This window comes from Neobacillus sp. BP17, assembly GCF_059579525.1.
The window spans coordinates 5,110,172-5,167,842 of the sequence record NZ_CM184198.1 but is presented as its reverse complement, the minus strand read 5'-3'; the positions used below and the strand labels follow the sequence as shown (position 1 = coordinate 5,167,842).

The following is a 57,671-nucleotide window of genomic DNA, read 5'->3' as shown; positions in this document are numbered from 1 at the left end:
GCTATAATACCGACTGATAATTTTAATGAGGATAAGATTATATAAGCGACGATGCTGATGATCGCTCCGCGTTCACCTCTTCTCAAATCCAAGTATCCCTGTTTGTTCATGATTCTATCCCCCGCCATTTCTCTTATTTTATTATGGAATAAAAAGATCTAGTGGGTCTAGAGAAACCTTTTGTCCTCCTTCTAACTAAGTAATGGCAGTGAAAAAAAGTTTCACTGGGGAAACTAGCAATGCCTCTTACCCTTTCACCACAACTTTCATAAAAATTACAATATGGCCCTGTCCAAAAAAGTTATTCTGCATAATTTTATCTTGAGAGATATTTTTAGGGGATGATAATTTGAATGAAATGAGCCATATGCAGCCTACTAATCTATGCAGGCAATTTGCTGATATCCTGGATGCTGCACCGTCTGTTATTAATGGAGTCTGTACAGCGACCAAATCTCGGACAAACCTCCACCCATTTGTGTTAGGACGTAGAGCAGAATCTTTCATGTTTGTGCCACAAGCATTTTCCTTTGAAGATGTTAATAGTGAGGGGCGAGCATTATGCCTTGGGGAAACGGTTATTCTTCAAAACGAAATTAATCCATTTATTTCACGTTTACGAGCCAATGGAATCATTGTAACCGCCCTCCACAATCATTGGCTGTTCGATGATCCTCGCTTGATGTACATCCATTTTGAATCCATTGATGAGCCACTATCTTTTGCTAGAAAAGTAAGAGACGCCCTAGAAGTTTTGACTACTCGTAATCTGGGAGGGGTTCAAAATGTGAGAGTACGCGTTCCTAGACAAGCAGAAGGGTTATGTGAGGAGTTTCACAGAATCCTTGGCGGAATGCATACCTTTGAAAATGGAGTTTGTATGGTCATGAGATCTCGGACCAATATTAAAGCGCGAATTTTGGGGAGACGAACGAGGTCTTTTCTAGCTATTCCTCAGATGTTCACTTTTGAATCGTTAACTCGGGATGGACGGGCCCTTTGTAGTGGTGAAACAGTTATTTTGGAGGACGAGATTAATCCATTCATTGACAGACTCCGTGAACATAATATTATTGTCACCGCTTTTCATAATCACTGGCTATTTGATAATCCAAGATTGATGTATATTCATTTTGAAAAGATAGATAATCCCGTAAGTTTTGCACTAGATGTACAAGATGCATTAAAGGTTCTTACAAATAATGAAGTAAGACCTTCTTAATTATTATTTTAGAATAATAATTACACGTAGTTAAAAAAAGTCCGTTAAGGGCTTTTTTGTTTGTACAGCCCTCATAAATGTGATTGGTCCATCCATCGACTTCCTATAATTGCATAAGATTTTTTGAAGGATAATATGGAACCATCTTGTGGAAAGGTGATCGTGTTAGTATTTTTGAAGATAAAGAATATTTTATAATAGATAATAATTTTCATTGACAGTGATAATCATTCTCTATTATAATTAAAAATGTAAATGATAATCATTATCAAATAGAAAATCAAAACAAAACCGGGGGAAAACAACATGTCGATTAAATTTAAAATGCTAGCAGCCTTGGCAGCCCTTTCATTAATGCTAGGGGCTTGCGGAAAAGCAGAAGAAACAGAAAGCAAACCAAAAGTGGAGAACAAGGAAAAAGCTTCTGAGAAGAAAGAAGCTGTGGAAAAAGAAGATGCAGCGTATGCTGATGTTTTTACAGAAGCATTAACAGAGCTTGAAAAAGCTAAAGAAGGTAAAGATGTTGATTTTGATAAAGTTACAACGTTATATAATGAAAATCTAAAAGAGTTGGTTAAAAAGAGAGACGCAGAATTTGAAGATACAATTGATGATAAAATCACAACAGCACTTACTGCTGGTAAAGACGGAACTATGGATAAAGTAGTAGTTAAACAAATTTTTGATAAATTAATGCAAAAAGTATTTTATACATCCATTAAACACGATTTTACAGAAGTAACAGAACTATGGGGTAAAACGGACGAAGTTAATGGTGAACTTGAAGAAGCAAAAGAGCACTATGCAATCCTAAAGACAACTGTTGAAAAGCGTGATGCAGCCTATGGAACAAATCTTGTCAGTGTTATTGATGGCGGGTTTAACGAAATGGATGAAGCCGTAAAAAATAATGATCTACTTAGCTTTAACTTAGGAAAACAAGTCGTTGATAAAACCTTAATGAAGACTTTCTATCTTGCTACTGGCGCCCTTCCAAACGGATATGCGACTAAAGCGGCAGCAGAAGCGAAAAACGACGCAGCCCTAGCTAAAGTGGAGCAGGCAGAAGGCTGGGCGTTCTTCCAATCATTATCCAGCTATCTAAACAGTCATGCCGCGGAGGAACATGCTTTTATTGAAAAATCTTTTACACTTGAATCTGATGTAAAGGCAATTGATCCAGATGCTGTAAATAAAGCCTTTGTTCGTGGGTTTGCTAAGATTGCCATTGATGAATATGGGGAAAGTAAAGAACTAATTGGCAAAGATGATAAAGCCGTTGTTACTGGTTTAGAAGGTGCATTATTTATTGACATTATCGGTGAGGATATCAAAACCCTTCTAGGTGAAGAGGATTACAAAACCTTAACTGAAAAAGCCCAAAAATATGTTGAAACTGCAAAAGCGAAAGATAAAGCAGCTGGGGAAGCGCAATTGAAAGAACTTATTTCCACTCTGAATACAATCGTAGAAAAAGCGAAATAATGCAGAGGAAAAACCTTGTTCTAGTTGTGCAAGGTTTTTCCTTTTTTCTTGTATATGAGAGAATAGGACTTATTGAACGATTTAGAGGTGTTTTTGATTGAAAATAATCGTAACTGGAGGGGCTGGATTTATTGGTTCCCATCTTACAAGAAGATTGATAAAAGAAGGTCATGAAATACTAATCCTTGACGTACTTCACCCATATTATTCGATTGAGAGAAAAAAGCGCCACCTTGAATTTGTTAGTGAAGCAGGGAAGTTTGATTTTTATCAAGAAAGTCTTATACATAATGAAAATAAAGTCAGAGAAATATTTATTTCCTTTAAACCGGAAATAGTCATTCACTTAGCTGCTATTCCTGGAGTACCACACTCTATTGCCGCCCCGAATGAGTATGTAGATTACGATATCAAAGCAACGATCAATGCTCTTCGCTTTGCTGGGGAATCCAATGTAAAACAGTTTATTTTCGCATCTTCGTCATCGGTTTATGGTGAACAAAAAAATGTTCCTCTTAAAGAGGAAATGGCATTGGGACGAGTTGTTTCTCCTTATGCAGCGGCCAAGTTTGGTGCGGAATCGTTTTGCCATGCTTATTCTTCTTTATTTGATTATAAAGTCTCAATCCTTCGCTTTTTTACAGTATATGGACCATGGGGCCGACCGGATATGGCCATTACAGGGTTTATCAAAAAGCTGATGAATAAAAAGGAAATTACCCTTTTTGGAAATAGGACGGCTAGGGATTATACCTATATTGATGATTGTATAGCGGGAATCCTTAGTGCTTTTAACCAACAGGAAAAAGTGGGCACCTTTAATATTGGCTCTGGCAGCCCTATTTTCCTCGAAGAACTAGTAGATCACCTCAGGCTGTATTTTCCAGATTTAGCAGTAAAGCAGGCTGAATTTCGCCAAGGTGATGTTCATTCCACTTGGGCAGATACTTCGAAGGCAAGGGAGCAGCTTGGGTTTCAACCATTGGTTTCTTTTTCAGAAGGCCTTTCCAAGACAATAGAATGGGCGAAAAAACATGAGTCGGAAATCAGTTAAGCGTCTACTGATAAGACTAATGGGGTTCATTCTTGCAGGGGTATTTATTGTTCTATCACTGCGATATTTGCATGTTGAAAAGTTATTTAATGCAATGCAGGAGTTTTTTGCAGGCAACCCTTTTATTATTGCAGCTGTGACGATTTCTTACCTGTTATCTTTTATTCTAAGAGCTGACGCATGGAGATTATACTTAGGAAAGAAAGTAAGATTCTATAGCTGTCTTCAGGGGGTGCTCCTAAGCCTTTTCGTGAATCATATTACTCCAATTAAGGTGGGAGATGCAGTTAGAATTGGCGTTCTATCCTGGAGGGAAAAAAACATAAGTCCGGAAATTTCAGCCCATTCTGTTATTGTCCTTCGAGCAATAGATATGTTTTTCCTCCTCATGTTTTCATTTATTGGACTCATTGCCTTTTCAAGGCCATTTTTCTTTCGTTATTCACTAGGGTTGTTGTTTATTTTAGTCATCATGATTTTAATGGGATTCTTTTTCGTCAAAAAACATCGTCCGCGGTTTGTGGAAAAGCATATACAAATCATAAAAACAAGCTTAGCTGGGAAAAATTTTATTTTAATTATGCTTTTCATTGCGTTTAGTTGGGCACTTGAAGGAGCTGTTGTCTGGAGTGTAACCGCATCGATAGGTAATGGTCTGCCGCTTTACAAGGCCATTTGGGTTAACTCGATCACGGTAGGGGGACAGGTTTTTCAGATTACGCCTGGTGGGATTTCAACCTATGAATCCGTCATGACTGCTGCTCTAGCAAGTTTTCATTATCCATTAAAAGATGGGTATATGGTGGCACTTATCAGCCATAGTTATAAATTTATTTTTTCCTATCTAGTTGGATGCCTATTATTAATCCGTTCACCGGTAACGAAAATAAGGCAAATAAGAGAGATTTTATCAAGGAGGGGAAGAACTGAATGAAAAAAGCATCATCATTTGAAAAATTTGCCGCCAGGTGCTGGAACCTTTTAAACGAGGGAAAGCCATTTACACCGATTTTTACCATTGGAATCATGCTGATCTATTCCATTTCAAAGCTTGGCAATCCTTCATTTTTAGGAGATCTAACCCTTGGGTTCCTCGCAATCCTGCCCATGCTGATTATTTACTATTTGTTCGATTACCCATTATTCTTAAGAAATTATTTATGGATTCCCTTTACGGTATACCTAATTATCTGGGATCAAGTGAATCTCAGTTTGCTGCTGACAGCGGTGGGATTATATTTCTTCTTTACCGTATTTTTTTGGGGAACGTTTTATTATCATTTGCGAATTGGCACGTCATGGCTTAATTTTACGCGCTTCTGGAAACTTGTGCTAAAAAATAGCGATTCAACAAGCGGAAATGCTCAAGAGCAATTGCCTAAGTTTCTTTTATTATTGTCACTTTGGAATTTAGTCACTTCGGAGCAGTCATGGACGGGCAGTGAAGTTGGAGTACTAATCCTTTTTTATGCCGGCGTCCTCTTATTCTCATGGATTCTCCATAAAAACCTATTTGATTGGAAGCCGAAAATTATTCCAACCTATACGTCCAATATAGAGGAGCGGACATCTGCCATTAATGAGAAAGTGATTGTGATGGTCATCGATGGTATGCGGAAAGAACGCTTTGAAGAAGCCGATACGCCTTTTCTCGACTTTTTGAGGAAAAATGGTACAGAGTATACGAATATGGAAACTGTTTATCCTGCAAGAACCGTTGTATGCTTTTCCTCTATGTTTACAGGAACGTATCCCTTCGAGCACGGCATAAAGTCGAATATGGTTTGGAAGCTTGGGATTAAAGTCGAGAGTGTTTTTGATAGTCTTCGAAAAGTAGGGAAAAAGGGTTCATTATTAGCTGTAGCCCATCTCGTCGATTCCTTTGGTAAGGATGTTGAGACATTCACTGCTGTTATGAAAAATAATATAGTGGATCGCGGGATTATTGAACGAGCTAAAAATATCATGGAAGAGCAGGATCCAGACCTGCAAATTGTTCAATTAATAAGTACAGACCAAACTGGACACAGCCGTGGTGTTTTATATGATGAATATATTCAAAAGATTGAAGAAGCCGATTCTCTGGTAGAAGAATATTTTCATTGGTTAAAGGATAGAGGAAAGCTAGAAAATTACACGTTTATTGTTTGTGCCGATCATGGTCAGGCAGACGGAATCGGCGGGCATGGGCATTTAGATGAAGGTGAAAGATTTGTTCCCTTTTTCATGTATGGCCCTTCGATCGAGAAAGGAAAGAGTGTGGAGGAGAAGCATAGTTTAGTATCCCTCGCATCTACCATCTCTTACTTACTGGGTGCACCATTCCCTGATAAAGCCCGAGGCCCAGTATTAATTGATGCAGTAAGGAAGGAAGTTATTGATTATGAAGCAGCAAAAAGTAATAGTTTTTCTGCCAGCCTATAATGAAGAAGACTCCATTACAGAGGTCATTCGAAAAATACCCAGAAATTTTAATTCCCGAGTGTGTGTAGAGGTTCTAGTGGTAAATGATGGTTCTAGTGATCGGACAGAAGAACTATCATGGGCAGCGGGAGCAAATTATGTTCACACGTTTGTTAGAAATCAAGGTTTAGGGGCAGCCGTGAGAAAAGGGCTGGAACTGTGTGTTTTATATGGAGCAGATATTGGTGTGATGATTGATGCCGATAATGAATACCCAGCTGAACAAATTCCGGAATTAATTGAACCGATTCTTTTGGGAACTTCTGATTATGTGATGGGGTCCCGTTTTCTTGGATCGATTGATGGGATGAAATGGAACAGAAGAATCGGAAATTACTGTTTTACCATGCTACAAGCGCTTCTCCTCCGTAAATGGATCTATGATGGTCAATCTGGTATGAGAGCATTTTCTAGACAGGCCATGGAGGAAGCGGAAATTATCCATGATTACAATTATGCCCAAGTGGTCACATTAAATCTAATTCGAAAAGGGTTTCGTATGAAGGAAATTCCCATTCGGTATCAGGTTCGTAAAACAGGTGAATCATTTATTAAGTTTCGTTCTTATATGACCTCGGTCTTACCGGCTATTTTAAAAGAAATGAGAAGGCCAGTGAAAAAAGTACACACCAAAAAGCAGACTTATCGGACGCAAGGCGGCAGGGTGTTTCCAATCATAGATAGAAAACAGGATTAATTTATCAGATAAGTATGATAAATATGTGACAATCTTCATTGCTATATTGACAGCGAGGATGATAATCATTATCATTAACCACAGGAGGGAATTTGGATGAAAAAACTCTCAGTTTTATTTTTTATTGTAATAATAATTGTTAACAGCCTTTCCATTCGTGATGCCCATGCTTACTCATATGGTGACCCGAATGAAGAAAAGGTTGCTGAGGTATATAAGGAAATGGTCACTAAGCTTGATGAGACCCCTCCGAATTTCACATCTGCGAAAAAGCACTTTGATACCGTTAAAGAAGAAATTGATATGCATATGGGTCCTGAGCCTGCCAAGTTGATTTTGAAAAATATCGAAGCAGAAGATAAAAAAGCTACTTTAGAAAATATGGAAAAACTTCTTGTTTTAAATATTGCCAGACGTTTGGAGAATATTGAGAATAATTTCAAGGAATATGACACAACGAAGCGACTACTTGCGAAAGGGTTTGCTACATACGAAGCTTTATCCCCAAAGGTTGAAGCTGAAAACCCTGATAATGATAAAAAAATCCGCACCGATTTTGATCAGGCGCTGGAAGCATTGGGGAACCCTGGTTTGTTTGGGGTAGGAAAAAAAGAGGCAAATTTAGAGGCTTTTAAGGAAAATAAAGAAGAAATTCTGGATAGCTTACAATCAGAATTTAAACTAAAAAGCCTTGAAGTAGGGCATTTTTCTGAAAGTGCCACAGAACAACAAAGCACTGGGAAAAAAGATTGGACGGATATATCAAATATCCGTAACTGGATCCCACTCATTTTAATTGTAGTAGTTATTATCGCTGTTATTATCTTTGTCATCCGCAAAAGAAGAAAGTAGACGAAGGCACCATGGGGGAGGAGAAGGTCTGTGGAAATTCAGGCACTGTTAATCACATTCCGGGAAGTGTTAGAGGCCTTATTAATTGTAGGAATCATTACAACCTATCTGAATAGAGTAGATCATAAGCAGTACACAAAATATGTTTGGATGGGGGCAGGTCTTGCGGTATTGGCAAGTATCGGTGTAGCCCTATTATTCCAAATTGTATTTACAGGGTTTGCAGCCATGGGAAGCGAAATGTATCTAAAAATAGGAATTATGCTTGTATCGGCCGTTTTACTGACCCAAATGGTTTTCTGGATGGCTAGTCACAGTCGTGATATAAAAGGGAATATGGAAGGGAAAATGAATAAGTTTATTTCCACTGGAAATGTTGTAGGTATGGTCGTCCATTCCTTTCTTGTTGTTCTACGCGAAGGTGTGGAAACGGTATTCTTCTTTGCCGCCATTACTGGAGGAAACATCGGTGCCGCGATGGAAGGCTGGGGTGCGATTACAGGTGTAGTCATAGCTATTATCGTTTCTTATTTGTTCTTTAAAGGAACAATGAGGATTCCATTAAGCAGCTTCTTTAAATTAACAGGAGCTTTCATTATTCTTATTTCAGCGGGACTGTTGGTTCAAGCTATCTCCATGATGCAGGATATTAACATCATTGGAAGTGTCCTACCGCATGTGTACGATCTTACTTGGTTTTTACCAGAGCATCCGATTGATTATACTCATTATCTTCGTGATACTGGGACAGCACCCATCCTTTCAGGGGATATTGGAGTATTCTTGAAAGCATTATTTGGTTATTCATCCATGCCTTCGCTTGAAGAAGTCCTGGCATATATCGGATATTTTGTAGCCATTTTTCTGCTAACCTCCTCCAAACCAGCAGCAAGTCAGCGGAAAAAAGAAGATGCCTCACAGAATGGTCACATTCTTAAGACACAAGTGAAATAACCATAAACAAAAAGTACAAGGCTTTTGCCTTGTACTTTTTCTCTGAAAAGGCGTGTGAAGGAATGAAAATATCTAATCCGTTAAAAAAAAGTCTATTAATGGGCTTAAGTATTACAGCAATAATGATTGTTTTTCTATCACAGCTTCTTTATGTAAATCCTTATACTTCCTCGTGGGACCAGGTTGATTTTTCTCTTGCTGTGACACGGTTTGATTTAATGGCTATGCAGCCGCATTTCCCTGGGTATCCTTTATTTATTTTAGGAGGCAAATTCATTCATCTATTTGTGAATGATCCATCAAAGGCACTGACTTTGTTTAACATTCTTTTTTATGCCAGTACTGTGTTTCCGATATATAAATTATGCAGGAGCTTTTTAAGTAACGGCTATTCTTGGCTATCGGCTGCGATCATTTATTCTAGCAGTTTTTGCATCATCATGGTTAATCAACCCATGTCTGAAGGAGCGGCACTTGCTGCCTTTTGGTGGTATTTGTGGAGTTTGCTTTTTGCTATTAAGAGGACAAATTCAACATTTATTTTGATCCCCTTAGCCATGTTAAGCCTTATGCTGGGAATTCGCCTTTCTTATCTGCCATTTTCCATCGGCATTCTTTTTCTTTTTTACCTTAAATTTAAAAATAAAACGATTACCAGCGTAGATTTAATTTATTACTGTCTGTTTGGCATCGCCTTTCAAGCCTGCTGGATCGTTGCTCTTATTGTTTCAGAAGGTAGTTTGATTGGTTTTATCAAGCTATCCTTAGCCTTTACATCGGGGCATTTTAATGATTGGGGCGGTGCAATAGAAACATCCAAAATAAGCTTTTTGGAGAGGCTGACGAAATTCTCATGGGGGAATATTGTCTGGACAGGCATTTCTGGCAAATCAATGATCACCGCAGTTATTTTCATCTTTTTTCTGGCGGCTTCCCTATTTCACCGCTATAAAAAGCAGGAAACAAAGCCTAATCACCCCTTTATACAGCTACTTTACCTCATGTTTTCCTGCTATTTTGTTTGGGGATTGCTCGGGCAAAACATTGAAAAGGCTCGGCACGTACTTCCATTAATCATTCTGTTGGTCTTCATTATTTGTATCCATCTTTTTTCAAAAAGGGTATCCTATCTAATACTAGGACTAGCGTTCATCCTCTTAGGACATCAAGTTTGGAAAGATGTTATATTATTAAAGGCAGAAGGAACAGAAAGTCCAGCTATCTATAAGATGAATGAATATATATCGAAAATGGATCAACCTGTGATTCTATATACATGGGAAGAAACAAGGGTACTCCAGTATATAAATGCACCTTATCCACATAAAAGACTCGAAACGTTTGATTTTTTCACGTCCGATTCAAAATATTTCAGAGGAAGAACGATCCTTCTAACGGATAAAGTAGTAGAAGGATTCCTCACACAAGGCCATTCATTGGATGGCAAAATAATAAAAGTAGCAAGCTTTCAATCAAATGAACTTTTTGATCCAGTTTATCATGATATTACTTTATATAAATGGATTGGAAATGAAGCAGTTTATTAAGAATTAGAAGCTATTCATAAAGGAAGGGAAAAATGCTTTGAAAAAAATAACCATTGCTGGTACAGGGTATGTTGGACTTGTCACAGGGGTGTGTTTAGCGGAGATCGGCCATGATGTCATTTGTGTGGATCGTGACCATCAAAAAATAGATACTCTTCTTAAAGGCAAAGCAACCTTCTATGAACCGGGATTAGAAGAGTTAATGAAAAACAATCTCGAGGCAGGAAGACTTATCTTTACAACCAGCCCGATTATCGGATATCAGGATGCTGATATCATCATGATCACAGTTGGAACACCAAATGATCCAAATGGTTCGCTTGATTTACAATATATTGAACAGATTTCAAAAGAGATTGGCAGAACAATCACTAGAAATAATATCCTAATTGTAACGAAAAGCACGGTACCATTAGGAACAAATGAGAAAATTAAAGAATGGATTCAGTCTGAATTGCGTTCACCCCTTTATTTTCATTTAGCAGCCAACCCAGAATTCCTTAGGCAGGGTGCTGCCGTTTATGATACTTTCCATGGGGACCGTATCATCATCGGATCGGACAGTAAGGAAGCGCTCCATACATTAGAAGAGTTATATAAACCACTGCACATTCCAATTATTAAAACAGATACAAAAAGTGCGGAATTGATTAAAATTGCCTCCAATTCATTTTTAGCCTTAAAAATTAGCTATGTAAATGCTCTTTCTAGTATTTGTGAACATATAGGTGGAAATATTGAAGAAGTCACCCTGGGGATGGGGATGGATGCAAGAATTGGAACCTCGTTTCTAAATGCGGGAGTAGGTTTTGGAGGCTCTTGTCTGCCTAAAGATACGAAGGAACTTACTCATTTAGCAAATGAAGTGGGAGAACCAATCAGACTGCTAGATGAGGTTCTGGAAATTAATAAAAGGCAAGAATTAAGGCTAATCGACAAAGCCTTAGCTCGGTTTAAAAGCTTAAAGGGAAAAAAGGCCGCACTGTTAGGGTTATCCTTTAAGCCTAATACTGATGATGTCCGTGAGTCTGTTTCTATTAAGTTGGCAAAAAGGTTGGTGATGGAGGGAGAAATCGTCACTGCTTATGATCCTGTTGCAATAAGAAATGCCAAAAGAGAATTGGGAGACATCATTTCATATTCTGATACATTGGAGCAAACCTTGATGAATGCGGACCTTGCGTTCATTGGAACGGAATGGGAAGAGATTAAAAATATTCCGATTACTATGTTTTCTGAATGGATGACAGAGCCAGTTATTTTTGATGGCAGAAATTGCTTTCAGCTTGATGCCATGAAAGGCTTCCCGATTGAATACCATTCCATCGGGCGACCTTGTGTGATTGGGAAAGAAAACATCATAAAAACATTCGGTTTAGGCCTTGGATAGAGATAAAGCTCCAATTGTAATATTAAAGATTTTACACTACAATATGTAATGGAAGGGGGGATGTTAAATGACAGTCAATAATTTTCGTTTTGACCAAGAAGGGCTTAATCGTTTTTTCGGTCCGCTTGAGTCTAAAATAATGGACATTCTTTGGGACGGCAATGAAAAGAGTATAAAGGACGTTCAGCAAAAATTAGAAAATGACAAACCTCTCAACTTTAATACGGTCATGACTGTTATGAACCGTCTTGTCGATAAAAACATCCTTACGAAAAGATTGGAAGGAAGAACATCTCTCTTTAAACCAATAAAGACGAAAGAGGATTTTATTAGCGACCAATCAAAAAAACTAACAGATAACCTTTTGGACGAATTTGGCGGATTAGTGGTTAATCATATGCTCGATTCTTTAAATGAAGTGGATGATCATTTGCTTCAGAAACTGGAACAAAAAATTGAACAATTAAAAAAGGGCCGAAAGTAATATGATCTGGAAACAAAAATCCACTGCCGTTTTAGGATTAGCCCTATTCTTTGCGATTATTTTGTTTGTTCAAATGGCTATGTTTCTAGTTAATATTTTATTTGGCCCATTAGAGCTATTTAATATTTTTAACTTTTGCGTTAGCTTATTTGAAAAAGGCACGTTTGCCTACTATGCTGTCTTAATAATTGTGAATGCGTATATTTTTTATACAGTTTTCATGATTGGTAAAAAGGTCGTACAGCAATTCCTAGTTTTACATTCATTTCAAAGTAAAATTCAACTACTAATGAATAAAGGGAAATCCAAACAAGTAAATCGAACCTTTAACAGAAAAAATGATGATATTGTGGTGATTGATCACAAAGATCCGTTGGCATTTACATTTGGGTTTGCGAATCCAGTAATTGTCCTTTCTACTACACTAATTGAAATGTTAGATGCAAAGGAATTAGAAGCAGTCATTTACCACGAGACTTCTCACCAAAGGTATTATGATGGAGTAAAGGTATTTATTTTAAAAATTATTTCAGAATCTATCTGGTATATCCCGCTTACGAGATGGTCCTATCAGAATTATCGGATTATGATTGAACTAGTTGCAGATGAATATGCGATTAATCGAATGGGTTCAGAACTGGGATTAGGCAGCGCTCTTTTAAAGCTGATCAAGAAGCAGTTGAAGGTTAATGCGAATCTAAATCCAGCTATGGTACATTTTGCAGATAGTACAGTTGATTACCGGCTTCAGCAATTGATTAATCCGCAGCAATCAATTCCGGTTAAAGTAGAGACACGAACAATCGTCATCTCTTTAAATGTATTTCTATTAATATTATTGCTATTAGTTATTGCCTAATAAGGATTGGAGGTTAAATCCAATCCTTATTAAATAGGCTGTGTTAATTTGTCTGTTGATTTCCGTTCCAGGCACATCGCTTTCCGCGGGCGTGCCGGGGAGCCTCCTCGTCGCTTTGCTTCTGCGGGGTCTCCCCTGCCCCGTACTCCCGCAGGAGTCTTCGTGCCTTCCACTCCAATCAACAGACGAAGTAATAATCACTTGACCATTTGCAACAACTTACACTACAATTAGTAGTGTGAAATAGATTAGTTCGTGTAAATAGAAGAGCTTATTACTCTTTTGCACTACAATCTGTAGTGGCGGTTACATACAATTTTACAATACTTAGAGAAATTAGAGGGTGAATAGATGTCTACGGGGAACAAAAAAATGAAAAAGTCGAAAAATCAATCATCAAAATTTATTTTCTGGGTGATTGGTTTAATCGCCGTTTGTCTCGTCGGGTTAATTTTTTTATCCAATACGGCTAAAAAAGAAGCAATGGACTATGAGGGACAGCCATTTTTAGGGGAAAAGTCAGCCCCTGTAAAAATCGTTGAATTTGGTGATTATAAATGTCCTTATTGCAAAAATTTTAATGATACACTACTTCCAAATATCGAAAAGGATTTGATCGATACAGGAAAAGCTTCGTTCTATTTTATGAATTATTCGTTTATCAATGTGGACTCTACTCGTTCTGCTAAATTTGCGGAAACCGTCTTTAAAGAACTAGGAAATGAAACGTTTTGGAAGTTTCATGAACTGTTATATGAAAAACAGCCTGATGATACGAAAGCGGAGCAAATGGATATCTATACGGAAGCCTTTCTTAAGGACACTTTACGCGAAATCGCCTCTGAAGCAGAGGTGAAAAGAGTGGTCAATGCCTTTAATAATGACCAATCAAAAGAGGCATGGGAGAAAGATATGAGTGCAGCTAATAAGTTAAGTATTACAAGCACCCCTTCCATTTTTATTAATGGTGTGAAATTTGAAGGGAACACCTATAATGATTTCAAGAAAAGAGTAAACGAAGCAGCAAATGAATAAGGAATACATCAAAAAAGGTGGTACATCGTCTTGTCGATGTATCACCTTGATTCCTCCTAATTATTTTACGAAAAAAGCCGTAAAATACATGATTAATAGTCCAAGTGTAAACCCAGTAAAATTCATCCATGATACAACTGGTTCCATCTTCTTTTTGTGTTTTTCAATCAGCATTTTGGAGATAACAAATATTACCTGTAAAATGGCCCCCGCACCAATTCCTAAAAATATGGCACCCCAAATTGGTGAAAAGATAAAACCGCCAAACCATGTTCCCAAAATGGCGGGAGCACCAGCAATCGTTCCTAATAAAACAAAAGAACTAAATTTTGGTTTGCTTTTTAATAATGGAGCAGCAATCCCTATCCCCTCAGTAATATTATGCAGGGTAAAACCGATGACCAAAAAAGTACCTAGTGCAGCCTCTCCGAGGGCAAAAGACGAACCAATAGCCAACCCTTCTCCAAAATTATGAAGACCAATTCCTGTTGCCATCAATAATGAAATTCCCAGCGGTGAATAACCCGTTCGTTTTTGTCTTTGATGTTGATATTGATCAAATCCAACCAGTAAAAGAAACGAAAGAACGGTACAAATAATCACCACCATGTTGCCCTGGAATACAGACGGTGCTTCAACTCCAATTTCAAATCCATCAAATAACGTGCCAAAAAATAAGAATAATAGAAGTCCTACAGTGAGGGCAAGAATGGCATTAATCCAGCTTTTTTTCAAACGCTTCATAAATGGATACCATAGTAATCCTAAAGTAATGGGAACAATCCCTACATAAAAGCCGATAAATCCGTAATTTAACACATTATCCCATGAAAATTCGGGAGTTAATGTGGCCGCATCAATCACAGCTTCCGTTATGATCCCATTCTCCGATAGTAATAGAATGGTATGGGGGTCACCTTCAACCCACGGATAATTTATGGTTACCTTTCCATCTTGAAACCTTTTGAGCTTTGAACTAGGAGCCATCGAAAAATTCCATACAGAATCATCAACAATCACTTGAGAAATCGTCAGTGTTTCTGGGCCTGTATTACTTACATCTAACTCAAAACCAGATGGTACAATTTTAATTTGTTCCACATTAAGCACTTCGATGGGAGCAGCAGGATCTCGTTCTACTCCAGCCCCATTCTTAAATACCCATCCCAATACAAGTATTAAAAGAACCAGCGGGATAAGACCAGTAATCACCCATTTTGATTTCATGGTTTTCACTCCTTTCTATTCAACCTCAAAGAATCCCATCCAGCCTAGTTCCGCAAATTCGCTGACATGAGCATGAAACATATATTTTCCCTTGTATGGGAAACGAACTTCAATAATTCCACGTTCTCCTTGGCACTGCATAATGGTATCAGTAAATTGACTTGGGTTGTCATTTCTACCTGTTGGTATATACGTAAAAAAGTTTGCATGTAAATGGAAAGAGTTTAGTAAGTCAAACTCGGTTAAATTACTTAAATAGATTCGGACAAGTTGATCCTTTTTTATCTTTATTGGATGATTCATAAAGGCAAACGCATACCCATTCACTGTATAAAATTCATTTGCCCCATCTAAATCTAAATCAAAGGCATTCATGACCATATTTAATTCTAGTGCTGGTTCTCTTGGTGTTTTGGGATCAATAATAAAATTTCCATATAGGCCTTTATGAATATGCCGGCGCAAAGGTAAAACATGGCAATGATATAGTTGCAGGCCGTATGGTTTGGCTTCAAATTCATACGTAAAGGATTCACCTGGAGCGATAGCGTCCAATCCATCCATTTCTGGCGGGTGAATACCATGAAAATGAATCGAGTGAGGATGACTCCCACCGTTTATAAAATGAAATCGTAAAAGATCTCCTTCGGTACATCGAAATGTTGGGCCAGGAATCGTTCCATTATAGGTCCAGCCAGGGAACTTAATCCCCTTTGCGATTTCTATGTCTTTATCAACTGCAACTATTTGATATTCACGCAAAGTACGACCGTCTAATTGTTTGGTAGGTTTTCCATAATCAAACTCGGTTAAAAGACGTTTAGCCATTTTATACCCTTCTGTTTTCGTAGAATCATACATGTTTGAGTGATTTGCAGAATGATTATGGTGACTTGTTGATGCATGATCCTCTGCATGAACTACTTTAGAAATGGGTGCAACTTTATTTAAATAAATACTTCCTGCTATCCCTAATGCTCCGGTCGTTCCCATTTTTAAAATATCTCTTCGAGAAATATTATTTTTCGACATGTTTTTACCTCCACCTAAAAAGTTTCCTTCAAGCAACTTTATTGTCCTTGTCAATACTTTAAGATGCGGACATTCTTCTTGTCAATACATAAATCAAAAAACATTCAAATAATTATTTGACCATTTATACGTAATTACATATACTGATAATCAAATAGGCGTTTGAATATGGGGGTATGGAACTTTTGAAGCACGATGATGTATGTGAAATAACTTGCGTGGATGGAGAAAAGGTAAAAAGGGTAAAAGAATCGGTATCCCAACAAAATACAATGGCCGTTTCACAAATATTTAAAGCTTTGTCCGATGATACTAGGATTAAAATTGCCTTGGCTTTAAGCGAAGAAGAGGAATTATGTGTATGTGATGTAGCCAATATCGTAGGTAGTACCACCGCTACTGCCTCCCATCATTTACGGCTTCTTCGTAATTTAGGATTAGCGAAATATCGAAAAGAGGGAAAATTAGTTTTCTATTCTTTGGATGATGATCATGTAAAACAATTGATTCAAATTGCATTTGAGCATCAAAAGGAGATGAAATCATGAGTGCCGCTTTGGAAAAATCCAATGAAAAAACCGTATACCGTGTGCAAGGATTCACCTGAGCAGGCTGTGCGGCAAAGTTCGAAAAGAACGTACAGCACCTGGATGGTGTTGCTAATGCAAGTATAAATTTTGGAGCTTCTAAACTTACCGTTTATGGGGAAACGACCATAGAGGAATTAGAAAAAGCAGGGGCGTTTGAGAATATAAAAGTCATCCCTGAGAAAGAACGATTTGATGTGAAAAAAGAACCGTTCCTGAAACAATACTCAACGGTTATCGCCTCATTTGTATTCTTGCTGATTGGATGGGTATCAGCTCAAATAAATGGGGAAGAGAGCATCTCTTCGATTTTAGCTTATGGAGCTTCTATCTTAGTGGGTGGTCATCGCCTTTTCACCACGGGATTGAAAAACTTATTTCGACTTGAATTTGATATGAGAACCTTAATGACCATAGCTGTTATCGGAGCAGCGATTATCGGTGAATGGGGAGAAGGGGCAACGGTTGTCATCCTATTCGCTATCAGTGAGGTTCTAGAGTCTTATTCGATGGATAAAGCAAGACAGTCCATTCGTTCCTTAATGGATATAGCTCCGAAAGAGGCCTTCATTCGCAGGGGCGATAAAGAGTTTACAGTAGACGTGGACGATATTCGAATTGGAGATATCTTAATCGTAAAGCCTGGACAGAAAATCGCTATGGATGGAATGGTTGTAAAAGGAGTATCGTCTGTGAATCAAGCAGCGATTACTGGGGAATCTGTTCCAGTTGCCAAAACTGTGGATGATGAAGTATTTGCTGGAACTCTTAATGAAGAGGGACTTCTTGAGGTCAAAGTTACCAAACATGTGGACGATACTACGATTGCAAAAATCATTCATTTGGTGGAGGAGGCACAAGCGGAAAAGGCCCCGTCACAAGCATTTGTTGATCGGTTTGCGAAATATTATACTCCTGTCATCATATTTATTTCGCTATTAGTAGCCGTACTGCCGCCTTTATTCTTTGATGGGGATTGGAGTAAATGGATCTACCAGGGGCTGGCAGTATTAGTGGTAGGTTGTCCTTGTGCACTCGTTATTTCCACACCAGTTTCGATTGTAACCGCTATTGGGAATGCGGCCAGAAATGGGGTCTTGATTAAAGGGGGAATTCACTTAGAGGAAATGGGAGCGATTAAAGCCATTGCCTTTGATAAGACAGGAACCTTAACTGAAGGAATTCCTGTTGTAACGGATTATCTTCCACAAGAGAATACAAATCCAAAGGAACTTCTATCCATTATCGCTGCATTAGAAAATGGTTCACAACATCCTTTAGCTTCAGCAATCATGAAAAAGGCGGAACAAGAACAATTACCTTATCAAGACCTTGCGATTGAAGACTTTTCTTCGATTACAGGGAAAGGCATTAAGGGTAGAGTTAAGGATCAAATATATTATGTGGGAAGCCCTAATTTATTCGATGAACTCTTAACCAATGGAATACCAGTGAAGCTTAAGGAGACGATATCTGAACTCCAAAATAAAGGGAAAACAGTTATGGTGGCTGGGACTGAATCACAACTATTAGCCCTGCTGGCAGTTGCCGATGAAGTGAGAGGAAACAGCCGATCAGTTATCCAGAAACTTTACTCATTAGGTATTCAAAAAACAATCATGTTAACGGGTGATAATAAAGGAACGGCCAATGCAATTGGCCAGCAGGCAGGAGTTTCTGATATTCAGGCTGACCTTTTACCTCAAGATAAACTTGCCTTTATTATACAATTAAGAAATAAATACGATCGTGTGGCCATGGTTGGGGATGGTGTGAATGATGCCCCAGCTCTTGCAGCATCGACTGTCGGTATTGCTATGGGTGGAGCTGGAACGGATACAGCTCTTGAAACAGCCGATATTGCATTAATGGCAGATGATTTAGGTAAACTGCCATTTACGTTAAAACTAAGCAGAAAAGCCTTATTTATCATCAAACAAAATATTACTTTTTCATTAGGAATTAAACTCTTCGCCCTATTATTAGTGATCCCCGGCTGGTTAACCCTATGGATTGCAATATTTGCCGATATGGGAGCGACACTTATCGTGACACTTAATGGTTTGCGGCTTCTCCGGGTAAAAGACAAATAAGCTATGGCTTCCCAACAGTTTGGGAAGCCATTTTTTGATTTTAATCTTGGTCCCTCATAGTTTGTAAGTTTTTTATTAAGAGGATATTAAATAAAACAAGACAAAATGACTACGTAAAATCGATAAAATTTACCGTTGATTGGAAAAAATATAGACTACTCATTTCAATTTTTATCACCTTTTAGTTCTAAATTCCTGTTATAGATTCAATCCCTATCGACCGCCTTATTATTTATCTATTTACAATCTTCATAATCTATTAATAAACACCATTTATAATCAAAGTCGTGTTTAAGAAATCCTATAATCTAAGGGGGAAGAAATCATGACAAATGAGAGAACTTTGGACGAATTAATTAGGAATTTTACCGAACAAAATTTGAAAAAGAATGTAGATCGCCGCAGTTTTCTTTATGGCGCAGGCAAAATTGCAGGACTGTCCCTAGGGTTGGCCATTGCTCAGTCAATGGGAGGATTTAAAGTTGATGCGGCTCCAAATTTCAGCGAATATCCTTTTACACTTGGTGTCGCTTCTGGAGATCCATTATCTGATAGTGTAGTTTTATGGACAAGGTTGGCTCCGGATCCATTGAATGGCGGAGGGATGCCATCCCATATTGTTCCAGTCAATTGGGAACTTGCAACAGATGAAAACTTCCGCAACGTAATCAAACGAGGGACAGAACATGCCTCGCCTAGCCTCGCGCATTCTGTCCATGTAGAAGTGAGCGGACTGAAGGCGAACACGGTATATTTTTACCGATTTAAGACCGGAAATGAACTAAGCCCTGTTGGAAAAACAAAAACCCTTCCGGCAGCAGGTGACAGCATAGCAAGCATGACGTTCGCATTCGCTTCCTGTCAGCAATATGAACACGGATATTATACGGCGTACAAGCATATGGCGAAAGAGGATCTTGATCTTGTGTTCCACGTCGGCGATTACATATATGAATACGGTACGAATGAGTATCTTTCTGCAACGGGCAATGTCCGTGCCCACAAAGGCGATGAAATTATCACGCTTGAAGATTACCGTACGCGTCATGCCCAATATCGTTCAGATGAACACCTGAGGGCTGCACATGCTGCATTCCCGTGGGTGGTCACATGGGATGACCATGAAGTGGAAAACAATTACGCAAATGTCATTCCAGAAAAGGACCAGTCTGTTGAAGAGTTTATCAAGCGCCGTGCCGCTGCTTACCAGGCATATTACGAGCACATGCCGCTCCGCAGGACGTCATTGCCTCACGATGGCGGGATGCAATTATACCGGGATTTCGCTTATGGTGATTTAGCGAACTTCTATGTTCTTGATACACGCCAGTACCGGGATGACCAGGCGAATGGTGATGGTACGAAAGCCCATACACCGGAATCCTTGGATCCTAAGCGTACACTTCTTGGTGCTGAGCAAGAACAATGGTTGTTTAACAATCTAGGAAATTCTAAATCTCAGTGGAACGTCCTAGCCCAGCAGATTTTCTTTGCACAGCGCAAATCCGGAACCAGCACAGCGCCAAAATTCAGCATGGATTCATGGGACGGCTATCCGGCCCAACGCCAACGTGTCACAGATTTCGTTGCTGGCAAGAAACTTAACAACATTATTGTTATTACTGGCGATGTCCATGCAAGCTGGGCTTCTAACCTGACGACTGATTACAACAATCCAGACGCTCCGATTATTGGGGCAGAGTTTGTAGGGACATCGATTACAACAGGAGGAAATGGATCGGATTGGCGTGCAGACACAGCCAAATATTTAGCGGACAACCCGCACATTAAATTCTTTAACAATTACCGCGGTTACGTTCGATGCCAGGTCACTCCAGAGCAATGGCGTGCAGATTACCGTGTTGTTCCGTTCGTAACAGAGCCGGGAGCTGATATTTCCACAAGGGCGTCATTTGTTTATAAGAAAGATCAGACAGGGATCAAGGAAATAGCCGCCACTACGGTGCCTATGGGTGTCAAAATGTCTAAAGAAGTCGAAGAAGACCGTCACCGTGCCCACGCACGAGCGCACGAAAAGCAAATGGAGAAAAAGCGCAAACGCGGAGCCGTTACTAATTAATTTAGTGGAAAGGCTTGGTTAAAGAACATTATCGAATCACCCCTACTGACACTTAGAGGAGATGAACTTACATGCTTTCCAATATTGGTATTCCTGGGTTAATTTTAGTACTCGTCATTGCTCTAATTATATTCGGGCCATCAAAGCTGCCGGAAATCGGTCGGGCATTTGGCCGTACCTTAACCGAATTTAAAGGAGCTGCAAAGGAATTAGTATCTGATGATCACAAAGAGGAAGAGAAAAAACCTGCACTTTCTGCTGTGAGAAAGGAAAACTAATAGAAAAGAGAGCAGGCGGACTGCCCGTCAGCTCTCTTTCTATGTGTGCGGATGAATGTTGGAGCAACTTTCACTTAACCGCGTAAAAATAAAAAGGAGGTTTCTAGTATGGGCTCCAAAGAGATGCGTCTGACTGATCATTTAGAGGAGTTTCGCCGGCGATTGATTATGACGGTACTGGCTTTTGTTACTTTTCTGATTGCCAATTTTATTTTTGCCCAGGACATTTATAAGTGGCTTGTAAAGGATCTGGATGGAAAACTGGCTATCCTTGGTCCGAGTGATATCCTCTGGGTCTACATGATGATCGCGGCAGTATTTGCAGTCGCTGCAACTATTCCAGTCGCTGCCTACCAGACGTGGCGTTTTGTGGCACCGGCGTTGAATCGTGAAGAAAGTAAGGTGACCTTAAGGTTCATCCCTGGGTTATTCCTGTTGTTTATTGGAGGAATTTCATTCGGTTATTTCGTGCTGTTTCCGATTGTGCTCGGATTTTTAACGAATCTTTCTGCAGGACAATTTGAAACGATGTTCACAGCTGAGAAATATTTTCGGTTCATGATCAACCTAACACTGCCATTTGGCTTTCTGTTTGAAATGCCGCTCGTGGTGATGTTTTTAACAAGATTAGGTATTCTCAATCCAATTAGGCTAGCCAAGGCGAGGAAACTTTCCTATTTTAGTCTAATTGTTGTATCCATTTTGATTACTCCGCCTGATTTTCTTTCAGATTTTCTGGTGATGATTCCATTGCTTCTACTATACGAAGTGAGCGTATCCTTGTCTAAGATTGTTTACAGGAAAAAATTGCTGCTTGAAGCGGTCCTACAGAACGATGGTCTACCGGAAAGCGGATGATTCACCACAGATCATCAGTGAAAAGAATTAATATAAATTGGAAAAATACTTAAGGATGATACCGAAATGGTTTCATCCTTTTATTTATGAGTCCAAAGAAATTGAAAATCTGTGGGTTTTGATTCAAAATGATGATGTTATAATGAATGGAATGTGTAGAAAAATATTGCTACCAAGAAAGGATATACAAAATGAAAAGATTACTTTTTTTACTAGTTGGCATGTTGGTTATGCTTCCTTCGATTGCCAGCGCCCATACTGAATTGACCACATCAAATCCAACTTCTGGACAAGTTGTTAAAGAGGACCTTAAAGAAATCGTTCTTACATATGAAGGGAAGATCGAATCGTTAAGCACGATGAAATTGGTGAAAGAAGGGGAGGAAGTCCCGTTAGTTAGTGCTGCTCCAAAAGAAAATCGACTAATAGGTACATTACCGGCACCACTAGAAAATGGCTCCTATACGATTAAATGGAGTATCGCTGGTGAAGATGGTCACCCTATATCTGGTGAAATCCCCTTTACGGTGCAAAAGGTAGTGAAGGAAGAACCAAAGGCTGAAACAAAACAGCCCGTTACTCCAAAAAAAGAAGAACCTAAAAAAGAGAATTCTAACCAGGAAAAAACAAAAAATGATTCGGCGGATTCTACATCCAATATGAAGAATATTATTATTAGTGTGGTCGTCCTCATTTTAATCATTGGAGTATTCCTTTTATTTAAAAGGAAGCGTTAGTAATGGGACTGTTAATTCCTATCGCAGAATTCGGTAATTATTTGTTGTATTCGATTCTTGTTGGACATGTGGCTTTGCTTTTTGTACCTGAATCCAATAAACCAAAAATCAATATTCCAATACCGGTTTTACTGCTTTCCACACTTGGAATTATTATTTTCTCATTAGGGCCTGTTGTTCAGACGGTTTCCTATTTTCAAGGTGGAGTGGGTCTTCCTTTAGCCATAAAATCTGTGTTGTTGGACTTCCAAGTAGGAAAAGCATGGATTTTTATTGGGTTTATGGCGACATTCTTATATCTAGCAATTTTGCTAAAGGGCTCCAAATATGTGCAATCCATCTTTCTGTTCCTGATGATATTAGCTGTTGGATATTCCAGTCATTCTGCTTCACTGTCATTTTGGCCAGGATTGCTGTCACATAGCACTCATTTTCTAATCATTACATTATGGACAGGGATCCTTATTCATGTTGCTTGGTTCTCTACAGAGTGGTCAAATTGGTCTAAATTTTTACGGTGGTTTACGCCTTTTGCCATTTGCTGTATCCTCATCATACTTTTTAGCGGGATTTATCTAATGTTATTTGTAGTTGAACCTAGAGATTATGTTCGAACTTGGGTTTTGCCGTATGGACAAATGCTTCTATTAAAGCATATTAGTATTGTTCCCGTATTAGTTTTTGCCTTAATCAATGGTGTGCTTTCAAGGAAAACAGTAAAACTCCCTGCTTTTAATCCGAAACCGTGGGTAAAAGCAGAAAGTATTATTTTATTGTTCGTTTTCTATTTTACAGCGGTGATGGGAACATTGTCGCCGCCACATGAGGTTGAATTTACGGTGAAGTCGGAAGGCGCATCAAAGTGGGTAGAATGGTTATTGGAAAAGAGTATTCTTTCCACCGTACAGTTGAATTTAGTACCGTCCCTTCAAACGGGACTACTAATCATTGTTTCTATCCTATTTTTGTTCCTGATTATCATTAGTTTTAAAAGGGTAAAGCCTATTCTAGGAGTCGTCTTTGGTGTCGGTTTTATCGCAGCATTGTATTTTGGTTTAATTCTGTCTATTGCTATATAAGTACAGTAAGATAATAATAACGACATAAAAAGGGCTGAAATTTTTCAGTCCTTTTTATGTTGTTTGTATAGATTTCAGTAACTTTTGAAAATTCAGTTGACTTATCAGACAATTGTTTTAATATATAATTATAAAACAATGTTTTACTTATAAAACAAACTTCGTTTGGAGGGGAAAGCATGCCATTTTTACAAGTAGTAGATCTACAGATTCATTATGAAATTGAGGGAGAGGGACCCCCGTTAATGATCTTACATGGAATGGGGAACAACTCGCAGTCTTGGAAAAAACAATTACAGGGCTTATCTAAGCAATTCACGGTGATTGCTTGGGATGCGCCTGGATACGGGAAAAGTTCGGATCCGAAAGTAGAATTGAAAGAATTTAGTCAGTTTGCGGATGTGTTAAAAGGATTTATCGAAAAGTTAAACTATCCATCCGTCACGCTGCTAGGGCATTCGATGGGTTCAGCGATTGCACTCGACTTTTGTTACCGCTTTCCTGAGATGGTGGATGCGCTAATTATTTCAGATGCAACCAGAGGGGCAGCAGCACTGAGTAAAGACGAGAATGAACGAAGATTAAACAATCGTCTCCGAAACATTGAAACTCTAGCTCCAAAAGAACTAGCGAAACTACGTGTACAGGAACTATTATCACCACAACCGGATCCTGAAGTTAAAAAAGAAGCAGAAAGAATCTATTCGCAAATCAGACCGATGGGCTTCCGCTCTGTCGCCTATTCGCTTTCTTCCCTAAATCAAATGGATATTCTTCCATCGCTCCATGTTCCTACGCTGGTTATTTGCGGAGAATTAGATCGGGTGACACCTGTTAGTGAATCGCAGATATTTCATGAGGGTATTAAGGAATCCACTTTTGTGACGATCCCTGGAACCGGACATTTGTGTTATCAAGAAGACCCTGCTCGTTTTAACGAAATCGTCCGAGACTTTCTAACCTCTTTACCGATAAATCAATAAGGGAATATCTTTCTTTGCGTAAATTTTGATAAAATAGTAGTATAAGTAAATTAACAATGAGTTGGTGAATTGCTGATGGCAAAAGAAGAAAAGGACAGATATAATGCCAATTCGCTAGTAAGGGGATTGGAGATTTTAAAGTTATTTAGTGAAGAGCGTCCGACATTATCCTTAGTAGAAATCGCAAAAGAACTGGATGTGAGCCGAACCGTTCCGTTCCGATTATTGTATACACTCCAAACACTTGGCTATCTCGACCAGGATGAACACACGAAACGCTACAGTTTAACTCCAAAAGTGCTTGAATTAGGTTTTGCCTACTTAAGTACATTAAAACTCCCGGAAATTGCGCAGCCTTATTTGGAAAAATTACGGGATGAAACAGGGGCATCTTGTCATTTATCCATTTTGGATGGACAAGAAGTCGTGTATGTTGGCAGTGCACCTGTCCGCGGGGTTTCCGCGGTTAATGTGAATATTGGGTTAAGACTGCCCGCCCATGCGGTCGCCAATGGAAAGGTCCAGCTGGCGTATCAGTCACAAGAAAAACTGAACCAAATATTATTTGGTTCGAATTTAAAACCTTATACGGAGCGAACACAAACCGATTTTATGGATTTTGGACAGGATTTAGCATCAATCCGAGAAAAAGGGTATGCGATTACAAAGGGAGAATTCCACCATGGAATTCAGTCTGTGGCTGCACCTGTTTTTGAGCGGACAGGCAAAGTAATGGCCGCGATTAATTTGGTTGCAACTGAGGCAACGTTCAACCAAGAGTTTATTGAGAAAATTGCTGTACCTAAAGTGCTGGAAACTTCCAGAATTCTATCCGGTTTTATGGGCTGCCATACAAAAGTGAACTAGAAAGCTTGCGAGCAATCGCAAGCTTTTTTGTTGTATGTTTTACATATAAAACGCATTTTATTTAATAAAACAAATTGCATTATTACTGTTGACACAATTTTCTTAAAACTTTAAAATAAACATAGTAGCAAACCTTGTTTTGTATATGAAACGTTTTCATTGCTGCTGGAAAATATTAAAGGAGGGATAAAAGTCGGGTTGGGACATCGAACTATTGTATAATAAGATCCTGTGGAAGCGTATTCATTGGAATTCAAAACTAAAAGGGGGCACTTTTCTTGCTGAAAACGAATAAACGTTGGATTTATATTGCCATGCCTATTTTCTTTTTTTGGTTTTTTGGACAAATTGATAAATTAGGGATTTCGATTATTCAAACCGATCAAGGTTTCTTAACGGATCTAGGATTAACTGGTGCCGATAAGAACGCAAAAATTGGATTGATTACTTTTATCTTTACGATTTCTTATGCCGTATCCAACATCTTCTGGGGATTTATCATAGACAAGCTTGGGGCAAGGAAGACAGGGATCATCGGTCTCATTGTATGGGCGATTACAATGGTGATTGGCGGGTTATCTACTTCCTATGAGATGTTTATCTTGAGCCGTGTCATTCTTGGTATTGGTGAAGGAATGATGATCCCAATTTGTGGGAAATTTATCTCCAATTGGTTCCACCAGCGCGAACTGGGTCGGGCGCAATCTTCCTGGCTGTCAGGAAACTATTTAGGACCGGCGTGTGGAGCCATTATCTTAACACTTGTGATTGCTACTTTTCATTGGCAAGCCGCCTTTTTTGTTTTAGCAGCGTTTAATATTTTCATTGTTCTTCCTATGTTTATCTTCCTTACACGTGATACACCTGAAGAACATCCACGTTTAGATCCACAGGAATTAGCGTATATTCGTCAGTCAGATTCCAATGCACCAACGAAAAAACAGAACTTTGCTCAGGACTACCGTTATTGGATTGTTTGGTTCGGCATGTTAGTATCATCGTTCTTATTTTTTGGAATTAGTATTTGGCTTCCTACTTATTTAGTTGGTGCGAAAGGATTCTCAAGAGAGGCGATGACTGGAATCACCTCGTTATCTTGGCTCTTCGCCTTGGGATTCGTTCTCCTTTGCGGGTATTTGGCCGATAAAACAAAGCGTCCTAGCTTACTTGCGACGATTCTATTTCTTTTGACAGCTACCTTTTTAACGGCAGCGATTCTTTCTCCGCAGCCAGTGATGGCGGGGGTTTGCATGGGCTTAGCGATGGGAACGCAAGGGGGCGTATTCCATTTAAGTAACCTATTTATGGTTAAATTCTCGACACCTGAAACAGCCGGCCGTGCAGCAGGATTAATGGGTTTCACGAACATTCTAGGCGGGTTTTCCAGCTATATTATGGGCTTTATGGTTGATATCGCTGGCGGGGACTTTGGACCGTCCATTGTGATGTTGATTATCGCAGCGGCGCTCGGATTCGTTGCGTATCTGTTTACATTGAAAAGAGAAGCCTCTGAACTCAAGATTGAGAGTATACCTCCCAATCGGGTGACAATCTAGTATGTTAAACGTTACGTATATAAAACGTAGTTTTGAATATTAAATTTTCTCAATATTTTTAATTGACAATTATAATATTGAGATTTATTATTGGTTTATAAAGAAAACAATGTTTTGCATATAAAACATAGAGGAGTGTTGAAAATGTCTGAGGAAAAATTTTCGGTAGAAGCATTTGAAAAGAAATACGTGGCGAGGTTAAAGGATCGCACGCTCGATTGGAATGTGCTGAAGTTCCAGGAGGAAATTGATCCAGCTTATCGCCGGGCGCAAATGAGATATATTGGCCGAGGTGCGACAGCGAATAATGATTCAAATGTAATTGCAGCGGAACACTTTACCTTAAGCACGATGGTTTTACCTGCAGGTTGTATGGGCCCGCTTCATTTACATGATGATGTGGAAGAAGTTTTCTTTGTCATCAAAGGCAGTGTAACTGCTCTTATCCAAGAAGAGGGCGAAAGTGAAGTCCATGAAATTGTCTTAAATGAAAGGGATTGTATCAGCTCCCCTCCAGGCGTCTACCGCGGTCTCCGCAATGATACGGAAGAAGAGGCATTAATGCTTGTCATGTTAGGTGCAGTCAAGCCGAATTTACCGACCTATCCAAAAGGAAGTGCGTTAGAAGAACTTCGTATTCAGCGGGCAAAGGAAAGAGAAGCAATTATTAACGGAAAGTAATTTGACAATTAGGCAGATGTTTAAGGGAAATGTACTCCCTGATTACTTTGTTGACAGGGATGGTCCGCTTACTTTTTAACGGGATCATCCCTGTTTTTAAAAATTGGAGGTGGCGAGATGTTAGGGATTACTCATTTACGGCATATCAGCTTAATTACCCCTGTTCTCCAGGAACAAGCTGATTTTTATGAAAAGATATGGGGCCTAGATAAAGTGGCGCAAGATGAACATTCGGTTTATTTTCGCGGCGCTGGCCCTGAAAACCATATATTAAGCTTGCATGCAGGTGAGAAAAGAGGACTGCACCATATCGCGTTTGGAATGGTCGATAAAAATGCTGTCGACCGTGCAGCGGAAATCCTTGCTTCAAAGGGTGTCAAGATAGTTTCCCCGCCAGGATATTTAGACGAAGAAGGAAAAGGATATGGTTTGCGCTTTGTCGATCCAGAAAATCGCTGCATTGAATTATCCGCCTGGGTTGAAATTCATACGTCGATTTGGAACAAGAAAAACGTCGATCCGGTCAAACTGAACCATGTCGTAATGAACACGAAAGACCTGGATATGATTACGGATTTTTATACGAACGTCTTAGGGTTTAAGGTGACGGACTGGAGTGAGCACCAAATGTCCTTCTTGCGCTGTAACCGAAAACACCACTCGATTGCTTTTAATCAAGATGCTCACGCCTCTGTGAACCATATCGCCTATGAAGTGGATACCGTCGACGAGGTCATGAGAGGAATCAGTAATGTAAGAAAAGCAGGCTATCAAGAGATTTGGGGCCCAGGCCGCCATGGTCCTGGTAACAATGTATTTTGTTATTTCCAAGATCCCGGGAAGTTTGTCATGGAGTATACCTGTTACTTAGAAACAATTGAAGATGAGTCTGAATGGAGAGCACGTGTCTGGAAGCGGGTCCCACATCTAATGGACCAATGGGGCATTGCCGGACCGCCAAAACCGGAAACAAGAGCGGCGATGGGTGGAGTACCGGATCCTGGATGGGTCGATGTAAAAACATTGGTATAGCTAAAAAAGGGGTGTCATGATGGATTTAGGATTAAAGGGTAAGGTAGCGGTCGTTATGGGCGGAACCTCTGGTGTTGGCTTAAAAACAGCAGAAATGTTTCTTCAGGAAGGGGCCAGCGTCGCGGTTTGCGGCAGAAATAGTGAGCGCAAAGACCAAGCTTATGATCACCTCACAAAGTTTGGAACAGCAGCCTCCATTTTTGCCGCAACCTGTGACGTCACCAATAAAGAGGAAGTCAACGAATTTATCAGCGGTGCAGCAGAGTATTTTGGGGGAATTGATATTCTTGTCAATGCAGCCGGTCAAAGTGTGATGGGATATTTCTTTGATGTTACCGATGAACAATGGCAGCAACAAATCCAGTTGAAATACTTTGCGATAATTTATGCGGTGAAGGCAGTTCATCCTTATTTGGTTCAACGGGGCGGCGGCCGCATTGTTAATATTAATGCAACCTTAGCAAAAGAACCGGAAAGACATATGATTGCCACGGCGGCAACGAGAGCAGGCTTATTGAATTTAAGCAAGACATTATCGCAAGAACTTGCTTCCGATAATATTTTAGTCAACTCCGTCAGCTTAGGCTTAATTCGAACCGATCAATGGGAACGGCGCAGATTGAAAAATGCTCCGGATATGAAAGCCGAAGATTATTATGCAGACTTAGCCAAAAAGCGAAATATCCCTCTAGGCAGAGTAGGAGAAGCAGAAGAAGTAGCTAGCGTGATTTTATTTTTATCCTCAAATAAAGCAAGCTATGTATCAGGTTCAACCATTGAAACAGCAGGAGCGCTCGGGAAAGCGCTTTAATTAGATGCAAATGGATAACTCATTGTTGATTGGAACGGAAGGCGCGAGACTCCTGCAGGAGTACGGGGCAGGGGAGACCCCGCAGGAGCGCAGCGACGAGGAGGCTCCCCGTCACGCCTGCGGAAAGCGAAGCGCCTGGAGTGGAAATCAACAATCTATTAACATAGCTAAAATCATAGATAAAGGCAGGAATGAATAATGAGTGAAGATAAGCAATTAGAATTTACAACAGCTGACGCAGTGGTCCAAGAACTTATTCGTGCTGGTGTAGAGGTAGCGTTTGGAATTGTGAGTATCCACAATATGCCGATTTACGATGCAATTCTCCGCGAAGGAAGTATTCATTTAGTTTGTTCCCGCGGGGAAAGTGGAGCAGCCAATATGGCGGATGGCTATGCAAGAGCAACAGGGAAATTGGGCGTCGTGATTACGAGTACGGGAACAGGGGCCGGAAATGCAGCCGGTTCGCTAATTGAAGCATGGGCCGCAGGCGTACCGGTTCTTCATCTGACCGGCGAGGTGGCCTCCCCTTACTTAGGAACGGGCAGAGGCTATATTCACGAATGTAAAGACCAGTTATCGATGATGGAAGGCGCTTGTAAAAAGGCCGTACGATTACGAAAACCTGAGCAAGCAGGAGCCGTCGTTAGACAAGCGATCCAAGAGGCATTGGCTTATCCAGCAGGACCTGTAACACTTGAAATCCCCATTGATTTTCAATCGGCGATTATTCCTAATCATTCGATTGAGGAAATCAGCGTAATTGCTCCAACCAATCAAACCATCCCAACCTTACCTGAAGAGGTAGTAAGCAAAATTAGTCATGCTCGCCGTCCGGTCATTTGGGCAGGAGGAGGGGTGATTACTTCTGGTGCATCGAAAGAGGTGACAGCGCTTGCCGAAAAGATTAGGGCAGCCGTGATCACCAGCCAATCGGGTAAAGGAAGTATACCTGAAGATCATCCACAATGTATCGGCCACTTTGCTGCGAATGAATTAACGAGAAACCTTTTGAAAGATGCTGATTTGTTGATCAGTATTGGTGTGAGATTTAGAGGGAATGAAACAGCGAACTGGAAAGTCCCTGCTCCAAAAGAACATATCGCAATTGATGCTGACTTCTCGGCGATGAATCGAAACTATGAAACTAGCTATGGACTTGTCGGCGATGCCAAACATATTTTACAAGGTTTAAATCAAGCATTAGCTCAAACGTCAGTGGCTCCGGATCCTTCTTATCTTGATGAAGTGCAGTCCGTTCGCGAAGAATTGCGGACTCAGTTACGAGCGACGCTTGGTCCTTATGAGCAAATCCTCGATGGCATGCGAAAAGTATTGCCTAAAAACACCATTTTAGTCCGGGATGTAACCGTTCAGGCAAATGTATGGGGAAGCCGGTTATTTGAAATCTATGAGCCAAGAACATCGATTCACGCATCAGGCGGGGGAATTGGTCAAGGGCTGCCAACGGCAATTGGTGCGCAAATGGCCAATAAAGATCAGTCTGTTGTGTTAATGGCAGGAGATGGCGGATTTATGGTTAATGTCGGTGAAATGGCCACCGCTGCCCAAGAGAAACTGCCGTTGATTGTCGTGTTATTTGATGATGCTGGGTATGGCGTGCTCCGAAATATTCAAGATGCGGCATATGGCCGTCAGGTAGCGGTTGATTTAATGAGTCCTGACTTTGTGTTATTAGCGCAATCAATGGGATTTGACGCCGCGCGAATTTCTTCAGCTGCAGAATTTGTCACAGAACTGGAAAAGGCCGTCGCAAGTAAAAAGCCTAACATGATTGTGGTCGATATGGAAGCGGTCGGACCGATGGCAAAACCATTTGGAGGTCCTCCTGGGGCAGCCGATGCTTTTAAACCGAAAAAGTTGTAGGGAGGAATAAACGTGATTTCAACACATCCATATGTTTCAGGAAAATACTTAATTGGCGGTCAGTGGATCCAAGCTGAAAAAACAGTAAAAGTCATCAATCCAGCACAGACGAGTGAAGTAGTCGGCGAAGTGGCACTATGTTCAAAAGCGGATGTAGAAGAAGCAGTGGGAACCGCAGTGAAAGCCTATGAAAGCTGGTCGCAAAGTGAGATTGAAGACCGGGCCAACCAGATGAGGCTTGCAGCGGAAGAGATTAAGGCCATCGTGGAAGAGAATGTTAGTTTACTAGTTCGCGAGAATGGCAAGGTACTTGTTGAAGCGAAGAAAGATTTGCTGCGTTGTGTCGATATCATGAAACAAGGAGCAGACGAACTTCTTGAATGGTGGAAGCCGGAGAGCCTGCCAGGGAGTCAAAAGGTGCAGATCCGCAAGCGTCCACGCGGGGTAGCAGCAATTATCTCTCCGTGGAACTCCCCGCTGATTCTTACCTTTAAGCGAGTTATTCCTGCGGTGCTGGCTGGAAATACCGTCGTGGTGAAGCCCGCAACGAGTTGCCCTTTAACGATTATGACGTTTTTAAAAGTGGTCGCTTCCTATTTTCCTGCTGGGGTCATTAATATCGTGACAGGTTCGGGCGGTGTGATTGGGGATGCACTTTGTTCCGACCCGCGGGTGCGCACGATTGCATTCGTTGGCAGTACCGAAACAGGCAAAGAAATTATGCGCGCTGCTGCCGGGACCGTCAAAAAATTATATATGGAACTGGGCGGGAATGATGCAGCGATTCTTCTTGCTGATGCGAATTTTGATGATGAGGCGGTGAAGCGTCTCCGGTTTGGTGTTCTTCGTGCGGCAGGGCAAGTGTGCTCCGCTATTAAAAGGATCTATGTGCATGAATCACGTTATGAAGAGGTCGTAGAAAAATTAACGAAGGAATTCAGCCGCATTCGAGTGGGCAATGGAATTCAACCGGATGTCGAAATGGGTCCATTAAATAACAAATCCCAATATGACTATGTAAACGGCTTGATCAAACGGGCCGCTGATGCAGGAGCAAATGTGATTACGGGCGGAATTCAGCTCGACCCGGAATCGTGGGAACAAGGTTATTTTATTGCACCAACGATTATTACTGGAGTCGAGCAATCCAGTGAAATTGTGCGTGCGGAACAATTTGGTCCGGTGATTCCGATTTTACCGTTCTCAGATGTGGATGAGGTCGTACGACTAGCTAATGACAGTGAATTTGGTTTAAGGGCGTCTGTTTGGACAGAGGATGAAGCATTGGCCGTGAAGTTAGCGGACCGGTTGGAAGCAGGGGCTGTTTTTCATAATAATCATACGGTTTTCCAAGACCTTCATCTTGATTTCCCTGGATTAAAGGAAAGCGGTCTTTCTCGTGAAACAAGGCATTGCGGGCTCGAATATTTCGCAGATTCATATGGTTTGGCTAACTAAGGGGGAGTCGGGATGAGAATAGGGTTAATTGGGGGAGGAAATATTGGCAAGTTCCTTCTTCAACGCATCAATATCGAAGGACTTCTTCCGGATGGTAAAATTGTCGGCCTCTATACAAAGAACAATCAAACGGCAGAGCAGCTTGCTGCTGAGTTTGATACAGCAAATTATCATGATGTTCAACTGTTAATCGAAGATCCTGCGATTGACGTAGTGATTGAAGCTGCGACCATTGAAGTGGTGAAAGACCATGCGGCTTCTATTCTGGCAAAGGGAAAAGATTTAGTGTTAAGCAGTGTGGGTGCCCTGGCCGATGTGGATTTTTATAGGGAACTTGAAGGAATCTGTCAAGCAAGCGGCACGAGAATCCATTTACCTGCAGGGGCCATCGGAGGCTTGGATGTCTTGAAAGCAGCTAAATCGATAGGCGAACTAGAATCGGTTTCGATTATTACAAGGAAACCGCCGCAAGCATTGCCTGGAGCACCTGCTGACCGAGAACAAGTGATGTTCGAAGGCTCGGCAAATGAAGCAATTGAATTATTCCCGAAGAATATTAATGTATCGATTATTTTGTCTTTGGCGGGGCTGGGTCCAGAACAAACTGGTGTGAAAATTATCTCTGATCCAACCGTGAGGAAAAATAGTCATTCCATTGAGGCGACAGGATCTTTCGGAAAACTATCACTACAAGTGGAAAATGATCCAATGCCGAATAATCCGAAGACAAGTTACTTGGCTGCGCTGAGTGTGTTGTCTGTTTTGAAAAATAAAGATGCGGTTGTTAAAGTGGGATAATGATAAAATAATTTTATAATAGTAAAAAAACAGGGGGAACCCGAAGAGTTGATCTCATTCTCCTGTGAATATGAGAAAAATTAGGGGGATAGGCCTATGATTAAAACGAACATCAATCTTGAAGAAATGTCGCAAAAAGAAGCCATTGAATACTTAATCGAATCCGTTCGACCAGAAGAGGGCTCCATTCCTGCCTCGCTTTTAGGCGACCCAAAGATTTATGACATTGAACATAAGAAGGTATTTTTAAAAACCTGGTTGTTTATTGGTCATGAATCGGAAATCCCCAATAAAAATGATTTCATTACGAGAGATGTAGCGGGTTATTCTGTCATTCTTACACGCGGTGCTGATGGTGAAATTCGCGGCCTCTATAATATGTGTACCCATCGCGGCATGAAGCTTTGCCGTGCGGATGCCGGTAATAAATCTTCCTTTACCTGTCCATATCATGGCTTTAATTTTAAAAACAATGGCGATTGTGTCGGCGTACCGCTCCAAAAGGATATTTACGGTGAAGGCTTTGATAAAACGGGTTTAGGGCTTCATAAAGTCAGAATCGAAACCTACAAAGGCCTGATCTTTGGTACATGGAATGACGAGGCAGAATCATTAGAAGATTTTCTAGGTGATTTTAAATGGTATCTTGATATTTTAGTGGGACGTGCCGAAATGGAAGTGGTCGGGCCGCCGCAACGGTTTATTATTCAATCGAACTGGAAAATTGGTGCAGACAATTTTGTCGGTGATTCCTACCATACGATGGTGACGCATGGGTCGATTGTTAAATTGGGAATGGTTCCAAGTGCAACCTATTCCAAAAAAGGGTATCAAATCCATACTAGCCATGGACATGGCTTAAATCTTGGGACACCGAATCCGGATTTTGCTTTCCCTGAAGAGCTGAAAGATGAATATAAATCCAATTTAAGCGAAGAACAATATGACGTCTTGTCCAATTTAAAAAATATGATTGGAAATATTTTTCCGAACCTCTCCTTCTTAATTTCTCATACAAAGGTAAAGGGCCAGTTGATCTCGAATACTTCGGTTCGTCTATGGAGGCCGGTGGGTGTCGACAAAATGGAGGTCATTACTTGGTTTTTAGTCGAGAAAAATGCATCACTTGATTGGAAAAAGCGTTCTCGTGAGTCGTTTATATTAACCTTCAGTCCGTCTGGTATCTTTGAACAGGATGATACAGAGGTATTTACGGATATTACCGCGGCTGCCACTGGGACAATGCCTTTAGTGAAACAATTGACCTTTAATTATACGATGGGGTTACATCGTCAACCTGTCGGAGACTTTGTAGGACCTGGTGTGGTTTTTGATGATAAATTCACGGAGGCCAATCAACGGAACTTTTATCGTTACTGGCTCGATCTAATGACGACCTGATGTATGAGGGCCTTTTTGAAATACGTATGAAAGATGGGAGGAGTCATGTATGAGTTTAGAGAAAATGCTGGCAACTTATGAATTTGAACAATGGCTGTATGAAGAGGCAAAGTTCCTTGATGATATTGATTTTGATGGCTGGTTTAACCTCCTTCATCCGGACATTTCTTATCAAATGCCGGTGCGGGTCAATAAGGAAGGGATTGAGCGCCCTGATTACTCCTTAGATATGTTTGCGTTTGATGATGATATTGAATTATTGAAAATCCGCGTTGACCGTTTAAAAACCGATTACGCTTGGGCTGAGATACCGCCGTCGCGGACACGGAGGTCAGTCAATAACGTGCGCCTCATCGAGTACGTTCCGAATGAAAAGGCAGTCGTCCACAGTTATTTAACCATCTACCGCAGCCGCAGTACGGATATCCATCACGATCTAATCTCTGGCGAACGGCAAGATGAATTTACCTTTGTGGATGGGGAATGGAAGCTATCTAAGCGGGTATTCATTGTGGATCAAACGACATTAAATACTAGGAATCTGGCTATTTTTGTATAGTAGCTAAAGTAGAAAGGAGCACCATGATGGCTCAACTCACAGGAAAATCAGTCTATTTGACCGGAGGTGCCTCCGGGATTGGAAAAGCTGTCACTGAGGCATTTGTGAAAGAAGGTGCGGTTGTCACCATTCTTGATCGGTCACTAGCCGGACTAAATGAGCTCAAACAGCAATTTGGAGAACAGGTTCAATGCATTGAAGGTGACGTGACCGTCTATGAAGACCATGTGCGAGCCGTACAAACAGCAGTTGAAACCTATGGAAAATTAGATGTGTTTGTGGCGAATGCCGGTGTATTCGATGGATTCGCCAAATTTGAAAATGTCACTCCGGAAGCGATGTCTGCGGCCTATGACCTCCTATTTACGATCAATGTGAAGGGATATTTCAATGGGGCAAAAGCGGCCACTGCGGAGCTGAAGAAAACAGCCGGGAACATGATTTTCACCGTTTCTGGGGCCGGTTTTTATCCAGATGGGGGCGGTGTTTGGTATACGGCGAGCAAGCATGCCCAAATTGGGTTAATGCGACAACTTGCGTTTGAATTAGCACCCGACATTCGAGTCAATGCGGTCGCGCCTGGAGGAACGTTAACCGCGCTTCATGTCATTCCGCCGCTGCAGCCTTTTGTAAAAACCGTCGATAATGAGACAAAAGAGAAGAGTATAAAGAAACGGAATCCACTCCAAATTGCGATGCAATCGGAAGATCATGTCGGAGCCTATCTCCTGCTCGCTTCCGATCAGGCCCGCGCAATTACAGGTGAAGTGATTTCAAGTGATGGAGGCTTGGCCGTTCGCGGACTAGGTTGATATTAGCATGAAAAACTGGGGGAATATAAATGACCGAAAAATCATTGACAGAATTAAAGCCGTTAGCTGGAAATAACGTCATTAATCAAATTGCATTCGTTGTTCGTGATATAGAGCAGGCTTCCGAAGCATTTGCGAAACTTCTGGGGATCCCGGCACCGAAGTGGTTTCTAACAGGCGACCGTGATGTTTCTAAAGTGGTCTTTCGCGGTCAGCCAACCGATTCCCGTAGTAAACTCGTGTTCTTAAACACACCAACCGTACAGATCGAATTGATTGAACCGGACACCGAACCTGGCACCATGCGCGAATTTTTGGATACGGCGGGGGAAGGAATCCATCATATCGCTTTTGATGTGGACTCCATTAAAGAGAAGCTGCCTGTTTTTGAAGAGAACGGATTTCCGTTGCTGCAAAGCGGGGAATTTACATCTAGTGATGGAAGATATGTATATGTGGAAACGTTAAATAGTCATAAGACACTCATGGAGCTACTAGAAAGTGCTGAGCCGAGAGATACGGCACCTGCTGCAGATGTATTCACTCCCTTGTTAGGAACCAATAAAGTTGAGCAGCTGGCCATTGTTGTGAGAGATTTGGACGCTGCAGCTGATGCGTACTGCAAGTTACTAGGTGTCGAAAAGCCACCCGTGATTCAATCTGGCCCAAGTGAGCTTACACAGGTTATTTTTGAAGGAAAGCCAACGGAGGCTGACTCCAAATACATGTTTATCAATACCCCATTACTTCAACTAGAATTAATCGAGCCGGGTGATTCACCAAGCACGTGGAAAAAGCACCTTGAAACATATGGCGAAGGGGTTCACCATATTTCCTTCGTGGTCGATGACATGGAGGAAAAGATGAGATTACTAGAGGACATGGGCTATCCCGTCATTCAGAGAGGTAACTTCTGGAATGGGAAAGGTAGATATGCCTACATGGACACGGCATCTACATATAAAGTAATCATAGAATTACTTGAGAGATATTAATTTTAACAACTGCAATAAAAGCCCTAATCGTGACCGATAAGGGCTTTTTTCCATGGAAATGGTCACAAATAAGTGCTAATCATTCCCGTCGATGGCTTTTTTCAATCAGAACGGTCACGAATAACTACTAATCATTACCGTCAGCCTCCTTTTTCAAAGGGAACGGTCACAAATCAGCGCGATCCTTTCCCACAACAGATAAACTCCTTTCATTCCCGCCCGATTTTTGTCGAAGTTTAAGAAGTTTTTAGCTTTATAGATAATGATAGAATGAAAAAATAATATACTACCGTTTTTATAGTAGTAACCAAATGAATCAGCAATGGGGCGGATAACAATGAATATTCTCGTCGTTGGAAGTATAAATATGGATATTGTTAATCGGGTTGCAAAGCACCCGCTTCCAGGTGAAACCATTAAAGGGCAGGGGACGGATTACTCACCAGGAGGAAAAGGGGCCAATCAGGCGGTGGCTGCTGCATTAGCAGGTGGTCAAGTGACGATGCTGGGTGCCGTTGGGAAGGATCCGTTTAGTTTGGAGCTTGTCGCTTCGTTAGAGAAATCAAATGTCGATACAAGTGAAATTATCAAAAAAGACGGAACATCAGGAATGGCCTTTATCACCGTTGACGAGTCTGGAGAAAATACGATTATCTTATCGGAAGGCTCTAATGGAAAACTCTCGATAATAGATGTAGAAAAGAGGCTGCAGTTATTAGAAGAGGTGGATATTCTTTTATTACAAAATGAGGTACCGTTAGCAACCACCCTATTTGTTCTAAAAGAAGCTGCAAGGCATAATGTCCAAACGTATTTTAATCCAGCCCCAGCATTGGAGATTCCTATCGATGTTTTTCCGTTCATTGATTTTCTTATTTTAAATGAAACCGAAATGGAAGTGGTCACTGGTATACGTATTGACACAGAGAAGGAACAAGAGCGGGCGATTAATTGGCTGATTGAAAAAGGAGTAAAGTCAGTCATTTTAACGCTTGGTGAGCAAGGATCGCACTATTATTCAAGGGAAGAAGGCAGGATTATTACAAATGGATTTAAAGTGAACGTAATTGATACAACAGCAGCCGGAGACACGTTTATCGGTTCTTTTGCATCCGCTAAAGCATCTGGACAGGATACAAAGGACGCCCTATTGTTTGCTACAGCTGCATCAGCAATCACTGTTACACGGAAGGGAGCGCAACACTCGATTCCCGTGAAGAAAGAAATTATTGATTTTTTAGAAGTGAATAAGGAAGGCATCGATCAGTAAAAGGCAGAGTATTTTTCATGGGAGTAGCCAGTATAGGAAAAGGAACTATAAAACTAGTTCCTTTTCTTTTTGGAAGGCTGTGTTAAAGGATAATGGTGATTTTTGCACACTGTTGACCTTCGTTTCAGGCTACGAAGACTCCTGCGGGAGTACGGGACAGGAGAGACCCCGCAGGCGCTGAAAGCGAAGCCGCCTGGAACGAACGGAAATCAGCAGACTAGTTTAATGCAGCCAAATAAAAAAGGCGGGAAAAAAAGGTTTCCATTGTCAGGCCCTTTTTGCTTTTGGATTCTCCTAGATTACCTTCATAAAAACTTAAGCACCCTGGGGAAATTGTTCTTTGTCTGCTTTTTTAATTAATATTTTTCTTAACAATGGCATGGACCAGCGATCCAATCCAATTCTCCCAGCATTTATTCCAGCGATTAAAATAAACAATCCCAGTAAAACCATTTGAGGATTTGTACTGGTTGTTCCAGATAACATATAAGCAAAGTTCATCGTAAGACCCATTATTATAGAAAATGACGTGAAAATACCCAAAATTAATCCGAGACCTACTAAAAATTCGCCCCAAGGAACTAATATATTAAAAAGATCCACATATGGTAATGCTACCTCACTTAAAAAATTCCCCCACCAAGGTTGAACAGCAGGGTGTTCTCCAGACATGTTTTTAATGGCTCCAATCATAAAGCCGCTGGCATCAAATTTTCCACTAGAGATTTTTCCCCAACCAGCAGTTACCCACTGCCAACCAAGATAGAGACGAAGAATTGTAAGCAGCGGTGACACATAACGGTTTTCTTTTAAAAATTGAATAAACATAATAACCTCCTCTGATTATTGATAATAATTATCAGTGATAACGATTATCATTATCGTTTAAACGAATGCCTTCGTCAACCGGTGAAAAGTACTAGGTATTTTTCGTGTGGATAGATCAATATCCCTATTACTAAGAAAAGGATATGAAAGCAGCGTTGAGTGAGGAAGAGCATATTTTTTAAAAATAGCTGAAAATTCGCTCTTTATTGTTGACGTTGATAATCATTTTCAATTATTATTTATATTAGGTATTGATAATGATTATCAATTAAGGGCTGTGATTAATCACTGAGTAAAGCACCAAGTGTAAAGTCAGTATTAAACGGCCTACTCAAATATATATAAATTGATATGAAGTTAATGGAGTTGAATTTAATTATCCTGAATGGCATTAAGGAAATTTGCTGAAAGTAGGTATCATCGTGTTTGTTTGTAAAAAACATGTAAGGGAAGCACTCAAAGGACTGGAAGTTCCTCATGTTGTTAAAGTTGATAATTATCATTGCACCTGCTCATTTTGTCATAAAGAAGCAAATCTAAGAATCTTTTATTCAATTCCTTTCTTTCAAACATCTAGTAAAAAAACAAATAATAGTTGGAACTGAACTAGATTACTAGTGATATGACTTGAATGTATTCGTAAAATAACAAATCAAAACTACTAATCGTTCACCATGAAAAAATGTAAAATAAGGAAGTGATTCATGGGTAAAAATAAATTAATGAAAGGGGGATGTGTATGGATTTATCAATAAACTGGAAAGGGAAAATGGCATTTTCGGGGGTCACCCCCACCGGGCATGAATTTATTATGGATGCGGCACCAGAAGTGGGCGGGGAGAATTCCGGTCCAAGACCGACGGAGCTGCTGCTAGAGGCGGTTGCCGGCTGTACGGGGATTGATATTATCTCGATCTTGAACAAAATGCGTCTTGAGCCATCCGCATTTCAAATGGATGTAAAAGGAGAGCGTGCCGAGGAGCATCCGAAGAGCTTTACGACGATTAATATTCATTATGCGTTAGACGGAGAGCTGCCTGAAGATAAAGTGGTCCGGGCGATACAATTGTCGAAAGACAAATACTGCTCCGTCTCCCATTCCTTGAATGCAGAGATCACAGTCAGCTATTCGATCAATGGGGTTAAAGGGGAAAAAGCGATATAACATCAATAAGAAGTAACGGCAATGGGTTGTTACTTCTTATTGATGATCATTAATTACCGATTATCCGTAATCAACATATATCTTAATACCGCAGCAAGTCCAGCGCCATGCTTGAATTCGCCTTTTTCAATTAAAGACTTCACTTCGTGCATCGTCAATTTATGTAATTCGATTTGTTCGCTGCTTTCCAGTCGTTGCTCGACAGCGTGAAGGCCGGTAGCTGCGAATAAATAAATTTCCTCGCTGGTAGAGCCAGGTGACGGATAAAAACTGCCTAAATCGAGCCAATAGTCAGCTGTATTACCAGTCTCTTCTTCCAATTCTCTTTTCGCCGTTTCGATGGGAGCATCGTTTGCGTTGTCAATCATTCCAGCGGGCAATTCCCATTCCCAGCTTTTAATCGCATGGCGATATTGTTTTAGACAAATGATTTCTTTATCCGCCGTGATAGGAAGGATACAGACGCCCTTTGCAAAATCTAAATAGGAAAAATTCCTTTCCTCCCCGTTTGGGACAATGACCTTTTCAATCACTACCCCAAAACGATCCACTTGTTCTTTTCTTGAACTATTAATCTTCCAAACCATCTTCCTTCATCCCAACCTTTCATGAACATAAACCTATTGTACACTCTTTTTGGAAATTGGCTAATTCCAGCTGGGTATGGATATTTATGACATTATTTGTAAACACTAGCTGAGACATATGTTTTTTGAAGGGGGAAAGGACAACAAGTGAATCAAATACCTCCGTTTCGAAGGCAGCGATCATATCTTTCCCAATTTACAACGGGACAATTACATTTAAAGAATCCTTGGATTACCGCTTTCTTTTCCTTCTCCTATCCCGGGTTTGGTCATATCATGCTGCATCGCTACATGGCTGGCTATATTCTTATTCTTTGGGAGACTTTCATAAACGAACAAGCGAAAGTGAACCTTGGCATTTTATATACGTTAATAGGTGAATTTGAAAAGGCAAAAGATGTTCTGGATAATCGGTGGTTAATTCTGTATCTGGCGATTTACATGTTTGGTATTTGGGATAGCTATCGGACAACTATTGATCTCAATAAGCAGTATGTCTTGGCCGACCGCGAGGACGCGCCAATCTTAAACATAAAAATGGGAACATGGGACACGAACTTTTTAGATAAACGAAAACCTATCAATGCGTTGATCTGGTCCGCTTTATTTCCTGGTCTTGGTCATCTATATCTCCATCATGTTATTACGGGGTTCTTTATTTTTGTTTATACCGTGGCGATCACGTATTTGGGGCATATTCCACATGCCATCCATGCCTCGATGACTGGAAATTTTGCTCATGCTAAAGAAATATTAGATATGCAATGGGCTTTGTATTTTCCTTCGATTTACTTTTTCATTATTTATGATTCTTATGCTTCTGCCATTGAGCACAACAAATTGTGTGAAAAAGAAATGTCAAAATTTCTACGGCAAAGATATCAAAGTAAAGACTTTATTTTTCCTCTATAGAAAGTGAGTGTTAATCAGGTGTATGTCATAGCCACTTTCGAGAATTCCTTATTTATTGAGTTAGCTATCTCTGCGATCGAACAAAAGGGGATACCTAAAGAAAAGATTCTCGCTGCCCCGCTTGATAAACGTTCGGAGCCAAGGCAGTTATTTGATACGATCCACCGGGCGGATGGTTTGAGTTTGTTTGACGGTGCTGCGATGCTGGGAACTTGTTTTATGCTGCTCGGTGCCATTTACGGATATGTTCTAAAATGGGGGCCGATTATTTGGGGAATTATTGGTGCGGTCAGCGGGTTACTTTTGGGCTTTTTCATTAAAATACTCCTTGTCAAAAATAAGCAGCGAGGAGGAAAAGGCATCACAGCAGAAATTGTTTTAATAATTCGATGTGAAGATCATCAATGGGAAACCATTGAAAAGATTTTATGGGATCATACGGCTCTTGGAATAACGAGAATACATAATGGAATTAGCGCTATACTTACCCAAAGTTAAGGAGCGAAAACACAGATTTTTTTCTTATTCTGGATTATTTGTCAAGAATGTGAACTTTTTTGCACAAAGTTACCAACTTTTCGGCATATTCCGAGGAACAATTTAGGAGTAGGTGTCATAAACAACGTGATGATAGTTAATAATGTCGATATTTGATGACGAAAACTAGTTACTTGTAGGCGCTTTCAATTGATAAACTTTTAAGTACATAGTTCATATATTAAGGAGTTTAGTGATGATGAATAACGACGATCTTTTTGTACAAATCGAAAATTTGAGAAATAAAATGATAGGAGTGGGGCTATCGGAAGGTTTAAATTCAGTGGAAACTGTAAAGCTAAGCGAAAGACTTGATAAGTTAATTAACTTACAAATGGGGTTATTTACGAAGATTTCTGCTTGAGTAATTATTTTGGGTTTAGCTAATACTATGAAAGCAACTAGAATCATAATCATATCCCAGTAAAAAAAGCGTACAAGTCCTCTCTGTTGGGATCTTGTACGCTTTTTTTACTTAGATCTACTAATGCGGGCAGTCTCTATAGGATAAGGCTGCAAGAATTTAATGTCTAATCCTATTCAATCATGATCTTATTTCTTGCTATAATAGGTAAATGATGTAAATGGGGGAGGGGGTTGTTAACGTATGAAAATAAAGGTCATCATCGCAGATGATAACTCATTTATTCGGGAAGGCCTGAAAATTATTTTATCTACATACGAAGAATTTACCGTGCTCGACACCGTGAGTGATGGAAAAGAGGCAGTCGATTACTGTCTCGCCCATGAAGTTGATCTTGCCTTGCTTGATGTTCGCATGCCCAATATGAACGGAGTGGAAGCAACGAAGCTGATTGCCGAGCAAACAAGCACTAAGCCGATTATTTTAACGACCTTTGATGATGATGAATATATTCTTGATGCCATTAAAAATGGGGCAAAAGGCTATTTGTTAAAAAATAATGATCCGGAACAAATCCGGGATGCAATGAAGAGTGTGTTCCACGGAAACAGCATTCTTCAGGATGTCATTTTTGAAAAAATAAAATCCAATTTGTCTCCGGTCAATAATGGAGCTGAAACAAAGATTGACCTCACCCAGTTTACCGAGCGGGAACGTGATATCCTCTCATTAATTGCGAAGGGATATTCCAATAAAGCCATCTCTAAGGAATTATTTATCTCAGAAGGGACAGTCGCGAATTACATCACGTCTATTTTAGGAAAGACAGGTCTAGAGCATCGCACTCAAATCGCGATTTACTACCTCACCGGGAAAATCGATTAAGATGGAAATTTGGATTATTATTACGAAGATGATTTTGCTTGTATATATCGCGATTCAATGTGCGCAGGTCAATGTCAGCCATATCTCCTGGGTGGTTCTTGCGTTTTTGGTTTATTTTTGCGCCAATATCACACTCTATCTTTTTAAAAATCATACCGTTAAAAAGGTTCTGCATGTCCTGTCCATTGGTATTTTGACAGTGGCTTATCTAATCGTAAATCCATTGTTTTATTTGCTGTTGCCACTTACAATTATCGAGCTTGCGGCCAGTTTTATCGATAAGAAACTTGTGGTTTTATTGTTATCTTTGCTTCCCATCCTCTATATGAAAGCGTGGCTGCAGCCTATTTATGGCTTAGCCGCTTGTCTTTCATTTATGATTTTTTCAATCACGTCCATTTATGGAGAGAAACTAGAGAAAAATGAAGTGCAAAAAGATGAGATGCGAAAGCAGCTCCAGAAACTAACCAAACATATTCATGAAAATAGCGAATACATCCGCCAGTCAGAATACACCTTTAAATTAGAGGAGCGCAATCGAATTTCACAAGAAATCCATGATAAAATTGGCCACTCGATGACGGGTGCTCTTTTTCAAATGGAAGCGGCAAAACGGCTGGTGGAAACAGATCAACATAAAGCCACCGAGCTCCTCCAAAATGCCATCAATATTTCAAAAGAGGGGATTGAAAACATCCGCCTGACCTTAAAAAATATGAAACCGCCGACAGAACAGGTGGGGATTCACCGCTTGAAGTTGCTGGTAGATGATTTTAATGCCAAACAGACAATCAAAACGGTCCTTACCCATGAAGGCAATCTAGATATCATCGCACCAATTCATTGGAAAATCATCCATGAAAATGTCACGGAAGCACTGACAAATGCGATGAAATATTCTTATGCCACGCAAGTATCGGTCAATCTGAAGATCCTGAATAAAATGATTCGAGTTGAAGTGAAGGATAATGGAGCGGGAACGGAGATGATCAAAAAAGGTCTAGGCATTATTGGAATGGAAGAGCGGACGGCTGCCGTCAATGGAAAGATCATCGTCGATAGCACGAATGGTTTTTCCGTCACCACTCTTCTTCCGTTGGGCACATGAGGATCACATGAACATCTCACGCTGAAAATATGAATATTCTCATATGAAAAGAATGAACGATTGCACTTATGCGCGTTCATTCTTTTTCTATATACTGGAAGCAGACAAACGAATTAGGGGTGAGAGGATGAATGTTTTAGAAATTAAGAATTTAACGAAAAAATTCGCTGATTTTATTGCAGTTGATAATATGAGTTTATCTGTGGCCGAAGGTGAAATCTTTGGTTTTCTTGGCGCCAATGGAGCTGGGAAAAGTACGACGATTAATATGATTGCGGGCCTGCTCCGCAGCAATGAAGGGACGATTAACATACTAGGTAAAAATAGTGCCAAATACAGCCGCCTGGCCAAAATGAATATTGGCATGGTTCCACAGGATCTGGCTATTTATGAGGATATGACCGCTTATGAAAATGTGAAATTCTTTGCGGGACTTTACGGTCTGCGTGGTGCTGAACTCAATGAGCGAGTCGAGGAGGCCCTTGAATTTGTTGGTCTCCAGGATAAGCATAAAAGCTATCCGAAGAGTTTTTCGGGCGGGATGAAACGGCGCCTCAATATCGCCTGTGCGATTGCCCACCGTCCGAAGCTGATCATTATGGATGAACCAACGGTCGGGATTGACCCGCAATCCAGGAACTATATTCTTACGTCGGTCCGTAAGTTAAACGAAATGGGCTGTACCATCATTTACACGAGCCACTATATGGAAGAAGTCGAAGAGATTTGCTCACGGATAGCGATTATTGATCATGGAAAAATCATTGCCGAAGGAACGAAGGAGCAGCTGAAATCGATTATTACTAATACGAAGGACGTTTGGATTGAGGTCAAATCGACGGAAAAAGTGGACCTAGCAGCGATTAAAAGCATTCATGGTGTCGAAGCTGTTTCCGTGGATGAACACATGATTAAAATTAACTCCGATACCGGGGTCAATAACCTAAACAAAATCATTGAACACTTTATGAGCAGCCACATGGAAATCCGCTCCTTACAAGAAAAAGCTCCAAACTTGGAGACGGTATTTTTAACATTAACGGGCAGAAATTTGCGTGACCAATAAGGGGGATTCACTTTGAATATACTCAATATCGCCTGGAAGGGAATTAAAACAGACTTCCGGGATACCCGAACGTTGTTTTTCATGTTACTTTTTCCGATTTTATTAATGTTGGTCCTCGGAACGGCATTGTCGAACACATTTACAACCAGTCTCATTGTCGATGATATCGATGTTTTATATAAAGATACAACGAACGGTGAGTTTTTTCCTCATTTTATTAATGAAGTCGAAAAATCGGGGCTTCATTTTACAAAAGCAGCCGGTTCTACGGATGGCGAAAAAGAAGTAAAGCAGGGTACCTATGATGGCTATGTCGAAGTAACGGATCAAGGAATTCAGCTCTATGTTAATAATGGAACCAGTATTGAAGGGACTATCCTTCAAGGCATGCTCGCCTCGTTTGTCGATCAATACAATATCACATCGGAGATAATAAAGGTGGCACCGGAAAAGCTGGAGAGTGCCTTTACACGTGAGAAGCCGGCGGATTTTATTAAGGAGACCTCCCTGCTTCCCGATCAGCAGCCTGGTTCCATGGATTATTATGCGATTGTAATCACGACGATGATTATTCTGTACGGGGCGATGTCGGCTAGTTCGTTAATTGTGAGCGAACGTGTACGAAAGACGGGTGACCGGCTAATCGCTTCACCGGTTTTAAAGAGTGAAATTTTCATAGGAAAAGTGCTCGGGAGTCTTGTCAGTAACAGCATTTGTATCGTTCTGGTCCTCCTTTTTAGCAAACTCATTTTCAAAGCAAATTGGGGCGATCATTTAGGCTTGGTATTCCTGGTTCTCCTAACAGAAGTGGTGTTTGCGGTCAGCATGGGGATTGGCGTTAGTTTCTTGTCAAAAACGAGTGCGGGTCCAAAGGTAATTATCATGTTATTTGTTCAATTATCGTCCTTTTTTGGGGGAGCCTATTTTAAAATTGAGAATCCTGAGGGTATTTTTAAATTAATCACTGATCTCTCACCGCTGACTTGGATGAATACAGCGGTGACGAAGATTATTTACGCGAATGATTTTGCGGCGGCCATTCCGACGCTCACCATCAATCTATCCGGGGCGCTGCTATTCTTGCTTGTAGCGATCGTTTCATTGCAACGACGGGAGGGAATATAATGAAGGATATCCTCTGGTTAATTCAGAACACACTCCGTGTAACGTTTCGGAAAAAGAAAAACATTATTATGTACCTGTGTATGCCGTTAATTGGGATCCTCGTTGCCCTGCTCGTCTATGGCGGTGATCAAAAAACAATCCTGCATGTCGGGATTGTTCAAGAGGACAAAAGCGTGATCACTGCGGATACCATCGACTTTTTAAAGGGATTGGAGAATGTCGAGATTTCAATGATTGCTGCTGGGCAAGTCCAGGATAAAATCTCTTCTGGGAAATTAGATAGTGTGATTACCTTTGAAAAAGGGTATGCAGACAGTGTCTTAGCAGGGAAGCCTGACCATATCGAATTGACCTCCATCAAGGGGGCAGCCATTACCGCTTACGTGAAATCGTATTTGCATCAGTATATCGATAATATCGCGACGATCAGTTATGTGGCGGGCGGAAATCAACAAAAGTTTGAGCAGATGTATAGCGATTTTCAGCAGACGAACTATAAGCTCACGACTCATTCTCTAGAAGACGGTTCGAAAAATAAGAACATGACCAACCAAACAATTGGCTTCTTGATCATGATCATGTTAATGTCAGCCGGGAATATGGCGGAAATCATACTGTTGGAAAAAGAAAGCCGCACCTATTTTCGATTGTTATCGACACCGATTAATGCGCGGAAATACATTTTCTCCAATATTGTGGTCAACATGATTGTAATGACGATCCAGGTAGTTATTACGTTAACCATCATGAAAGGCGTCTTTCATATTGGCATGAACATGTCGTTTTGGTCCGCAGCCTTTGTGATGTTACTGTTTTCATTAATATCAGTCGGGATCTCTTTAGTGATTGTTTCTTTTTCTAACAGCCGCAGTGCCGCTGGTGCTTTGCAAAATTTAATTATCACACCGACTGTCATGCTTTCCGGCTGTTTCTGGCCGGTGGAAGTAATGCCCAAATCCCTGCAAAAAATTGCTGATTTCCTGCCGCAGCGCTGGACCTTGGATACGTTAACAAAGCTGCAGGAAGGAAATGCGATGAGCGGCCTGTATATGAATTTCATTATCCTATTTGCCTTTGCCGCCGCCTTTTTCTTGATTGCGATTTATCGGTTTAGTAGAAATAATACGACACAGAATTTTGTCTGAAACGTTTAGAAGGCTGTGTTAAAGGTTATTATTGATTTTGACACTCTGTTGATTGGAGTGGAAGGCACGAAGACTCCTGCGGGAGTACGGGGCAGGGGAGACCCCGCAGGAGCAAAGCGACGAGGAGGCTCCCCGGCACGCCCGCGGAAAGCGAAGTGCCTGGAACGGAAATCAACAGACAAGTTTAACACAGCCAAGTAACGACCATCTTTGACCGCTCAATTGGGCGGTTTTTTTTTGTGGTTTTTTAATATATGGAATTTTGGTAGGCGGAAATTAAGAATCTTTCACGAAACCAGACGTTTTTTTCGACTTTTTCTATAATTATTCTACATAACATTACAAATTCATTACATTTTCCCTAGTTCCATTGTTATTATTCTCTTGGAAACTTAAACTATAAATATATAAAACGGAAAAATTTACTTTTGGAAAAGGTGAGAATAGGAATGAAACGGAAACTAGTAATATATTCGGTAATGGTAGCTCTATTATCGACGATCTTTCAAGCAACCCCGACTTTTGCAAGTCCAACTGTTACTCAAGAACAAATCAATGAGACTGAAGGACAAATAACCGCAACACAAAATCAAATTGAAGAGATAGAAACAAAGATTCAACAACTTGACGACCGTATCGTCATTGGTATGGAGAAAAGCAAACAACTAAACAATGATATTAAAGTCCAACAAGGTCAAATCGTAAAAACGAAGGCAGACATTGAAAAAGCCAAAAAGGATTTAGAGACGAACAAAAACTACTATACTGCAAGATTGAAAACAATGCAGGAGCAAGGTCAGCAGCCGATGATCACATATGCTGAGTTCATTCTTTCTTCTGAAAGCTTTTCACAGTTACTAACTCGTTCTACAGCTATTATGCAAATTCTTGATAATAATACAGATATCATGAAGACGCTAGCTAAAAAAGAGGAAAACTTACTAGGTGCGGAGCAAAAGTTAGAAAACGAATTGGCGCAATTAAAAAAGAGCCAAAGTGACTTAGTTTCTGAACAAAAGCAGATTGAAGCAGATAAGGCCGAAATTAAAACCGTATTGGCAGAATCAAAAAATACCTTAAATCAACAACTAGCGCAACTTGCTAATCAAAAAACACTGAAAAGTGCACAAGATAAAGCACGTCAAGAAGCACAAGCAAGAGCAGTACGTGAAGCACAAGAGAGAGTTGCAGCTGAGGAAAGAGCACGTCAAGCAGCGGAAGAAAGTGCAAATCAACAAGCGCCTGAAAGCCCAGCGCAACCAAAACAAGAATCTCCGGTGGAAAAACCGGTGAAAAAATCAGTGAAAAAACCAGCGAAATCCGTTGATACACCGAAAGAAACAGTGACTAATTCAGGAGATGCCGATGCGTTAATCTCTTATGCTAAACAATTTTTGGGTGTTAAATACGTTTGGGGAGGAACAACTCCAAATGGGTTTGACTGTTCAGGGTTCACCCAATATGTGTTCCGTCATATTGGTATTTCCCTTCCGAGGGTCTCTCGTGACCAGCAGGATGTAGGAACTAGCATTTCTACTTATAATGTACAAAAAGGTGATTTAGTATTTAGGGGTAACCCTGCCCACCATGTTGGTATCTATATCGGCGGTGGGAAGTATATCCATGCACCACAAACAGGTGATGTAGTAAAGATTTCTGCGTATAATCCGTCTAAATTTACAACTGCAGCACGAGTATTGCGTTAAGAACAAGGCTTGGAGGAAAACTCCAAGCCTTTTTTGTGTGTTTTTGGGGAAGATAATCACATAGATTAGAAGAGGTGAAAAGAACATTTTTCTAAGAAGGTGTCTAAGATAACCACAACCGAGGAAATTGCTGCAATCCTTGCCGGCTTTGATCATCCACTGGCCCCGTATTGGCTTAATAACGATCTAATCAAGAAGACCATCGCAACCAGTTATGATTATTGGGTAGAAGATACAGAAATCCCAATGTCATTGGCCGACTTTGTGTTCCAATATCTTGAACATGCCGAATATCTCGGCGGAATTTTTTCAAACATACATGATCCCAGCTGATGCACAGCTGGGATTACTTTGGTGTCAGGCACCCTAAGACGAAGGTAAGCAAAATAGGTTCCAAAAAATCGGTCGTTTCAGAGATAACCTTGTCATTTTAGTGCAACTGTGGCCGTTCAAAAGTTCGCCATAACATTTCAAACAAAGTGTGAACTTGTCACTACACCCATATTGTTTATCCGAAAAAAGGAATATAGTGTAAATATAAAGAACAAATAAATTTTGAAAGGCGGAATCATTTATGTTTAATAAATTTTTAAGAGAAAATAAAATTGCAGCGGCCATCTTAACTGTCTTACGATTATATCTTGGTTATTCTTGGTTTACAGCAGGTTTTGGAAAATTAACTGGCGGCGGCTTTGATGCTTCTGGATTCTTAAAAGGAGCCATCGCCAACCCAGTAAAAGGTCCAGACGGCGCGGTCGTATTTGGCTGGTATGTAGACTTCTTAAAACACTTTGCACTGCCAAACGTGGATGTGTTCAACGTCATTGTTCCTTGGGGCGAAACTTTAATCGGTTTAGGATTGATCTTAGGTTGCTTAACAACAACAGCCATGTTCTTCGGCCTAGTGATGAATTTCAGCTTCTTCTTAGCAGGTACTGTATCTCATAACCCAAGAGACATTTTCCTTGGCTTCATCATTCTAACAGCAGGTTACAACGCTGGTAGAATCGGTTTAGACCGCTGGGTGGTTCCATTCTTCAAAAAGACTAGCAAAAAAGTTACTGGGCATGAAAAAGCAAAGGTAAGTGCATAAATAATTTGTAAACAAAAGACGATTCGGGCTTCATACCGAATCGTCTTTTGTTCTATTTTGTATCGAATGAACTGTTTAGTTATCGTGAACGATGGGTTGGTCAAATAGATCGGAATTTACTGAGGTCGTTGCACTTGATCCGTTAACAGTTGTGATATGAACCCCTGTATTTGAAGAACCTGAGCCATGTGCAGTTTTCACGGCGCTTTTAGGAGAAATAAACAAGGAATTGCCAAATTGGACAACCCCGCCACTAATTGAATCGATTTTCACCGGAAGTGGAAACTCAGACATAGAAGAACATCCTTTGCACTTTAATATTTTACTATATGTGAATCAGCAATCTTTTGTTCTTGGATCGCAATTGGGTGCCGTTCAAAAGTTCGTCATAACATTTCAAACAAACTGTGAACTTGTTACTATACCCATGTTGTTTAATGAAAAAAGGAATATAGTGTAAGTATAAAGAACAAATAAATTATGAAGGGCGGAATCATTTATGTTTAATACATTTTTAAGAGAAAATAAAATTGCAGCGGCCATCTTAACTGTCTTACGATTATATCTTGGTTATTCTTGGTTTACAGCAGGTTTTGGAAAATTAACTGGCGGCGGCTTTGATGCTTCTGGATTCTTAAAAGGAGCCATCGCCAACCCAGTAAAAGGTCCAGACGGCGCGGTCGTATTTGGCTGGTATGTAGACTTCTTAAAACACTTTGCACTGCCAAACGTGGATGTGTTCAACGTCATTGTTCCTTGGGGCGAAACTTTAATCGGTTTAGGATTGATCTTAGGATGCTTAACAACAACAGCCATGTTCTTCGGCCTTGTAATGAATTTCAGCTTCTTCTTAGCAGGTACAGTATCTCATAACCCAAGAGACATCTTCCTTGGCTTCATCATTCTAACAGCAGGTTACAACGCTGGTAGAATCGGTTTAGACCGCTGGGTGGTTCCGTTCATTACTAAAATGAACAAAAAAGGCACTGGTCACACTGGTCATGAAAAAGTAAAAGCTTAACATTAAGAAAAGCAGAAGCAGCTCGTGTCAAAGCTGAACTTCTGCTTTTCTTTTTAGTTAAAATATTCATCTTCAATGGACGGTGAAAATTCGTTTAATATGGTGTCTTTATCGATTACATCTGAATGGATAAATTGGAATACTTCTTCGATCCCTGCTTGTATTTGTTCCTTTGGCAATCGGTGTATATGAGGAGACGGTCTAAAATATAGGTACAGGGGAAACCCGCCATCGTTTGTGGGGAGCTTATAAGAGATATTTAGTCTTCTTGCACCCATTCGTTCGTAAAAGTTTATTCTTCGTATTTGTTGCTCTCGTGAGTCTGGATCTTCTTCTGGTATTTCCACTTCTACAAACGTCCCAATATACCCATCCCGCTTTGATTGAGTGATTTTATGAAAAAAGAGGGACCCATAGCCAGCATTCCGGAATTGCTGATCGATTGCCATATAATCAAGCCAAATCGCTGGTAGGTGCTCAAATTCATAAATTAAGGCATAGCCAACGATTTTTTCCTGTTGCCTTGCCCAGATGAGTTTGTATTTTTCGTTAGCTAAAAGCTTTTGAAAATGCTTGTATTCTTTTAATTCATTTACTGGAAAGTCAGTCGAGAGTCGTTGATAGACGTCCATTAACTCACTTAGATTGCCCTCTGATAATTCGATTTGCTTGATTTCCATATTTCGGTTGCCTGCCTTTATTTTTTACATTAAAATTTATTTTTAGATTCTGTTCAAAATTACCTTTTAATCCATATGCTTTAGGATAAGGGGTGAATGTTATGTCAACTGAACCGTTCGATATCGAGACATTAAAACACATAAGGAACAAACTTGATTATATTTACTATATCGCAAAAAGCAATTACAACGACAACCCTGAATTAATGGACACGATTGAAAATTTAGCCCAAGTTTCAAAAATGTTTACGAATATAAAAATTCAAGAGCTTAGCAAGCAGGTAGAAACACCTAGCCCTCAGGGATACATTCTCTCCAAACTAGCAAACTCCTACTCTAGAATGAAAGAATATGAAAAACAAAAAGAAGCGGATTTCCCATTTTGGAAGGATTGAAAGGAGAGAGGTGCTTCATGCACTTCTCTCTATTTTTTCAATGGTGCCTGACACCACATTGAATTACCAAAATTATTTAGAAAAACTAAATATTTCTTAGAATCAGTTCATTTGTCATAGTATAATAGTTTTATGAGTCTATTCGACATTTAAACTATTATATTAGGAGGAAAAATGAAGAACGTTGTCATCTCTGTTTTGTCACTGTTACTTTTTATTTTAGTCCATCCCTCTCTTATGAGCGCAGCGGGTACAACCTATCCTAACGTGAATGATTATATCGCTTCTAAGAAACTAGTCCCTGCGAAAGTAGAGAATCAGCACCAAAGCATTTTTACAAAATTCGCGTATCGGAATGGGTATGGTGAGGTTGAGGGCGTTGTCGCCCATGAAACAGCCAACAGCAGCTCGACGATTACAGGCGAAATTGCCTATATGACGAGAAACCATAGAAATGCCTTTGTTCATGCATTCGCAGATGGTTCACGTGTCATTGAAATCCATAACCCGAATTATGGCGCTTGGGGTGCAGGTTACTACGCAAACCAGCGTTTTGTACATATTGAATTAGTACGTGTGAAGACGTTTGATCAATTTGCCCGTTCAATCAATAACTATGGGAATTACATCGCCTCCTTACTCTATGAGTATAATTTACCTTTAATAAGTGCCGAAAAAACAGGTGTGGGTACTCTATGGTCGCATGGTGCAGTCACCAAGTATCTTGGTGCATCGACCCATACGGATCCACATGCTTATTTTAAAAACTGGGGCTATAGTTGGGATCAATTTGTTCAGTTAGTGACGATGAAATATAAAGCTCTCCCTGATAAAACGGAGAATACGAATCGTTTAGGGCAAATCCCAAGCAGTAAAGTTTTGATTTATAAAGATTATAAAGATACGGCAGCCGCCTCTCCAGCAGGGGAAACGTATACGAATCAAACGTTTTCTATTAAAAAATTAGCCTTTGTAAACGGACAAACGTATTATCTGCTAAGTGAGCAGGCTAGTAGTGTAAACGGAGTAATCGGCTGGGCCAAGGCCTCGGATTTGCTTACTAATCCAGAATCAAGTCTAAAGTCAACATCAAAAACATTGTATTTTACGGGGAAGGGCAGCGCCTATAGCAAGGCATGGGGGATGACGAAAGATGTCGTCTATTCTTCTCTATCTAAATATAAAGATCAAGAATTTAAGGTGAATGCAACAGAAACGGTTGGAAATATGGTTTGGTACCGTGGGAATTTGGACGGAAAAACCGTGTGGATTTATTCTAGCAGATTGGCACCAAAGGTGGAACGATCGACCAGCAGGTTAGGTCAGATAAAAAATGGCAGTGTCAATATTTATAAAACGGTCGGCACTGAAACTGGAGCGTTTCCAGCCGGATCCACTTACACTGGAACCGTCTATTACATTAAGAAACAAGCGACCATCAACGATCAAACATATTATTTAATTAGTACACAGCCAAGTAGTGCAACAGGGGTCATTGGCTGGGTAAAAGCCAACGATATCACTACTTATTCCCATACTTCCTATGACAAATATGCAAAAACGATGTATTTAACGGGTAAAGGTATCGTCTATAGCAAGCCATGGGGCAGTACGAAGGATATTGTCTTTAAAGACCTTTCGAAAAATAAAAACCAAGAATTTAAGATTAATTTAACAGAAAAGGTTGGCACTAACACGTGGTATCGTGGTAGTTTCGCTAATAAAACGGTATGGATTCAAAGCGCCTACCTAAACCAAACGCTGGAAAGCGCAGAGAACCGTTTAGGCAATATCAAAAAAACCGGCATCAAGATTTATAGAAAGTTAGGTTCAAGTTCCTACTTTAAGGCCGGATCTACCTATACCAATAAGGTTTACTATATAAAAAGAAAAGGTAAGCTAAATGGTCAAACCTATTATTTAATTAGTAAAAGTTCCAATGGTGCGAACGCCATCGGCTGGGTACATTCCACCGATATTTCCGATATAAGCTATGCCGTAGTAAGCCAAAAAGCCAAAACCATGAATCTCAAAGGAACAGGCAGTGCCTACAGCAAAGCATGGGGCGGAAAGAAAGACGTGGTTTATAAAAAACTTTCTGCCTACAAAAATAAGAAATTCACGGCCGAGCTCACGGCAAAAGTAGGGAGCACGAACTGGTATAGAGGGAAATTAGCCGGTAAGACGGTGTGGTTGGTGCAGTAACTGCAATCTTACAAAGGAAAAAGGGGCTTATGATAGCCCCTTTTTTCTATTATTCTATTGAATTCACCGTTTCTTCTTTGACTACTTGTGGCAGCGGTTTTTGCTTCTGGCTCAGGAAGAAGAACACACCGAGCAGGACGAGCATTCCTCCAACAATTTGCCATGTGACGAGATGTTCATTTAAGAGAATCACTGCTAGAATTGTAGAACCAACGGGTTCACCTAAAATACTCATCGAAATCGTTGTTGCATTGACGTATTTTAAGAGCCAATTATTAATCACGTGACTAACGGTTGGAACGGTGGCAAGCAGTAGAAAGATACCCCATTCCTTAGCTGGATAGCCAGTTAAAGAAACACCTGTTGTTACGTTATAGATCGTAAGGACGATCGCAGCAGCGAAAAACACACAAAAACTATAGAGCCAATGTGAGACTTTTTTGACGATGGATTGACCGATTAATAAGTATCCGACCACAGCGATGACACTAAAGAATGATAGTAAATCCCCCATCATCGCATCCGAGCTTAATCCGAAATCTCCCCAGCCTATCATCATCGCTCCGATAATGGCAATCCCCATCGTCATCAATGCAGATACAGTGGTTCGTTCCTTAAATAGAAGAAAGCCTCCGATCAATGAAACGATTGGCTGCAAGGCCAGGATGATGGTCGAACTTGCGACTGTCGTTAATTTCAAAGACCCGAACCAAAGGACAAAATGGAGAGCTAGAAAGACGCCTGAAAAAAATAAAAACAACCACTCTTTTTTTTCAATGTTCTTAAATTCTTTTCGTTTATTCCAGACGATCGGTACCATTAAGAGACTGGCAAACCACATCCGGTACATACTCAAAATCGAGGCTGGTGCGTCTGACCATTTGACAAAAATCGCCGAAAATGAAATGGCAATGATGGAAATGGTAAGCGGCAGCCCGATACCCCTTGAACCTACTTCTTGTTGTTTCATCATATCCCCCTCTGCCTTCTGACAGGTCTATTTCTTAATATAAAAATTCTTTCGCCATCCGAAATCTGCGCAAATATTGTTTATTATATCACATGGTGTCAGGCACCAGCACAGTAAATATTTTCATTAATAAAGGTTTGTTGGATTTTGCCTTCATCTACCATTGACGAATGGTGTGGTGTTCTATATGATATGAAGAAGAGATTACCCGTACTTGCGGGAGAGGTTCATAGCTGATACCCTCTATAAAAAACTATGGATACATGACTATTAGGCCATGTCCATATTGGACGTGGCTTTTTTGTTGGGTCCTGTTAGTTGAAGAGTAGAGCCACCGCGGAAACTCTTTCTTGGAAAAGTGTGGGGCAGATTGCAAGGAGGTTTTTTTATGTCTGGCAGAAGCCATGAGGAAGGTTTAAAAGATTTAACTTTATTAGGTAATCAGGGGACTACCTATTCATTTGAATATGCGCCGGAGGTATTGGAGGCGGTCGATAATCTTCACCCGGACCGTGATTATTTTGTGAAATTTAATTGCCCGGAGTTCACTAGCTTATGCCCGCTCACGCGCCAGCCGGATTTTGCAACGATGTATATTTCGTATGTTCCGGACAAAAAGATTGTTGAAAGTAAATCGTTGAAGTTATATTTGTTTAGTTTCAGGAATCATGGGGATTTCCATGAAGATTGTGTGAATATTATTATGAATGATTTAATTAAACTGCTTGACCCAAGGTATATTGAGGTGTGGGGCAA

Annotated in this window: 58 protein-coding genes and 1 riboswitch (2 of these 59 running past the window's edge); of the genes, 50 read left to right on the top strand and 8 right to left on the bottom strand. The window is 40.4% G+C overall.

The features are described from left to right. Positions 1 to 110: the beginning of a cation diffusion facilitator family transporter gene (locus AC4QJR_RS25275; RefSeq protein WP_496524588.1), read on the bottom strand. 760 nt of this gene lie to the left of the window's left edge; the window shows 110 of its 870 coding nt (coding positions 1-110); the start codon lies at positions 108 to 110; the stop codon falls past the left edge of the window. A gap of 248 nt (positions 111 to 358) precedes the next feature. Here AC4QJR_RS25275 and AC4QJR_RS25270 point away from each other — a divergent pair, with 248 nt between their 5' ends. From AC4QJR_RS25270 to AC4QJR_RS25210, 13 genes are all read left to right on the top strand, one after another. Further along, complete coding sequence (locus tag AC4QJR_RS25270) at positions 359 to 1,222, top strand: DUF1259 domain-containing protein (protein WP_251461284.1); 864 nt, start codon at positions 359 to 361, stop codon at positions 1,220 to 1,222. Positions 1,223 to 1,528: 306 nt separating this feature from the next. Further along, on the top strand, positions 1,529 to 2,707 hold the full coding sequence (locus AC4QJR_RS25265) for a hypothetical protein (RefSeq protein ID WP_496524587.1): 1,179 nt from the start codon (positions 1,529 to 1,531) through the stop codon (positions 2,705 to 2,707). A 97-nt stretch (positions 2,708 to 2,804) separates the two neighbouring features. Then, positions 2,805 to 3,761, top strand: a complete 957-nt coding sequence (locus AC4QJR_RS25260) for an NAD-dependent epimerase/dehydratase family protein (protein ID WP_496524586.1) — start codon at positions 2,805 to 2,807, stop codon at positions 3,759 to 3,761. After that, positions 3,742 to 4,695, top strand: coding sequence for a lysylphosphatidylglycerol synthase transmembrane domain-containing protein (locus tag AC4QJR_RS25255; RefSeq protein ID WP_496524585.1), 954 nt, complete (start codon positions 3,742 to 3,744; stop codon positions 4,693 to 4,695). The genes AC4QJR_RS25260 and AC4QJR_RS25255 overlap by 20 nt, the downstream gene beginning before the upstream one ends. Next, positions 4,692 to 6,185: an alkaline phosphatase family protein gene (locus AC4QJR_RS25250; RefSeq protein WP_496524584.1), complete on the top strand. Its 1,494-nt coding sequence runs from the start codon at positions 4,692 to 4,694 to the stop codon at positions 6,183 to 6,185. Before AC4QJR_RS25255 ends, AC4QJR_RS25250 begins: the two co-directional genes overlap by 4 nt. Next, positions 6,145 to 6,921: a glycosyltransferase family 2 protein gene (locus AC4QJR_RS25245; RefSeq protein WP_496524583.1), complete on the top strand. Its 777-nt coding sequence runs from the start codon at positions 6,145 to 6,147 to the stop codon at positions 6,919 to 6,921. Before AC4QJR_RS25250 ends, AC4QJR_RS25245 begins: the two co-directional genes overlap by 41 nt. A gap of 96 nt (positions 6,922 to 7,017) precedes the next feature. Beyond that, the gene (locus AC4QJR_RS25240; RefSeq protein WP_496524582.1) at positions 7,018 to 7,773 is read left to right on the top strand and encodes a hypothetical protein; all 756 of its coding nucleotides are present in this window, start codon (positions 7,018 to 7,020) and stop codon (positions 7,771 to 7,773) included. Between the two features lie 30 nt (positions 7,774 to 7,803). Next, the gene (locus AC4QJR_RS25235) at positions 7,804 to 8,727 is read left to right on the top strand and encodes an FTR1 family iron permease (protein WP_496524581.1); all 924 of its coding nucleotides are present in this window, start codon (positions 7,804 to 7,806) and stop codon (positions 8,725 to 8,727) included. Between the two features lie 62 nt (positions 8,728 to 8,789). Further along, positions 8,790 to 10,274, top strand: coding sequence for a hypothetical protein (locus AC4QJR_RS25230; RefSeq protein WP_496524580.1), 1,485 nt, complete (start codon positions 8,790 to 8,792; stop codon positions 10,272 to 10,274). 37 nt (positions 10,275 to 10,311) lie between these two features. Then, positions 10,312 to 11,664 (top strand): UDP-glucose dehydrogenase family protein, encoded by a 1,353-nt coding sequence (locus tag AC4QJR_RS25225; protein WP_496524579.1) that lies wholly within the window; start codon positions 10,312 to 10,314, stop codon positions 11,662 to 11,664. 67 nt (positions 11,665 to 11,731) lie between these two features. After that, positions 11,732 to 12,148, top strand: coding sequence for a BlaI/MecI/CopY family transcriptional regulator (locus AC4QJR_RS25220; protein ID WP_251461197.1), 417 nt, complete (start codon positions 11,732 to 11,734; stop codon positions 12,146 to 12,148). A gap of 1 nt (position 12,149) precedes the next feature. Continuing rightward, positions 12,150 to 13,007 (top strand): M56 family metallopeptidase, encoded by an 858-nt coding sequence (locus tag AC4QJR_RS25215; protein WP_496524578.1) that lies wholly within the window; start codon positions 12,150 to 12,152, stop codon positions 13,005 to 13,007. Between the two features lie 351 nt (positions 13,008 to 13,358). Then, positions 13,359 to 14,042, top strand: coding sequence for a DsbA family protein (locus tag AC4QJR_RS25210; protein ID WP_496524577.1), 684 nt, complete (start codon positions 13,359 to 13,361; stop codon positions 14,040 to 14,042). Positions 14,043 to 14,102: 60 nt separating this feature from the next. Here AC4QJR_RS25210 and AC4QJR_RS25205 read toward each other — a convergent pair whose 3' ends face one another. Further along, positions 14,103 to 15,269, bottom strand: a complete 1,167-nt coding sequence (locus AC4QJR_RS25205) for a ZIP family metal transporter (protein WP_496524576.1) — start codon at positions 15,267 to 15,269, stop codon at positions 14,103 to 14,105. A gap of 15 nt (positions 15,270 to 15,284) precedes the next feature. Then, the gene (locus tag AC4QJR_RS25200; protein WP_496524575.1) at positions 15,285 to 16,301 is read right to left on the bottom strand and encodes a multicopper oxidase domain-containing protein; all 1,017 of its coding nucleotides are present in this window, start codon (positions 16,299 to 16,301) and stop codon (positions 15,285 to 15,287) included. 185 nt (positions 16,302 to 16,486) lie between these two features. Between AC4QJR_RS25200 and AC4QJR_RS25195 the strand changes: the two genes are divergently transcribed. From AC4QJR_RS25195 to rbsK, 21 genes are all read left to right on the top strand, one after another. After that, the gene (locus tag AC4QJR_RS25195) at positions 16,487 to 16,849 is read left to right on the top strand and encodes an ArsR/SmtB family transcription factor (RefSeq protein WP_098574094.1); all 363 of its coding nucleotides are present in this window, start codon (positions 16,487 to 16,489) and stop codon (positions 16,847 to 16,849) included. After that, entirely contained in the window at positions 16,846 to 18,981 is a 2,136-nt protein-coding gene (locus AC4QJR_RS25190; RefSeq protein WP_496524574.1) for a heavy metal translocating P-type ATPase, read from the top strand. The genes AC4QJR_RS25195 and AC4QJR_RS25190 overlap by 4 nt, the downstream gene beginning before the upstream one ends. Positions 18,982 to 19,306: 325 nt before the next feature. Next, positions 19,307 to 21,061 (top strand): alkaline phosphatase PhoD, encoded by a 1,755-nt coding sequence (gene phoD / locus AC4QJR_RS25185; RefSeq protein ID WP_496524573.1) that lies wholly within the window; start codon positions 19,307 to 19,309, stop codon positions 21,059 to 21,061. 71 nt (positions 21,062 to 21,132) lie between these two features. Further along, the gene (locus tag AC4QJR_RS25180) at positions 21,133 to 21,339 is read left to right on the top strand and encodes a twin-arginine translocase TatA/TatE family subunit (RefSeq protein ID WP_026564126.1); all 207 of its coding nucleotides are present in this window, start codon (positions 21,133 to 21,135) and stop codon (positions 21,337 to 21,339) included. Positions 21,340 to 21,447: 108 nt separating this feature from the next. Continuing rightward, a complete protein-coding gene (gene tatC / locus AC4QJR_RS25175; protein WP_496524572.1) occupies positions 21,448 to 22,197 on the top strand; it encodes a twin-arginine translocase subunit TatC in 750 nt (249 codons plus the stop codon). Between the two features lie 191 nt (positions 22,198 to 22,388). Continuing rightward, positions 22,389 to 22,934, top strand: coding sequence for a copper resistance CopC family protein (locus AC4QJR_RS25170; protein ID WP_496524571.1), 546 nt, complete (start codon positions 22,389 to 22,391; stop codon positions 22,932 to 22,934). Positions 22,935 to 22,936: 2 nt separating this feature from the next. Continuing rightward, positions 22,937 to 24,013 carry a CopD family protein gene (locus tag AC4QJR_RS25165; RefSeq protein WP_496524570.1) on the top strand — a complete coding sequence of 359 codons (1,077 nt, stop codon included), beginning with the start codon at positions 22,937 to 22,939 and terminating at the stop codon, positions 24,011 to 24,013. A gap of 179 nt (positions 24,014 to 24,192) precedes the next feature. Beyond that, complete coding sequence (locus tag AC4QJR_RS25160) at positions 24,193 to 24,996, top strand: alpha/beta fold hydrolase (RefSeq protein WP_496524569.1); 804 nt, start codon at positions 24,193 to 24,195, stop codon at positions 24,994 to 24,996. 75 nt (positions 24,997 to 25,071) lie between these two features. Continuing rightward, positions 25,072 to 25,863 (top strand): IclR family transcriptional regulator, encoded by a 792-nt coding sequence (locus tag AC4QJR_RS25155; RefSeq protein ID WP_251461178.1) that lies wholly within the window; start codon positions 25,072 to 25,074, stop codon positions 25,861 to 25,863. 278 nt (positions 25,864 to 26,141) lie between these two features. Then, positions 26,142 to 27,419: an MFS transporter gene (locus AC4QJR_RS25150; protein WP_375375366.1), complete on the top strand. Its 1,278-nt coding sequence runs from the start codon at positions 26,142 to 26,144 to the stop codon at positions 27,417 to 27,419. Between the two features lie 144 nt (positions 27,420 to 27,563). Then, positions 27,564 to 28,100, top strand: a complete 537-nt coding sequence (locus tag AC4QJR_RS25145) for a cupin domain-containing protein (RefSeq protein ID WP_496524568.1) — start codon at positions 27,564 to 27,566, stop codon at positions 28,098 to 28,100. A 117-nt stretch (positions 28,101 to 28,217) separates the two neighbouring features. Continuing rightward, the gene (locus AC4QJR_RS25140; protein ID WP_251461173.1) at positions 28,218 to 29,132 is read left to right on the top strand and encodes a VOC family protein; all 915 of its coding nucleotides are present in this window, start codon (positions 28,218 to 28,220) and stop codon (positions 29,130 to 29,132) included. Between the two features lie 16 nt (positions 29,133 to 29,148). Continuing rightward, the gene (locus tag AC4QJR_RS25135) at positions 29,149 to 29,943 is read left to right on the top strand and encodes an SDR family oxidoreductase (protein WP_496524567.1); all 795 of its coding nucleotides are present in this window, start codon (positions 29,149 to 29,151) and stop codon (positions 29,941 to 29,943) included. 198 nt (positions 29,944 to 30,141) lie between these two features. Next, positions 30,142 to 31,830 (top strand): thiamine pyrophosphate-binding protein, encoded by a 1,689-nt coding sequence (locus tag AC4QJR_RS25130; RefSeq protein ID WP_496524566.1) that lies wholly within the window; start codon positions 30,142 to 30,144, stop codon positions 31,828 to 31,830. A 12-nt stretch (positions 31,831 to 31,842) separates the two neighbouring features. Beyond that, on the top strand, positions 31,843 to 33,288 hold the full coding sequence (locus AC4QJR_RS25125; protein ID WP_496524565.1) for an aldehyde dehydrogenase family protein: 1,446 nt from the start codon (positions 31,843 to 31,845) through the stop codon (positions 33,286 to 33,288). A gap of 12 nt (positions 33,289 to 33,300) precedes the next feature. Further along, positions 33,301 to 34,086 carry an aspartate dehydrogenase gene (gene nadX, locus AC4QJR_RS25120; RefSeq protein ID WP_496524564.1) on the top strand — a complete coding sequence of 262 codons (786 nt, stop codon included), beginning with the start codon at positions 33,301 to 33,303 and terminating at the stop codon, positions 34,084 to 34,086. 96 nt (positions 34,087 to 34,182) lie between these two features. Continuing rightward, complete coding sequence (locus AC4QJR_RS25115; protein ID WP_496524563.1) at positions 34,183 to 35,487, top strand: aromatic ring-hydroxylating oxygenase subunit alpha; 1,305 nt, start codon at positions 34,183 to 34,185, stop codon at positions 35,485 to 35,487. Between the two features lie 49 nt (positions 35,488 to 35,536). Beyond that, positions 35,537 to 36,046 (top strand): aromatic-ring-hydroxylating dioxygenase subunit beta, encoded by a 510-nt coding sequence (locus AC4QJR_RS25110; RefSeq protein WP_496524562.1) that lies wholly within the window; start codon positions 35,537 to 35,539, stop codon positions 36,044 to 36,046. Positions 36,047 to 36,072: 26 nt separating this feature from the next. Beyond that, entirely contained in the window at positions 36,073 to 36,858 is a 786-nt protein-coding gene (locus tag AC4QJR_RS25105) for an SDR family NAD(P)-dependent oxidoreductase (protein ID WP_496524561.1), read from the top strand. 29 nt (positions 36,859 to 36,887) lie between these two features. Then, positions 36,888 to 37,853, top strand: a complete 966-nt coding sequence (locus AC4QJR_RS25100) for a VOC family protein (RefSeq protein WP_496524560.1) — start codon at positions 36,888 to 36,890, stop codon at positions 37,851 to 37,853. Between the two features lie 337 nt (positions 37,854 to 38,190). Continuing rightward, positions 38,191 to 39,123 carry a ribokinase gene (rbsK, locus tag AC4QJR_RS25095; RefSeq protein WP_496524559.1) on the top strand — a complete coding sequence of 311 codons (933 nt, stop codon included), beginning with the start codon at positions 38,191 to 38,193 and terminating at the stop codon, positions 39,121 to 39,123. A 315-nt stretch (positions 39,124 to 39,438) separates the two neighbouring features. Here the strand turns inward: rbsK and AC4QJR_RS25090 are convergent, their stop codons facing one another. Next, positions 39,439 to 39,951 (bottom strand): DoxX family protein, encoded by a 513-nt coding sequence (locus AC4QJR_RS25090; RefSeq protein ID WP_496524558.1) that lies wholly within the window; start codon positions 39,949 to 39,951, stop codon positions 39,439 to 39,441. Positions 39,952 to 40,690: 739 nt separating this feature from the next. Between AC4QJR_RS25090 and AC4QJR_RS25085 the strand changes: the two genes are divergently transcribed. Continuing rightward, entirely contained in the window at positions 40,691 to 41,116 is a 426-nt protein-coding gene (locus AC4QJR_RS25085; protein WP_496524557.1) for an OsmC family protein, read from the top strand. Positions 41,117 to 41,169: 53 nt separating this feature from the next. Here the strand turns inward: AC4QJR_RS25085 and AC4QJR_RS25080 are convergent, their stop codons facing one another. Beyond that, positions 41,170 to 41,703, bottom strand: coding sequence for an NUDIX hydrolase (locus AC4QJR_RS25080; RefSeq protein ID WP_251461147.1), 534 nt, complete (start codon positions 41,701 to 41,703; stop codon positions 41,170 to 41,172). Between the two features lie 147 nt (positions 41,704 to 41,850). Here AC4QJR_RS25080 and AC4QJR_RS25075 point away from each other — a divergent pair, with 147 nt between their 5' ends. The 11 genes from AC4QJR_RS25075 (at position 41,851) to AC4QJR_RS25025 (ending at position 51,644) form a co-directional block, all read left to right on the top strand. Continuing rightward, complete coding sequence (locus tag AC4QJR_RS25075) at positions 41,851 to 42,615, top strand: hypothetical protein (RefSeq protein WP_251461145.1); 765 nt, start codon at positions 41,851 to 41,853, stop codon at positions 42,613 to 42,615. Between the two features lie 18 nt (positions 42,616 to 42,633). Further along, positions 42,634 to 43,113, top strand: a complete 480-nt coding sequence (locus tag AC4QJR_RS25070) for a hypothetical protein (protein ID WP_251461143.1) — start codon at positions 42,634 to 42,636, stop codon at positions 43,111 to 43,113. A gap of 235 nt (positions 43,114 to 43,348) precedes the next feature. Then, positions 43,349 to 43,516 (top strand): aspartyl-phosphate phosphatase Spo0E family protein, encoded by a 168-nt coding sequence (locus tag AC4QJR_RS25065; protein WP_098574071.1) that lies wholly within the window; start codon positions 43,349 to 43,351, stop codon positions 43,514 to 43,516. Between the two features lie 243 nt (positions 43,517 to 43,759). Continuing rightward, positions 43,760 to 44,401: a response regulator gene (locus tag AC4QJR_RS25060; protein ID WP_375375381.1), complete on the top strand. Its 642-nt coding sequence runs from the start codon at positions 43,760 to 43,762 to the stop codon at positions 44,399 to 44,401. Position 44,402: 1 nt separating this feature from the next. Then, complete coding sequence (locus AC4QJR_RS25055; protein WP_496524556.1) at positions 44,403 to 45,509, top strand: sensor histidine kinase; 1,107 nt, start codon at positions 44,403 to 44,405, stop codon at positions 45,507 to 45,509. 127 nt (positions 45,510 to 45,636) lie between these two features. Then, positions 45,637 to 46,575 (top strand): ABC transporter ATP-binding protein, encoded by a 939-nt coding sequence (locus AC4QJR_RS25050; RefSeq protein WP_496524555.1) that lies wholly within the window; start codon positions 45,637 to 45,639, stop codon positions 46,573 to 46,575. 12 nt (positions 46,576 to 46,587) lie between these two features. Beyond that, positions 46,588 to 47,700, top strand: a complete 1,113-nt coding sequence (locus AC4QJR_RS25045; RefSeq protein WP_496524554.1) for an ABC transporter permease — start codon at positions 46,588 to 46,590, stop codon at positions 47,698 to 47,700. Continuing rightward, the gene (locus tag AC4QJR_RS25040) at positions 47,700 to 48,845 is read left to right on the top strand and encodes an ABC transporter permease (protein ID WP_496524553.1); all 1,146 of its coding nucleotides are present in this window, start codon (positions 47,700 to 47,702) and stop codon (positions 48,843 to 48,845) included. The genes AC4QJR_RS25045 and AC4QJR_RS25040 overlap by 1 nt, the downstream gene beginning before the upstream one ends. Positions 48,846 to 49,294: 449 nt before the next feature. Continuing rightward, on the top strand, positions 49,295 to 50,551 hold the full coding sequence (locus AC4QJR_RS25035) for a C40 family peptidase (protein WP_496524552.1): 1,257 nt from the start codon (positions 49,295 to 49,297) through the stop codon (positions 50,549 to 50,551). A 99-nt stretch (positions 50,552 to 50,650) separates the two neighbouring features. Beyond that, complete coding sequence (locus AC4QJR_RS25030; protein ID WP_251461129.1) at positions 50,651 to 50,884, top strand: hypothetical protein; 234 nt, start codon at positions 50,651 to 50,653, stop codon at positions 50,882 to 50,884. 241 nt (positions 50,885 to 51,125) lie between these two features. Further along, positions 51,126 to 51,644: a DoxX family membrane protein gene (locus AC4QJR_RS25025; protein WP_496524551.1), complete on the top strand. Its 519-nt coding sequence runs from the start codon at positions 51,126 to 51,128 to the stop codon at positions 51,642 to 51,644. Positions 51,645 to 51,719: 75 nt separating this feature from the next. On the opposite strand, the gene AC4QJR_RS25020 is transcribed toward AC4QJR_RS25025, so the two are convergent. Next, positions 51,720 to 51,938 (bottom strand): spore germination protein, encoded by a 219-nt coding sequence (locus tag AC4QJR_RS25020; RefSeq protein ID WP_496524550.1) that lies wholly within the window; start codon positions 51,936 to 51,938, stop codon positions 51,720 to 51,722. A gap of 205 nt (positions 51,939 to 52,143) precedes the next feature. Between AC4QJR_RS25020 and AC4QJR_RS25015 the strand changes: the two genes are divergently transcribed. Next, on the top strand, positions 52,144 to 52,665 hold the full coding sequence (locus tag AC4QJR_RS25015) for a DoxX family membrane protein (protein ID WP_496524549.1): 522 nt from the start codon (positions 52,144 to 52,146) through the stop codon (positions 52,663 to 52,665). A 53-nt stretch (positions 52,666 to 52,718) separates the two neighbouring features. Here AC4QJR_RS25015 and AC4QJR_RS25010 read toward each other — a convergent pair whose 3' ends face one another. Further along, complete coding sequence (locus AC4QJR_RS25010; RefSeq protein ID WP_496524548.1) at positions 52,719 to 53,345, bottom strand: GNAT family N-acetyltransferase; 627 nt, start codon at positions 53,343 to 53,345, stop codon at positions 52,719 to 52,721. 101 nt (positions 53,346 to 53,446) lie between these two features. Here AC4QJR_RS25010 and AC4QJR_RS25005 point away from each other — a divergent pair, with 101 nt between their 5' ends. Both AC4QJR_RS25005 and AC4QJR_RS25000 read left to right on the top strand, forming a co-directional pair. Continuing rightward, positions 53,447 to 53,740: a hypothetical protein gene (locus AC4QJR_RS25005; protein WP_496524547.1), complete on the top strand. Its 294-nt coding sequence runs from the start codon at positions 53,447 to 53,449 to the stop codon at positions 53,738 to 53,740. Positions 53,741 to 53,914: 174 nt separating this feature from the next. Next, entirely contained in the window at positions 53,915 to 55,945 is a 2,031-nt protein-coding gene (locus AC4QJR_RS25000) for a peptidoglycan recognition protein family protein (protein WP_496524546.1), read from the top strand. A gap of 49 nt (positions 55,946 to 55,994) precedes the next feature. Here AC4QJR_RS25000 and AC4QJR_RS24995 read toward each other — a convergent pair whose 3' ends face one another. Further along, positions 55,995 to 56,915, bottom strand: a complete 921-nt coding sequence (locus tag AC4QJR_RS24995) for a DMT family transporter (RefSeq protein WP_496526743.1) — start codon at positions 56,913 to 56,915, stop codon at positions 55,995 to 55,997. Between the two features lie 216 nt (positions 56,916 to 57,131). After that, positions 57,132 to 57,178, top strand: a riboswitch (PreQ1 riboswitch). Between the two features lie 125 nt (positions 57,179 to 57,303). On the opposite strand from AC4QJR_RS24995, the gene queF reads away from it, so the two are divergent. Beyond that, positions 57,304 to 57,671 carry the 5' portion of a preQ(1) synthase gene (queF, locus tag AC4QJR_RS24990; RefSeq protein WP_026564093.1) on the top strand. It continues 133 nt past the right edge of the window, so 368 of the gene's 501 nt are visible here — the first part of the coding sequence; it begins with the start codon at positions 57,304 to 57,306; its stop codon lies beyond the right edge, outside the window.

What these genes read in the sequence shown, in the direction of transcription:
- AC4QJR_RS25140 (WP_251461173.1), top strand. Translation starts at nt 28,218, where the DNA reads ATGTTAGGGATTACTCATTTACGGCATATCAGCTTAATTACCCCTGTT.
- AC4QJR_RS25055 (WP_496524556.1), top strand. Translation starts at nt 44,403, where the DNA reads ATGGAAATTTGGATTATTATTACGAAGATGATTTTGCTTGTATATATC.
- AC4QJR_RS25090 (WP_496524558.1), bottom strand. Translation starts at nt 39,951, where the DNA reads ATGTTTATTCAATTTTTAAAAGAAAACCGTTATGTGTCACCGCTGCTT.
- AC4QJR_RS25085 (WP_496524557.1), top strand. Translation starts at nt 40,691, where the DNA reads ATGGATTTATCAATAAACTGGAAAGGGAAAATGGCATTTTCGGGGGTC.
- AC4QJR_RS25080 (WP_251461147.1), bottom strand. Translation starts at nt 41,703, where the DNA reads ATGGTTTGGAAGATTAATAGTTCAAGAAAAGAACAAGTGGATCGTTTT.
- AC4QJR_RS25015 (WP_496524549.1), top strand. Translation starts at nt 52,144, where the DNA reads ATGTTTAATACATTTTTAAGAGAAAATAAAATTGCAGCGGCCATCTTA.
- AC4QJR_RS25155 (WP_251461178.1), top strand. Translation starts at nt 25,072, where the DNA reads ATGGCAAAAGAAGAAAAGGACAGATATAATGCCAATTCGCTAGTAAGG.
- AC4QJR_RS25250 (WP_496524584.1), top strand. Translation starts at nt 4,692, where the DNA reads ATGAAAAAAGCATCATCATTTGAAAAATTTGCCGCCAGGTGCTGGAAC.
- AC4QJR_RS25200 (WP_496524575.1), bottom strand. Translation starts at nt 16,301, where the DNA reads ATGTCGAAAAATAATATTTCTCGAAGAGATATTTTAAAAATGGGAACG.
- AC4QJR_RS25270 (WP_251461284.1), top strand. Translation starts at nt 359, where the DNA reads ATGAGCCATATGCAGCCTACTAATCTATGCAGGCAATTTGCTGATATC.
- AC4QJR_RS25005 (WP_496524547.1), top strand. Translation starts at nt 53,447, where the DNA reads ATGTCAACTGAACCGTTCGATATCGAGACATTAAAACACATAAGGAAC.
- AC4QJR_RS25145 (WP_496524568.1), top strand. Translation starts at nt 27,564, where the DNA reads ATGTCTGAGGAAAAATTTTCGGTAGAAGCATTTGAAAAGAAATACGTG.
- AC4QJR_RS25255 (WP_496524585.1), top strand. Translation starts at nt 3,742, where the DNA reads ATGAGTCGGAAATCAGTTAAGCGTCTACTGATAAGACTAATGGGGTTC.
- AC4QJR_RS25105 (WP_496524561.1), top strand. Translation starts at nt 36,073, where the DNA reads ATGGCTCAACTCACAGGAAAATCAGTCTATTTGACCGGAGGTGCCTCC.
- tatC (WP_496524572.1), top strand. Translation starts at nt 21,448, where the DNA reads ATGGGCTCCAAAGAGATGCGTCTGACTGATCATTTAGAGGAGTTTCGC.
- AC4QJR_RS25205 (WP_496524576.1), bottom strand. Translation starts at nt 15,269, where the DNA reads ATGAAATCAAAATGGGTGATTACTGGTCTTATCCCGCTGGTTCTTTTA.
- AC4QJR_RS25220 (WP_251461197.1), top strand. Translation starts at nt 11,732, where the DNA reads ATGACAGTCAATAATTTTCGTTTTGACCAAGAAGGGCTTAATCGTTTT.
- phoD (WP_496524573.1), top strand. Translation starts at nt 19,307, where the DNA reads ATGACAAATGAGAGAACTTTGGACGAATTAATTAGGAATTTTACCGAA.
- AC4QJR_RS25050 (WP_496524555.1), top strand. Translation starts at nt 45,637, where the DNA reads ATGAATGTTTTAGAAATTAAGAATTTAACGAAAAAATTCGCTGATTTT.
- AC4QJR_RS25010 (WP_496524548.1), bottom strand. Translation starts at nt 53,345, where the DNA reads ATGGAAATCAAGCAAATCGAATTATCAGAGGGCAATCTAAGTGAGTTA.
- AC4QJR_RS25065 (WP_098574071.1), top strand. Translation starts at nt 43,349, where the DNA reads ATGATGAATAACGACGATCTTTTTGTACAAATCGAAAATTTGAGAAAT.
- AC4QJR_RS25215 (WP_496524578.1), top strand. Translation starts at nt 12,150, where the DNA reads ATGATCTGGAAACAAAAATCCACTGCCGTTTTAGGATTAGCCCTATTC.
- AC4QJR_RS25135 (WP_496524567.1), top strand. Translation starts at nt 29,149, where the DNA reads ATGATGGATTTAGGATTAAAGGGTAAGGTAGCGGTCGTTATGGGCGGA.
- AC4QJR_RS25180 (WP_026564126.1), top strand. Translation starts at nt 21,133, where the DNA reads ATGCTTTCCAATATTGGTATTCCTGGGTTAATTTTAGTACTCGTCATT.
- AC4QJR_RS25100 (WP_496524560.1), top strand. Translation starts at nt 36,888, where the DNA reads ATGACCGAAAAATCATTGACAGAATTAAAGCCGTTAGCTGGAAATAAC.
- AC4QJR_RS25110 (WP_496524562.1), top strand. Translation starts at nt 35,537, where the DNA reads ATGAGTTTAGAGAAAATGCTGGCAACTTATGAATTTGAACAATGGCTG.
- AC4QJR_RS25160 (WP_496524569.1), top strand. Translation starts at nt 24,193, where the DNA reads ATGCCATTTTTACAAGTAGTAGATCTACAGATTCATTATGAAATTGAG.
- AC4QJR_RS25165 (WP_496524570.1), top strand. Translation starts at nt 22,937, where the DNA reads ATGGGACTGTTAATTCCTATCGCAGAATTCGGTAATTATTTGTTGTAT.
- AC4QJR_RS25035 (WP_496524552.1), top strand. Translation starts at nt 49,295, where the DNA reads ATGAAACGGAAACTAGTAATATATTCGGTAATGGTAGCTCTATTATCG.
- AC4QJR_RS25025 (WP_496524551.1), top strand. Translation starts at nt 51,126, where the DNA reads ATGTTTAATAAATTTTTAAGAGAAAATAAAATTGCAGCGGCCATCTTA.
- rbsK (WP_496524559.1), top strand. Translation starts at nt 38,191, where the DNA reads ATGAATATTCTCGTCGTTGGAAGTATAAATATGGATATTGTTAATCGG.
- AC4QJR_RS25000 (WP_496524546.1), top strand. Translation starts at nt 53,915, where the DNA reads ATGAAGAACGTTGTCATCTCTGTTTTGTCACTGTTACTTTTTATTTTA.
- nadX (WP_496524564.1), top strand. Translation starts at nt 33,301, where the DNA reads ATGAGAATAGGGTTAATTGGGGGAGGAAATATTGGCAAGTTCCTTCTT.
- AC4QJR_RS25210 (WP_496524577.1), top strand. Translation starts at nt 13,359, where the DNA reads ATGTCTACGGGGAACAAAAAAATGAAAAAGTCGAAAAATCAATCATCA.
- AC4QJR_RS25245 (WP_496524583.1), top strand. Translation starts at nt 6,145, where the DNA reads ATGAAGCAGCAAAAAGTAATAGTTTTTCTGCCAGCCTATAATGAAGAA.
- AC4QJR_RS25130 (WP_496524566.1), top strand. Translation starts at nt 30,142, where the DNA reads ATGAGTGAAGATAAGCAATTAGAATTTACAACAGCTGACGCAGTGGTC.
- AC4QJR_RS25230 (WP_496524580.1), top strand. Translation starts at nt 8,790, where the DNA reads ATGAAAATATCTAATCCGTTAAAAAAAAGTCTATTAATGGGCTTAAGT.
- AC4QJR_RS25265 (WP_496524587.1), top strand. Translation starts at nt 1,529, where the DNA reads ATGTCGATTAAATTTAAAATGCTAGCAGCCTTGGCAGCCCTTTCATTA.
- AC4QJR_RS25040 (WP_496524553.1), top strand. Translation starts at nt 47,700, where the DNA reads ATGAAGGATATCCTCTGGTTAATTCAGAACACACTCCGTGTAACGTTT.
- AC4QJR_RS25170 (WP_496524571.1), top strand. Translation starts at nt 22,389, where the DNA reads ATGAAAAGATTACTTTTTTTACTAGTTGGCATGTTGGTTATGCTTCCT.
- AC4QJR_RS25115 (WP_496524563.1), top strand. Translation starts at nt 34,183, where the DNA reads ATGATTAAAACGAACATCAATCTTGAAGAAATGTCGCAAAAAGAAGCC.
- AC4QJR_RS24995 (WP_496526743.1), bottom strand. Translation starts at nt 56,915, where the DNA reads ATGAAACAACAAGAAGTAGGTTCAAGGGGTATCGGGCTGCCGCTTACC.
- AC4QJR_RS25240 (WP_496524582.1), top strand. Translation starts at nt 7,018, where the DNA reads ATGAAAAAACTCTCAGTTTTATTTTTTATTGTAATAATAATTGTTAAC.
- AC4QJR_RS25020 (WP_496524550.1), bottom strand. Translation starts at nt 51,938, where the DNA reads ATGTCTGAGTTTCCACTTCCGGTGAAAATCGATTCAATTAGTGGCGGG.
- AC4QJR_RS25060 (WP_375375381.1), top strand. Translation starts at nt 43,760, where the DNA reads ATGAAAATAAAGGTCATCATCGCAGATGATAACTCATTTATTCGGGAA.